The organism is Neptunicella sp. (assembly GCF_048268085.1).
In the GTDB taxonomy this organism is placed as follows: Bacteria; Pseudomonadota; Gammaproteobacteria; order Enterobacterales; family Alteromonadaceae; genus Neptunicella.
Map to the genome: position 1 here is coordinate 57,672 of NZ_JBLWWF010000010.1, position 57,671 is coordinate 115,342.

At 44.2% G+C, this 57,671-nt stretch carries 44 protein-coding genes (2 of these 44 cut by a window edge); 9 read left to right on the top strand and 35 right to left on the bottom strand.

The genetic code is table 11. The annotated features are described in order from the left end of the window. Window positions 1-1,332, bottom strand: the 5' portion of a protein-coding gene (gene parE / locus ACTD55_RS09795) for a DNA topoisomerase IV subunit B (RefSeq protein ID WP_438864148.1). It extends 558 nt beyond the left edge of the window; only the first 1,332 of its 1,890 coding nucleotides appear in the window; its start codon is at window positions 1,330-1,332; its stop codon lies off the left edge, out of view. A 169-nt stretch (window positions 1,333-1,501) separates the two neighbouring features. After that, entirely contained in the window at window positions 1,502-2,086 is a 585-nt protein-coding gene (locus tag ACTD55_RS09800; RefSeq protein WP_438864149.1) for a YqiA/YcfP family alpha/beta fold hydrolase, read from the bottom strand. Between the two features lie 65 nt (window positions 2,087-2,151). Here ACTD55_RS09800 and ACTD55_RS09805 point away from each other — a divergent pair, with 65 nt between their 5' ends. Further along, window positions 2,152-3,060 (top strand): PhzF family phenazine biosynthesis protein, encoded by a 909-nt coding sequence (locus ACTD55_RS09805; protein ID WP_438864150.1) that lies wholly within the window; start codon window positions 2,152-2,154, stop codon window positions 3,058-3,060. Window positions 3,061-3,077: 17 nt separating this feature from the next. Here the strand turns inward: ACTD55_RS09805 and ACTD55_RS09810 are convergent, their stop codons facing one another. From ACTD55_RS09810 to nudF, 3 genes are read right to left on the bottom strand one after another with little or no spacing between them, the layout of a single operon-like run. Then, window positions 3,078-3,827: a metallophosphoesterase gene (locus tag ACTD55_RS09810; RefSeq protein WP_438864151.1), complete on the bottom strand. Its 750-nt coding sequence runs from the start codon at window positions 3,825-3,827 to the stop codon at window positions 3,078-3,080. A gap of 27 nt (window positions 3,828-3,854) precedes the next feature. Next, window positions 3,855-4,331 carry a DUF1249 domain-containing protein gene (locus tag ACTD55_RS09815; RefSeq protein WP_438864152.1) on the bottom strand — a complete coding sequence of 159 codons (477 nt, stop codon included), beginning with the start codon at window positions 4,329-4,331 and terminating at the stop codon, window positions 3,855-3,857. Beyond that, the gene (gene nudF, locus ACTD55_RS09820; RefSeq protein WP_438864216.1) at window positions 4,315-4,923 is read right to left on the bottom strand and encodes an ADP-ribose diphosphatase; all 609 of its coding nucleotides are present in this window, start codon (window positions 4,921-4,923) and stop codon (window positions 4,315-4,317) included. Before nudF ends, ACTD55_RS09815 begins: the two co-directional genes overlap by 17 nt. Window positions 4,924-5,218: 295 nt before the next feature. On the opposite strand from nudF, the gene tolC reads away from it, so the two are divergent. Beyond that, window positions 5,219-6,553, top strand: coding sequence for an outer membrane channel protein TolC (tolC, locus tag ACTD55_RS09825; protein WP_438864153.1), 1,335 nt, complete (start codon window positions 5,219-5,221; stop codon window positions 6,551-6,553). Between the two features lie 342 nt (window positions 6,554-6,895). Here the strand turns inward: tolC and ACTD55_RS09830 are convergent, their stop codons facing one another. Both ACTD55_RS09830 and ACTD55_RS09835 read right to left on the bottom strand, forming a co-directional pair. Further along, window positions 6,896-8,584, bottom strand: a complete 1,689-nt coding sequence (locus ACTD55_RS09830; RefSeq protein ID WP_438864154.1) for an alpha-amylase family glycosyl hydrolase — start codon at window positions 8,582-8,584, stop codon at window positions 6,896-6,898. Between the two features lie 6 nt (window positions 8,585-8,590). Next, entirely contained in the window at window positions 8,591-10,117 is a 1,527-nt protein-coding gene (locus ACTD55_RS09835; protein ID WP_438864155.1) for an MFS transporter, read from the bottom strand. 271 nt (window positions 10,118-10,388) lie between these two features. On the opposite strand from ACTD55_RS09835, the gene ACTD55_RS09840 reads away from it, so the two are divergent. Continuing rightward, window positions 10,389-12,872: a glycoside hydrolase family 9 protein gene (locus ACTD55_RS09840; RefSeq protein ID WP_438864156.1), complete on the top strand. Its 2,484-nt coding sequence runs from the start codon at window positions 10,389-10,391 to the stop codon at window positions 12,870-12,872. A gap of 62 nt (window positions 12,873-12,934) precedes the next feature. Here the strand turns inward: ACTD55_RS09840 and ACTD55_RS09845 are convergent, their stop codons facing one another. From ACTD55_RS09845 to ACTD55_RS09870, 6 genes are all read right to left on the bottom strand, one after another. Continuing rightward, window positions 12,935-14,179 carry an ABC transporter permease gene (locus tag ACTD55_RS09845; RefSeq protein ID WP_438864157.1) on the bottom strand — a complete coding sequence of 415 codons (1,245 nt, stop codon included), beginning with the start codon at window positions 14,177-14,179 and terminating at the stop codon, window positions 12,935-12,937. An 11-nt stretch (window positions 14,180-14,190) separates the two neighbouring features. Further along, a complete protein-coding gene (locus ACTD55_RS09850; RefSeq protein ID WP_438864158.1) occupies window positions 14,191-15,429 on the bottom strand; it encodes an ABC transporter permease in 1,239 nt (412 codons plus the stop codon). A 33-nt stretch (window positions 15,430-15,462) separates the two neighbouring features. Then, window positions 15,463-16,194, bottom strand: coding sequence for an ABC transporter ATP-binding protein (locus ACTD55_RS09855; RefSeq protein WP_438864159.1), 732 nt, complete (start codon window positions 16,192-16,194; stop codon window positions 15,463-15,465). Window position 16,195: 1 nt separating this feature from the next. Continuing rightward, window positions 16,196-17,425, bottom strand: coding sequence for an efflux RND transporter periplasmic adaptor subunit (locus ACTD55_RS09860; protein ID WP_438864160.1), 1,230 nt, complete (start codon window positions 17,423-17,425; stop codon window positions 16,196-16,198). Window positions 17,426-17,718: 293 nt separating this feature from the next. Continuing rightward, on the bottom strand, window positions 17,719-20,292 hold the full coding sequence (locus tag ACTD55_RS09865; protein ID WP_438864161.1) for a M1 family metallopeptidase: 2,574 nt from the start codon (window positions 20,290-20,292) through the stop codon (window positions 17,719-17,721). A 336-nt stretch (window positions 20,293-20,628) separates the two neighbouring features. Continuing rightward, window positions 20,629-21,693 (bottom strand): GGDEF domain-containing protein, encoded by a 1,065-nt coding sequence (locus ACTD55_RS09870; protein ID WP_438864162.1) that lies wholly within the window; start codon window positions 21,691-21,693, stop codon window positions 20,629-20,631. Window positions 21,694-21,943: 250 nt separating this feature from the next. Between ACTD55_RS09870 and ACTD55_RS09875 the strand changes: the two genes are divergently transcribed. After that, window positions 21,944-23,353: a M20/M25/M40 family metallo-hydrolase gene (locus tag ACTD55_RS09875; RefSeq protein ID WP_438864163.1), complete on the top strand. Its 1,410-nt coding sequence runs from the start codon at window positions 21,944-21,946 to the stop codon at window positions 23,351-23,353. A gap of 68 nt (window positions 23,354-23,421) precedes the next feature. Here ACTD55_RS09875 and ACTD55_RS09880 read toward each other — a convergent pair whose 3' ends face one another. The 3 genes from ACTD55_RS09880 to ACTD55_RS09890 form a co-directional block, all read right to left on the bottom strand. Continuing rightward, entirely contained in the window at window positions 23,422-26,580 is a 3,159-nt protein-coding gene (locus ACTD55_RS09880; protein WP_438864164.1) for an efflux RND transporter permease subunit, read from the bottom strand. Further along, window positions 26,577-27,800, bottom strand: coding sequence for an efflux RND transporter periplasmic adaptor subunit (locus ACTD55_RS09885; RefSeq protein WP_438864165.1), 1,224 nt, complete (start codon window positions 27,798-27,800; stop codon window positions 26,577-26,579). The genes ACTD55_RS09880 and ACTD55_RS09885 overlap by 4 nt, the downstream gene beginning before the upstream one ends. A gap of 206 nt (window positions 27,801-28,006) precedes the next feature. Next, window positions 28,007-28,396 carry a DUF3718 domain-containing protein gene (locus tag ACTD55_RS09890; RefSeq protein WP_438864166.1) on the bottom strand — a complete coding sequence of 130 codons (390 nt, stop codon included), beginning with the start codon at window positions 28,394-28,396 and terminating at the stop codon, window positions 28,007-28,009. A gap of 277 nt (window positions 28,397-28,673) precedes the next feature. Here ACTD55_RS09890 and ACTD55_RS09895 point away from each other — a divergent pair, with 277 nt between their 5' ends. Together ACTD55_RS09895 and ACTD55_RS09900 are read left to right on the top strand one after the other, a co-directional pair. Then, window positions 28,674-29,861 (top strand): efflux RND transporter periplasmic adaptor subunit, encoded by a 1,188-nt coding sequence (locus ACTD55_RS09895; RefSeq protein ID WP_438864167.1) that lies wholly within the window; start codon window positions 28,674-28,676, stop codon window positions 29,859-29,861. Window positions 29,862-29,872: 11 nt separating this feature from the next. Then, complete coding sequence (locus ACTD55_RS09900; protein ID WP_438864168.1) at window positions 29,873-33,025, top strand: efflux RND transporter permease subunit; 3,153 nt, start codon at window positions 29,873-29,875, stop codon at window positions 33,023-33,025. A 17-nt stretch (window positions 33,026-33,042) separates the two neighbouring features. Here the strand turns inward: ACTD55_RS09900 and ACTD55_RS09905 are convergent, their stop codons facing one another. The 3 genes from ACTD55_RS09905 to ACTD55_RS09915 are packed head-to-tail and all read right to left on the bottom strand — an operon-like array spanning window position 33,043 to window position 36,184. After that, on the bottom strand, window positions 33,043-34,164 hold the full coding sequence (locus ACTD55_RS09905) for an RDD family protein (RefSeq protein WP_438864169.1): 1,122 nt from the start codon (window positions 34,162-34,164) through the stop codon (window positions 33,043-33,045). A gap of 14 nt (window positions 34,165-34,178) precedes the next feature. Beyond that, window positions 34,179-35,348, bottom strand: a complete 1,170-nt coding sequence (locus tag ACTD55_RS09910) for a vWA domain-containing protein (protein ID WP_438864170.1) — start codon at window positions 35,346-35,348, stop codon at window positions 34,179-34,181. Next, the gene (locus ACTD55_RS09915; protein ID WP_438864171.1) at window positions 35,348-36,184 is read right to left on the bottom strand and encodes an AAA family ATPase; all 837 of its coding nucleotides are present in this window, start codon (window positions 36,182-36,184) and stop codon (window positions 35,348-35,350) included. Before ACTD55_RS09915 ends, ACTD55_RS09910 begins: the two co-directional genes overlap by 1 nt. 227 nt (window positions 36,185-36,411) lie before the next feature. Here ACTD55_RS09915 and ACTD55_RS09920 point away from each other — a divergent pair, with 227 nt between their 5' ends. From ACTD55_RS09920 to ACTD55_RS09930, 3 genes are all read left to right on the top strand, one after another. Beyond that, on the top strand, window positions 36,412-37,254 hold the full coding sequence (locus ACTD55_RS09920) for an MBL fold metallo-hydrolase (protein WP_438864172.1): 843 nt from the start codon (window positions 36,412-36,414) through the stop codon (window positions 37,252-37,254). 65 nt (window positions 37,255-37,319) lie between these two features. Continuing rightward, a complete protein-coding gene (locus ACTD55_RS09925) occupies window positions 37,320-38,450 on the top strand; it encodes a patatin-like phospholipase family protein (RefSeq protein WP_438864173.1) in 1,131 nt (376 codons plus the stop codon). A 288-nt stretch (window positions 38,451-38,738) separates the two neighbouring features. Continuing rightward, complete coding sequence (locus ACTD55_RS09930) at window positions 38,739-39,629, top strand: GGDEF domain-containing protein (RefSeq protein WP_438864174.1); 891 nt, start codon at window positions 38,739-38,741, stop codon at window positions 39,627-39,629. Window positions 39,630-39,662: 33 nt separating this feature from the next. Here the strand turns inward: ACTD55_RS09930 and tilS are convergent, their stop codons facing one another. The 16 genes from tilS to pyrH form a co-directional block, all read right to left on the bottom strand. Then, entirely contained in the window at window positions 39,663-40,988 is a 1,326-nt protein-coding gene (tilS, locus tag ACTD55_RS09935) for a tRNA lysidine(34) synthetase TilS (protein ID WP_438864175.1), read from the bottom strand. An 18-nt stretch (window positions 40,989-41,006) separates the two neighbouring features. After that, entirely contained in the window at window positions 41,007-41,963 is a 957-nt protein-coding gene (gene accA / locus ACTD55_RS09940; RefSeq protein ID WP_438864176.1) for an acetyl-CoA carboxylase carboxyl transferase subunit alpha, read from the bottom strand. A gap of 74 nt (window positions 41,964-42,037) precedes the next feature. Continuing rightward, window positions 42,038-45,511: a DNA polymerase III subunit alpha gene (gene dnaE, locus ACTD55_RS09945; protein WP_438864177.1), complete on the bottom strand. Its 3,474-nt coding sequence runs from the start codon at window positions 45,509-45,511 to the stop codon at window positions 42,038-42,040. Beyond that, window positions 45,504-46,124 carry a ribonuclease HII gene (gene rnhB, locus ACTD55_RS09950; protein ID WP_438864217.1) on the bottom strand — a complete coding sequence of 207 codons (621 nt, stop codon included), beginning with the start codon at window positions 46,122-46,124 and terminating at the stop codon, window positions 45,504-45,506. Before rnhB ends, dnaE begins: the two co-directional genes overlap by 8 nt. Continuing rightward, entirely contained in the window at window positions 46,125-47,270 is a 1,146-nt protein-coding gene (lpxB, locus tag ACTD55_RS09955; protein WP_438864178.1) for a lipid-A-disaccharide synthase, read from the bottom strand. Between the two features lie 6 nt (window positions 47,271-47,276). Next, window positions 47,277-48,050 carry an acyl-ACP--UDP-N-acetylglucosamine O-acyltransferase gene (gene lpxA, locus ACTD55_RS09960; protein ID WP_438864179.1) on the bottom strand — a complete coding sequence of 258 codons (774 nt, stop codon included), beginning with the start codon at window positions 48,048-48,050 and terminating at the stop codon, window positions 47,277-47,279. A gap of 1 nt (window position 48,051) precedes the next feature. Then, window positions 48,052-48,498 (bottom strand): 3-hydroxyacyl-ACP dehydratase FabZ, encoded by a 447-nt coding sequence (gene fabZ / locus ACTD55_RS09965; protein WP_438864180.1) that lies wholly within the window; start codon window positions 48,496-48,498, stop codon window positions 48,052-48,054. A gap of 31 nt (window positions 48,499-48,529) precedes the next feature. Further along, complete coding sequence (gene lpxD / locus ACTD55_RS09970; protein WP_438864181.1) at window positions 48,530-49,543, bottom strand: UDP-3-O-(3-hydroxymyristoyl)glucosamine N-acyltransferase; 1,014 nt, start codon at window positions 49,541-49,543, stop codon at window positions 48,530-48,532. Between the two features lie 6 nt (window positions 49,544-49,549). Beyond that, window positions 49,550-50,068 (bottom strand): OmpH family outer membrane protein, encoded by a 519-nt coding sequence (locus ACTD55_RS09975; protein WP_438864182.1) that lies wholly within the window; start codon window positions 50,066-50,068, stop codon window positions 49,550-49,552. Between the two features lie 35 nt (window positions 50,069-50,103). Continuing rightward, window positions 50,104-52,569 carry an outer membrane protein assembly factor BamA gene (gene bamA, locus ACTD55_RS09980; RefSeq protein WP_438864183.1) on the bottom strand — a complete coding sequence of 822 codons (2,466 nt, stop codon included), beginning with the start codon at window positions 52,567-52,569 and terminating at the stop codon, window positions 50,104-50,106. Window positions 52,570-52,631: 62 nt separating this feature from the next. Then, the gene (gene rseP / locus ACTD55_RS09985) at window positions 52,632-53,987 is read right to left on the bottom strand and encodes a sigma E protease regulator RseP (protein WP_438864184.1); all 1,356 of its coding nucleotides are present in this window, start codon (window positions 53,985-53,987) and stop codon (window positions 52,632-52,634) included. Further along, window positions 53,987-55,168 carry a 1-deoxy-D-xylulose-5-phosphate reductoisomerase gene (ispC, locus tag ACTD55_RS09990; RefSeq protein WP_438864185.1) on the bottom strand — a complete coding sequence of 394 codons (1,182 nt, stop codon included), beginning with the start codon at window positions 55,166-55,168 and terminating at the stop codon, window positions 53,987-53,989. The genes rseP and ispC overlap by 1 nt, the downstream gene beginning before the upstream one ends. Further along, entirely contained in the window at window positions 55,168-56,031 is an 864-nt protein-coding gene (locus tag ACTD55_RS09995; protein WP_438864186.1) for a phosphatidate cytidylyltransferase, read from the bottom strand. The genes ispC and ACTD55_RS09995 overlap by 1 nt, the downstream gene beginning before the upstream one ends. Next, window positions 56,025-56,786: a polyprenyl diphosphate synthase gene (gene uppS / locus ACTD55_RS10000; RefSeq protein ID WP_438864187.1), complete on the bottom strand. Its 762-nt coding sequence runs from the start codon at window positions 56,784-56,786 to the stop codon at window positions 56,025-56,027. Before uppS ends, ACTD55_RS09995 begins: the two co-directional genes overlap by 7 nt. A gap of 17 nt (window positions 56,787-56,803) precedes the next feature. Continuing rightward, window positions 56,804-57,325, bottom strand: a complete 522-nt coding sequence (gene frr, locus ACTD55_RS10005; RefSeq protein WP_438864218.1) for a ribosome recycling factor — start codon at window positions 57,323-57,325, stop codon at window positions 56,804-56,806. A 28-nt stretch (window positions 57,326-57,353) separates the two neighbouring features. After that, window positions 57,354-57,671: the end of a UMP kinase gene (gene pyrH, locus ACTD55_RS10010; protein WP_438864188.1), read on the bottom strand. 450 nt of this gene lie beyond the right edge of the window; the window shows 318 of its 768 coding nt (coding positions 451-768); its start codon lies beyond the right edge, outside the window — the gene reads right to left on this strand; its stop codon occupies window positions 57,354-57,356.

The window sequence follows — 57,671 nt, forward strand, 5'->3', positions numbered from 1 at the left end:
GATTTTACCGCGCAGCGGCATAATGGCCTGAAAATCCCTATCACGGGCTTGTTTGGCCGAACCACCGGCCGAATCCCCTTCCACTAAAAATAATTCCGAGCGGCTGGTATCCTGAGTCGAGCAATCGGTTAACTTGCCGGGTAAAGCTGGGCCTTGAGTGACTTTCTTACGCGCCACCTTTTTGCTTTGACGCAAACGCTTTTGCGCATTGGCAATACACATTTCAGCCAATTGTTCAGCGACATCGGTGTGTTCGTTTAACCATAAACTAAAAGCGTCTTTCACCACACCAGAGACGAAGGCGGCCGCCTGACGGGATGACAAACGCTCTTTAGTTTGCCCGGCAAACTGCGGGTCCTGCATTTTAGTTGAGAGAATATAACAGCAGCGATCCCAAATATCTTCGGGACTGAGCTTAATACCCCGCGGTACCAAATTACGGAATTCACAAAATTCACGCATCGCTTCCAACAAGCCCTGACGCAACCCGTTAACATGGGTACCGCCTTGTACGGTGGGGATCAAGTTGACATAACTTTCGGTAACCATTTCGCCGCCTTCAGGCAGCCACATTACCGCCCAGTCAGCAGCTTCATTAGACGCATTGATGGCGCCCACAAAAGGTTCTTTTTCAGGTAAACAAACAAATTCCTGAACCGATTGATACAAATAATCTTTTAAGCCATCTTCAAAGTACCATTCCTGGGTACCGCCATTAACTTTGTCATCAAAACGAATACGTAAACCCGGACATAATACCGCTTTGGCACGTAACACATGGAGTAATTTAGCCACCGAAAATTTGGCCGAATCAAAATATTTGGGATCGGGCCAAAAGTGCACACGGGTACCGGTATTGCGCTTGCCACAGGTATCAATAATGGCCAATTCTTCGACTTTATCGCCATTTTCAAACGCGATTTGGTAAACATTGCCATCGCGACGGATTGTCACCTCAACCCGGGTCGATAACGCGTTAACCACCGAAATACCCACCCCGTGTAGACCACCGGAGAACTGATAGTTTTTATTTGAAAACTTACCGCCGGCATGTAATTTACACAGAATCAATTCCACCCCGGAGACGCCTTCTTCAGGATGTATATCCACCGGCATACCACGACCATCATCAATCACTTCAATCGATTGATCTGCATGCAAAATGACCTTAATGCTACTTGCATGACCGGCTAACGCTTCATCGACACTGTTGTCGATCACTTCCTGACTTAAGTGATTAGGCCGCGTGGTATCGGTATACATGCCGGGGCGGCGTTTGACTGGTTCTAAACCATTGAGGACTTCAATCGATTCAGCATTATATTGAGACATAGGTGCGCACTACTCTTATTTATTAGATGGAAAAATATTGGCCGTCGCCATCTTTCTTTTATCTTTTATATCACATTGTTTTTACGCCAAATCGGTGTTGGAAACAACCGGTGTGAACTAAAAAAACACCGGTTGCTGATCTAACCAGCAAAAAGCCGGATAGCCCCCACTATATTTCTGATTCGAGAAGGAACCGAGCTATCTCTGGCAAATGTTTGTCAAATCCCACAAAGCTATGATCACCGCCCTGCTCTATGGTCAATTTGCTGGACTGATATTTTTCAGCGGCCTGACGGTAATCCAGTGTTTCATCACCGGTTTGTAATAATGTCCATAAATTTTCCGGCCGTTTTAACAACTCACAGTCGGCGGTTTTAAGATCCTGCATATGCTGTGCATTTAAACGAAATATCTCGCCGGTATACGGCTGCACTAATTCTTCGTCCATATTTCGCAACAGTTCGTATGGTTTTACCGCTGGATTGATCATCACCGCTCGTCCGCCATACTTCTCGGCCAGATAAGTGACCAAATATCCGCCAAGCGAACTACCGATAAAGCCCAATTGCCAACCAGCGTATTGTTGCAGCAAGTTTTCCAGTTGTTCAATTGCCGCTTTGGGATAACAGGGTAACTGCGGTGTAGCGAGTCGAACAGCGGGATAATGCTGGGCAAAAAACTGACGGGTGGCTAAAGCTTTGATTGATTGAGGGGAACTCTGAAAACCGTGACAGTACAAAATAAAGTGTGGCATATTGTCGGCTACATCCTTGATTATCTTAATTTTATTAAATTGGTTACAACAGGCAGGAATTCAACATGGAATATAGATTTTATACCACCGATGTATTTACCCATAAACCCTTTAATGGGGCCAGAATTCCTGTTTTTCCACAAGCAGACGGACTCAGTGCTGAAAAAATGCAGCTGATTGCCAATGAAAATAATGCTTCTGATACGGTTTTTATCCTCAATGATGATGAAAAAAACAGTAAAAAAATACGTATCTTTAATGCGGCTAAAAAAGAACTTAAGCCAGCGACCCATACGTTAATTGCGGCTTCCAAGGTACTTACTTCCTTAAAAATGTTACCGCTAGATTCTCACACTCCGCTATTTTTCAAAAACGATCAAAACGTGTCGCAAGTCTATGTCACCAATGACAATGGCGAGCCAGGGTTAATCATTCAGTCTCAACAAACCCGCGCCCTGATTGATCACTTTGTACCAACACGGGAAGAGTTAGCGTCGATGTTGTCATTAATTCCTGCCGATATTGGTTTTGATCAACATCAACCGTTAATCGTGTCTTGTGATATTCCATACCTGATTGTTCCAATCAAATCCTACAATGCGGTGCGGGCGGCCAGATTTGATATGAACGCATGGAGTCATTCATCGGCACCGGCCTCCATTGCTCACGGAATTTTGCTGTTTTCAAATAATACCGATAACAACGAAGCCGATTTCCATGTTCGCCTAGTCGGACCGGATATTGCCAGCCACGAAGATCCCCCCGTCGCACCGGTAATGGCTCAATTTGCTAATTATCTATGTCAAAACCCGAATACCAAACGGGGGACTCATATTTTCTCGGTACAACGAGGAGCCAACGATCAACGCCAAAGTATGTTATCAATCGAAATGGATAATAAAGAAGATACTCAACTCACCATACGTATCGGTGGCTCAGCGGTAATCACCAGCGAATCCACCTTATTGGTATAGGTATAACAACAATAGAGTCAGGCAGGTAGTCGATAGACCTGCGACTCTATCGTCCCCTGATCAAAACAGCGTAATAGTCTAAATCCCGGTTGCTGGTGACTTAAACCAAATTCGGCATTATCTCCCCACTGCCAGCAAGTTGATGGACAGGCCCAAAAGTCACACTGCCGCAGCTGATGGTGTACATCTCGATGAATATGCCCATACACCACGGCTTTTATGGCGGGTAATGTTGCAATATGATCGACAAAAGTCTGGCGATTGGTCCACTGGTGTTTGTCCATCCAGCCATCCACGGCAATTGGATGATGATGCACTGCCACAATATGATGCTGTGCCGCGTGTTGATGAACCCGTTTAGTCAACAGTTCCAATTGCTGGGTTGAAACATAGCCTAACGTACCTTTGGCCTGACTGTTTAAACCATGCAATTTCCAGCTACCATATTCGGCCGGGGTTAAATCCAATAACTGTTCAGCCGGAAAAATACCTTGCATCAACGCTCGATCATCATGATTCCCGGCAATCATATGCACCGGCAAAGTACCGACTGTCGACAGCAGTTGCTGTAAATGTCGATAACTTTGCCGAGAATAATCACCACTAATATCGCCACTAATTAGCAGGACATCTGGCCGATGAGTGACCACCAGCTCCAATACCCGTTGCAATGAATGATAAGGGGCAATATCGGCGTAACCGGTTTTATCCTGCTCGGCAAATAAATGACAATCGGAGATCTGGGCGATTAATAATGGTGAGGACATCTACGGTTTTTAATATCGTGAATACGGTTAATTACGCTTTTGTAATGCGGTTCGACTGGCAATATGTTGCTGACAAAATGCTAACCATTCAGTTAAGAATAAATTAACCATTTCTTTTTCATTACGCTGGTGCATTTGCGGATTGGGGTAAGAATAACTGCCTTGAGCCGCGCTGACATGCTGGCTTTTCATCACCTCAGCCATCTTCACATCGTGATAAAGTCGTACCTGCATGCGTGGCTGAATATAATCCGGTAACCCCACATGGATCTGCTCCACTTCGATAGTTGTGGTGTACGGGCAACATTCGATAATTTTTACCGCATAGGAGACATCTTTGCCATTATCAAATCGATATTTAAGCGAATCATCATCACACTCGGGGATGAGTTTAATCAGACGTGCGTAATTAACATCACAAGTCGCCTGCAAGCGCGATAAATTAGGAACGTATTTTCCCCGTTTACGCGATTCAGACAATTTACTGTTAAGACCATTGTTCAATGAGTTTACCTTTATTTAGTGCCAACCACTGCAATGCAATAACCGTGGAGGCATTATCAATTTTACCTTGTTCCAATAATTCATACGCCGTGGATAATGGCACACGATGTACTAGTATATCTTCATTTTCTTCATCCAGCCCGTGGATCCCACCAGCATATTGCGCATCCACTTCGGCAATATAAATATGCAAACGTTCCGTAGTACCGCCAGGACTGGATAAATAACTTAACGCTTTATGTATGCGCCCCAGTTCAAGCCCGGCTTCTTCTTGTGCTTCTCGGCGACACACATCCAAGGCTTCTTCGCCCGGCTCAATCATACCGGCAATACATTCCAGCAACCACGGACTATTGTCGCTTTGCATGGCGCCAATACGTAACTGTTCAATTAAAATTAACTCATTACGCTTAACGTCATAAGGCAATACGGCCACCGCATCACTACGTTGATATATTTCGCGGGCGACTTCATTACTCCAACCACCGGCAAATAAACGATGTTTAAAGCGATATTCATCTAATTTAAAGAAGCCCTGATACACCGACCGTTTGCCGATTAATTCAATGTCTTGATGGTTAAAATTAAACATTATCGGTTTTACGTCTGACAAAATAACTCCCCAATGAGCAGATAATTAACCTAAAGATAAACGCTAATAGCTTACATTGTTTTGACTCAAATAGTATTATCAACCCGCAACTAGGATTGGGAATGATTGATATGCTAGGTAATTTATTAACCAACATATCCTGTTACACTTAGATACGCTGTGTTACGACAAACTACTTACACTTAGCGGTTGATTTTCATAGACTTTAACCGCATATAAAACCAAACTCTAGAAATTGCACTAGCCGCAAAAAATGAAAAACAAAGGAACACACATGAAAAAAACCATACTGTCAGTGCTGGTGGGCTTTAGCGTGGCCTCCCAAGCTTTTGCAGATGACCTCTACCAGGTATATCAGCAAGCATTACAAAATGATCCAGCAACACTCAAAGCTCAAGCCAGTAAAGATGCTGCCTTCAAATCAATTGATGTTAGCCGTGCCAGTCTGTTACCACAGATTTCTCTAGGTTTATCGGCTAGTCGCTCTGATGGTGACGCCAATAGCCGAGCTAATGGTGCCACTTTAAACCTGAATCAGTCACTTTATAATGCCGCCAATTATGCTCGGCTAGATCGTTCCGAGCTAGTTGCTAGCCAAGCCGATGCCTATTTTGCTGTGGCAAAGCAAGATTTAATTGTGCGCACCGTTAGCAATTATTTCAGCGTTTTACAAGCACAAGACGATTTGGAATTTGCCCAAGCTGAAAAACGCGCCATTGAGCGTCAGTTAGAGCAAACTTCACAGCGTTTTGCGGTGGGCTTAACCGCCAAAACCGACGTACACGAAGCTCAAGCGTTATTTGATAACGCGGTCGCATCAGAAATTAGCGCTCGTAATGCAGTTGAAATTCAACTCGAAGGATTGCGTGAAATTACCGGTGCATACCATCGCGACTTGCTGGTACTTGATACTCAGCGCTTCAGTGCCGGTGATCCCGCCCCGACTAATGTTCAAGACTGGTTAAGTCTGGCTGACAACAACAATACCCAGTTACTAGCCGCCAATATTGCAGTGGATATCGCCAAAGAAGATATTGATTTGGCTAAAACCGGTCACTACCCAGATCTAAGCCTGACAGCACGTGCCAGTTCAACTAAAAACGTTAACAATAATACCAACCTTCAGTTGAACGACATTAATTCCAATAACCGATATAACTCAACGTATATTGGCCTTAATCTAAATATCCCCATTTATGCCGGTGGTGGTACCGAAGCCGCGGTCGATGTTGCTCGTGAAAACTTTATTGCCGATAGTCAGGAGCGTGAACGTATTCACCGCACCGTGGTACGTAATGTGCGTTCCAACTTTTATGATGTCACCGCCTCTATTTCGCGCATCAAAGCTCTGCAACAAGCCGTACTGTCTGCAGAAAGCGCATTAAGCGCCACAGAAGCAGGATTTGATGTCGGTACTCGTACCATTGTTGATGTATTAAACAGTACTCGTAACCTGTACGATGCCAAACGTAATCTGGCCCGTGCCCGTTACGGTTATATTATCAGTAACATCAGTCTGAAATTAGCCGCAGGTACGCTAAGCGAACAAGATGTCATGGATATTAACCGTGGCTTGACTGAAGCAACTCAGGCAAGCAGCAAAAGCTAATAATCGGATTCGTTTTTAGCAAAATAAAATGCCGTTCAAATGAACGGCATTTTTTTATTTGAGGGATAGAGCTTCGAGCCACGAGCTAAACTCTGGTTCCCCGCCTTCGCGGGGATGACCAAACTGACTGGCTAAAAACCATCCTCACGCGCAGCCTCTAAGTGCGCAAAGAGAAAACCATATTGACCACAGAGACACGGAGTTCACAGAGAAATACATTTAATCAGCAACGTGACAGGCAGGGACATAGAAAAATGTTCGTGACTAAAGTCACTTAGTATGGCTCAGGATCAACAGGATTTTGGTTTTAGCTCGTCGCTCGATGCTCGCCACTCGTTGCTGTTATTTATCCCGCATCAATTCGGTTAAACGTTGTTGTAGCTCTTGTCCCTGAACCCGACCATTATGCAGCCAAACTTGCACACCATGTGCTGCCACTCGACTGGATAAGCTATCCTGCACCCGCAGCGTATTGCCACTTAAAGCCTCCTGCCATTCTCCCGATTGCATATAATCGCTAACATTGTATTCCATTGGCTGATCCGATTTATTTAGTAATACCAATGCGGTTTGGGCAATCTCACCGGTTTGCAGTACGCGATAAAATATCGCTTGTTGACCTTGCAGCTTAACATTCAACTGTAGTCCTCGTTGCAACGCCGGTATCGCTTGACGCACTTTGGCTATGGCGGCCAAATGTTGATGGATAGGATGTTGCCGGGACATTTGAATTCCCGCTTGGCCAAAATAATTGCGATTACCTTCATGTTCACTGGTACCGCGCATAAATCCCATCTCCGAACCCTGATAAACAACTGGAATACCACGGCTGGTAAATAACCAGTTATGTGCGTCGATAAAACCATCGTCACTGGCATTCATTCTGGCCATATCGTGGTTATCGTAAAAGGTGGTCAGATCATAAGGATTAGCATACGGACCACCGGTTAAATGCAAATAACCGAGCAAATCGGCATAGTCACTATCAGGATCGGAAAAAACCTTGACCATGGCTTGTTGGCCAGGGAAATCCAGTACACTGATCCCGCCATTTTTAGCCAATGTATGTTCAGCAATATGCTCGGCATTGTAATCAAAGGCCTCACCAAACATAAAAAAGCCCGGATGTTTGGCTCTGATTTTATCGCTAAAGGCTTTCCAGAAATCATGGGGAACATGTTTAATGGTATCGATACGAAAGGCATCAGCGCCTTGGTCGATCCAGTATAAATAAGCGTTTATCAGATAATTCCGCACTTGCGGATTGCGATCATCCAAATTGGATAACTGGGCTAAATCGGGCGTATGACGAAAAAATTGATGTAACGGATTGGTACTATCGAGCTGCTCCGGTAGCACGTTTTGATGGTCAGCGACTAATTGCCATTGTTGATCGTAAATTTCCCCATACTTGGGTTGATCCTTTGGCATCGTAAAGGAGGGGGAACCATGATTAGCAACAATATCCAATACGGTTTTTAACCCATACTGCTGCCGCAAGGTCTGAGTCATTTGTTTAAAACTCAGGTTTTTAGACGGCCAGTGTTCATCTACCTGCCAGAAATTATCCGCCCAATAGCCGTGATAACCCGTTTTGCCGCCATCTCTAAACTTGCCGCCAAACTCTATCGGTTTATCCCCCGTAAACGCCTCATCGGGGTTATCTACAATCGGCGAGATCCAAACTGCGGTAAAGCCCATATCCCGAATATAATCGGCATTGTTGACAATCCCCTGAAAGTCCCCGCCCATATAACCCACATTGGCAGTGCGACCATCCGGCCCTGTTAATTCAAGGTTAAAGGTCGGGTGCGCACCGCCTTGTTCGGGTTGGTTATTAGTCGGATCACCATCCACAAACCGATCGGTCATCACAAAATATATCGCTTCTGCCGCAAATGGCTCGTGGGTGCCTATATAATCTGTCGTGGCTTGTTTAGCGCTAGTGAGTTCACTCTTCCCCGCACAACTCAATACCAATAATGGGCTTAACAATAGTAGAATGGATTTTATATATTTATGACTTTTCATTATTGATTATTCCTGCAGTTGTACATCTGATCTTGCGTCAATTCGCAAGGTCATACCGCCGGCAATTAACATGCTGAAACCGCCAACGACTAGGGCGTAAATAGGTTGGCTATCAAATAATTTGGTCACCACAAAACCGAGAATACTGGCAGCCAGAATTTGCGGTAGGACAATAAAGTAATTAAATATGCCCATAAATAACCCCATTTTAGCGCTGGGCAGTGCGTTAGACAGGATCGCATAGGGCACGCCAAGAATTGAAGCCCACGCAAAACCGACGCCGACCATAGACAAAATCAACCATTGAGGATCATCTATATACAAGAAAGAAATAAAGCCAAAGCCGCCCAGAAATAAATTAATCATATGGGCAATACGCAAGTTAAACAGTTTTACCACCAGCGGAATCACCATCGCGGCAAAAATAGTGGTCCCGTTATACACCGAACTTAATACTCCAGCCCAATCTGCACCTTGGTTATACAGCACAGAAGTCGGATCGGTACTGCCAAAGTGATGGGAGGTTATGGCGGCAGTTAAATAGGTCCACATCGCAAAAAACGGGAACCATGAGAAAAACTGAACCACGGCCAATTGTTTCATGGTTTCTGGCATGGCAAATAAATCATTCATCACCGAGGAAAATCCGTTGCTAGCCGCGTTTTTTCTATCCAAATATCCTGCCACTAACTGACACAAACCAAATACCGCAACGCCACCGGTAAGAATAAACAAGCCCTTATCCAGTATGGCAAGATTGCTATAAACTAACGCGGTGAGTATAAAGCCGATAAGCAACCATATCAGGCCGCTTTTGGTATACTTTTCAGAGGAGCGTTTTACCACTCTAACAGCATCCTGATGGGATAATTCCTGCTCGCTAGTGTCAAACGCTTGTAACTGCTCCGGCGAATATTCTTTAGTAGTGTAGACTGTCCATAACACCGCCAACAACAACACCACACCACCGGCATAGAAAGCAAATTTCACTGACTCCGGTATCTCCCCCGCCGCGGCGGTATTACTGATTTCAAACCAGTTAGTCATCATCCAAGGCAATGATGAGGCGACGACTGCGCCGACCCCGATGAAAAATGTTTGCATGGAATAACCTAATGCCCGTTGTTGCTTGGGCAACATATCACCGACAAAAGCCCGAGTAGGCTCCATACACACATTGATAGTGGCATCCATAATCCACAACATCCCTGCAGCAAACCATAATGCTGGTGAATTAGGCATGACAAATAACGCTATACTCGCGGTAATCGCACCTAATAGAAAATAGGGGCGGCGACGACCTAAACGATTCCAGGTATTGTCGCTGAAATATCCCACTATCGGCTGCACAATCAAGCCCGTAATTGGTGCTGCCACAAACAAAATCGCCATATTGCTATAGTCAGCACCCAGGGTTTCGAAAATCCGTCCCACATTGGCATTTTGCAAGGCAAATCCAAACTGGATCCCCAAAAAGCCAAAACACATATTCCAGATTTGCCAGAAACTCAGTTCCGGTTTGTTTTTTTGCATCGTGTCATTCTCTTTAGGTCATCGAGGCGATTTTAATCGATGATTTTGTTATAGGTTTGTTAAGCAACCGATACTAACCAATGACGCCAAGGGTCACGAGTAAAATAAAAAAATTACATACGTATTCAATCAATTTTTGCCTAATTTTTTATAAATGCGCTGTTGTTACATTGGTCTTATCAGCTGTTACATTACTGATATTGCCTAGTTAAACATTTGATTTACTTATATTATTTATAATGATAAACAATCAACTAAACGGAACATTCTAATGCAGCGAATACTACTCAGCCTATTAATCATCATGGTGCTGCCCACTAACGCAGCACAATTAAAATTAAATGATAAAGGTTATTTGGAAATGCCCGGCCTCAATGTGACCTCCTTTGCCGATATTTATCCAGATGGACATCAAACTGGCGTCACCATTATTCAACACGGTGAACGAGTTGCCGCCAATGGTGACCTGCGCCTTGAAACTTCACCCGGTCAATGGTCTCCCGTGCCCGTAGGCGGTAAGCAAACGCTGGACAAAGCACATAATCGTATTACTCAAACGCTGTCCTATCCCGACCCGTCTAAAGACCGTACCGGCTTTAATCCGATTATTTATCCTGACCTGAAGTTCAGTTATCAGGTCAATGTCGAAGCATTAAACAATAACCGTTTTAAAATCAGCGTAGATTTAGACCAACCGCTACCCAAGGAGTGGATCGGTAAAGTCGGGTTTAATTTTGAGCTTTTTCCGGGTTTGTTATTTGGTAAATCCTGGTTGATGGATGACCAAACGGGCATATTCCCACATCAGCCCAATGGCCCATTTATTGAGCAAGATGGCGAAGTGTTAGCCGCCCCGCTTGGGAGTGGCAATAAGCTGGTTGTGGCCCCCGAATCAGACCGTCAACGCATAAGTATTGAGGCCAAAAATAACACGCTTACCTTATGGGATGGACGAACCAATCACAACAACGGCTGGTTTATTGTCCGCTCACTGGTGCCGGCTGGCGCAACTAAAAACGCCATCGAATGGATTGTCACCCCCCACGTGATCAAAGACTGGCAATATCAACCGGTGATTCAGGTATCGCAAATAGGTTATCACCCCGATCAGCAAAAAGTTGCCATTATCGAACAGGATGGCAGCGACAAGAGCACATCAGATATGACGCTGTATAAACTAACCGAAAGCGGTCAACAAAAAGTCTACACAGCGGCCACGAAAGCGTGGGGGAAATTTTTGCGCTATCAATATGCCAGTTTCGATTTTTCCGCTATTCGCGAGCCGGGTATGTATCAACTGGAATACCGTGGTCAAAAAAGCCATCCCTTCAGTATTTCCAGCGATATATATAGCCGCCACACCTGGCAGCCCACCCTGGAGTATTTTTTACCGGTACAAATGTGCCATATGCGCGTAAACGAAAAATATCGGGTCTGGCATGATCACTGTCACCATGATGACGCGTTAATGGCACCGACAGACCTCAATCATTTCGACGGTTATATTTCCGGTACTTCCACCTTAACGGATTTCACTCCCGGTGAACGGGTGCCACAGTTGAATAAAGGTGGCTGGCACGATGCTGGTGATTACGATCTGCGGGTTGAATCACAAATTGGCACCGTCTGGTTACTCAGTATGATGGTGGAAGAATTTGGCCTTGATTATGACGCCACCCTGATTGATCAGGATAAAGAGCTGGTTGAAATTCATCATCCCGATGGTAAATCCGATGCCCTGCAACAGATTGAACATGGTTTGCTTACGGTGTTAGGCGGCTACCGCTCGATGGGACGTTTATATCGGGGCATTATTGTTCCCACCGTGCGTCAATACGTCATGTTGGGTGATGCCGGTAGTCAAACTGACGGTTTATATCAGGATAACAACTTGTCCTCTGATCAAGTCAAGGGTGTTCACTCCGGTAAACAGGATGACCGGTGGGTCTTTACGGAACAAAATCCGGGTCGTGAATTGTATGTGGCGGGTGGATTAGCTGCCGCTTCTCGGGTATTAGTGGACTATAACCCTGATCTTGCTAAAGAATCTCTTGAGGCCGCTAAAGCCATATACCAGGCCGCCATCGACAACAAAGATAAATTCAAACCACAGCATCGCAACTCCCAAGTGTTTGCCTTAACCGAACTCTTGCTTAGCACGGGTAACAACCATTACCGGTCACAACTATTTGCCTTACAGGACTATATCGTTGAGCATATTGCCGATACCGGCTGGGCAATTGGCCATATCCTAGCCACCATTGATAACAGTCAATTCAAACAAGCCGTGACGGCCGCTGTGGATACTTATCAACAACAACTGCGCAAAGAAGCTGAAGATTCGCCCTTTGGCGTGCCATACAAACCCAATATTTGGGGAGCGGGCTGGACGATACAGCAATTTGGTGTACACCAGTATTTCTTTAACAAGGGTTGGCCAGCACTGACCGGCAGTGATTTTTACTTAAACGCGCTGAATTTTGTTTTGGGCGTCCACCCGGGTAATAACAGCCAATCCTTCGCTTCTGGGGTAGGATCCGAATCGGCGCTAGTGGCCTATGGTGTTAATCGGGCTGATTGGTCACATATTCCCGGCGGCGTAATTTCAGGAACAGCGCTCATTCGTCCGGATTTGCCGGAACTAAAAATCTGGCCATTCTTCTGGCAGCAGACTGAATATGTGATGGGAGGCGGTGCCACCAACTATATGTTTTTAGCCATGGCCGCCGAACAGCGTTTTAAAGCGGCAAAATAATACGTCCTGAATAAAAGGGCTGATACTTCAGCCCTTTTTTCAACACCTAAAATTAATCAACATCACTCGTAATGCAATGCTTCTATCGGGTTCAGTTTGGAGGCTTTAATCGCCGGTAACATACCAAACACGATACCGATAAAACTGCAGAACCCCATCCCTAACAGCGCCCATTCGTAGGGAATATTGGCCTGAAAATTGGTCATTGCTGACATGATATTGCCCAAACTGAAGCCAAGAAAGATGCCAATAATGCCACCGACATTACACAGCACGACGGCCTCAAATAAAAATTGCACCAGAATATTGCTGCGTTTAGCACCTAATGACTTGCGAATACCAATCTCTTTGGTTCGCTCGGTGACCGATACCAGCATGATATTCATAATACCAATACCAGCCACAATTAAGGCAATCGCCCCCATCACAAATGCGCCGATTTTGACCGGTTTGGTCGACTCGTTAAATTGATCAATTTGACTCAAACTGGTGAAGTAATAAAAGTTATCCGGTTCATTGTGTTTGACGTTACGAATACGACGGATAAGCGCACGTACTTCTTCAATAGCATCCGGCAGCAACTCAGGTGTTTTGGAATGAATCGTCACATTGGCTGAACGGGGAAAGCCGTTATCGAAAAACATGCCGTAGATATTGGTATAAGTATCACTGGGCATCAGCGCCAGCGTTTCATAAGGACCACCAAAAGCGGACTCTTTTTTCTCGAACACTCCTATAACTTCAAATTTGCGTCCATCCACCCGAATGGTTTTGCCAATCGGATCGGTAAAGGGAAACAGTTCCTCGGCCAGTGTATTGCCAATCACCACCACTTTGGCGGCCGTCAGCATATCCATTCGTGAAATATTGCGGCCATTGGCGATAAAGTGAGTATTATTCTCGGCATACTCTGGTGAGCCACCACATAACGACACAATAGGCTCTGTGGTATATCCATTATAACTGGCGGTTTTACCACCATCCCAAAACTCGGTACCGACTAAATCTACCGACTGCACGTTGTCGCGAATGGCCTGTGCTTCTTCCAGCGTCACCGGTGGCCACTTCATCGCTTCACGGCGCTGCTCATCACTGCTAAATCCGTTCGGCCACTTTTGGATCTGAAAGGTCTGGGTGCCAAGAACCGTCATTTCCCGCTCCATAGTGCCCTGAATAACCGAAATTGCGGTCATGACACCGATGATGGACGCCACGCCAAGAATAATACCGAACAGGGTTAATCCAGAACGCAACTTATTACTGCGTATCGCGCCTAGTGACATAACAAAGGTATCTAATAATCTCATTTTTTATCTCACTATTCGTATCTGAGCGCTTCAATGGGATCGAGTTTGGCACCGCGATAAGCCGGTACAAAACCGGAAATCACCCCAACCAAGACTGAAACCACCAGAGCAATGATGATAATGCCCAATGACAAACTGGCAGGCATTAAGGTTTGATTTAGTAACTCGGTAATCAGCGCGGCTATCGTTAGCCCAACGATACCGCCAAATAAACAAATCACCGCGGCTTCAAACAAAAACTGCATTAAAATACTGCGTTGCCGGGCACCAATGGCTTTGCGAATACCAATCTCCTTGGTGCGCTCGGTGACTGAGACAAACATGATATTCATCACGCCCACCCCGCCAACAAACAATGAAATGCCGGTAATGGCTAAGCCCACCAAGACCACCACACCCATAATCGAATTATAGGCATCGAGTAAGCTATCCAGTTTATTAATGGAAAAATCATCTTTTTCGATAGGCTTTAAACCACGAATTTTGCGCATTTCGCCAATTACTTCATATTCAAAGTCTTCCATCACATCCGGTGAGGGTGCTTTGATGGCAATATCCACGTTGGAACGCCCACCGCTGTTACCAAAAACTTTACTGTAAGTGGTAATGGGAATAAAAATCTGACGATCATAATTAGGACCACCAAAAATGCTGCCCCCCTGCGTTTCCATCACACCAATAATGGTAAATTTATGCATGCCTATTTTGAACTTGCGCCCAACGGGATCAAAATCGCCAAATAATCCTTCGGCAATTTCAGAACCAATCACCGCGACATGCTTCTTATATTCAACATCAAAAGGCATTAAAAACCGGCCTTTCTCCGGCACCATATTAGACACAATAACTTGTTTGTCGGTGGTACCAATAACCCGAGAATTGTCGATGACTTTTGTTTCATACTTCACCGCTTGATTGCGGCCCATACTGGGATTGACCACCGCCCGACCGCGTAATCGTCGCTCCAGACTATCGACTTCATTCATGGTAATGGCCGGACGATTGCGATATTGAAAATTAGGCCCATTCTGGATCCAGGGGCGCTGGGAAACATACAGCACATCGGAGCCCACCGAGGCAAAAGACTCACGGAAAGAAATCTGCAAACCATTGGCTGCTGTCATTGTCGTAATCACCGCCACAATACCAATAATGATGCCTAACGCGGTGAGTCCACCGCGCGCTTTATTGGCTTGCAGCGCTGCCAGCGCTATCTTGAATGATTCACTGATATCGAGTGTTAATTTCATTCATTTTTCTCACTTGTTATCTGAGCGGGCCGGTTAACTCGCGGCACTATTTAACGACTTCTGCGACTGTAATTTGTCACTTTCAATAAGGCCGTCTTTGAGTCTCACTACCCGTTTCGCATTCTCGGCAATATCATCTTCGTGCGTGACCAATACAATGGTATGGCCTTTTTCATTTAACTGATTCATCAACTTCATGATCTCGTCACCGGTTTCTGTATCCAGATTACCGGTCGGTTCATCGGCCAAAATAATAGAAGGATTGCAGACCAATGCCCTGGCAATAGCCACCCGTTGACGCTGACCACCAGATAACTCATTGGGTTTATGTTCTTTACGGGATAATAACCCCACCGATTCAATAGCTTGTTCCGCTATTTTACGACGTTCAGCTTTGCCCACCCCTTTATAGATAAGCGGTAATTCCACATTACTGAACACACTAACCCGCGGCACCAGATTGAAGGTTTGGAATACAAAGCCGATTTTTTGATTACGAATAGCCGCGAGCTGATCTTCCCCCATTTCCCCCACCGATTCGCCTTCCAATAAATAGCTACCGGCAGTGGGGACATCTAAACAGCCAATCATATTCATTAAAGTGGATTTACCCGAACCGGATGGTCCCATGATGGCAACGTATTCACCTTGTTCGATTTGCAACGATACACCTTTAAGCGCACTGACCTGCTGATCACCCATTTGATAGGTTTTCACCACATCACGAATTTGTAATATGGCGCTGGATCCTGTAACCGCCACCATATTAGTTGCCTTCCGATTGGTCATTAGCCTTAATATGCACCAAACCACCATTGGTCAATTCTCGCGAAATAGCGCGATAACTACCGGTAACGACTTGGTCGCCTTCTTTTACACCGTCAACGATTTCGATTAAGGCGTCACTCTGAATACCGGTTTTAACCTGTTTGGCTACCGATTTACCGTCTTCAATAACAAATACCACTTCGACAAAACCGTCTTTACCGGCAGTAAAGTTCTGTCCTTCCGCTTTAAGCTGATCAGCCGTTCTTACCGTGACACTTTGAATCGGCACACTTATCGCCTGTTCACGGGTATCAGTGACAATATCAGCACTGGCGGTCATGCCGGGACGTAATTTAGAAACATCTCCTGTTAAGGCGACGGTGACTTCGAATTCGGTTTTCTGATTAGTGGTGCCGGCAGGAATATCCACCGCACTGCTGGCAATTTCGGACACTTTTCCAGATAGTTTTTCACCTAATAGTGCATCGACTTCAATATCTGAATGCTGACCTAGTTGAATAGCAATAATGTCATTTTCATCCACTTTAACCAGCGCTTCCATTTCATTCAGATTGGCGATAATCATGATCACATCTTCCTGGAATTGTGAACCAATGGCGATTTCCCCCTGCTCTTTATTCAGCTTACTGACCGTACCTGACATTGGGGCATAAATAGTGGTTTTAGATAATGCATCGCGAGCTTGTTTTAACTGACCTTTGCTCTGTTCTACTTGATCCAGTGCGGATTCGTAGCGCGCCACTTCAACTTGATAGAGTGCCTGAGCACTATCCAGTGCAGATTGAGATTCCAACTTTTGCGCTACCAGCTCTTGAGCACGGCGAAAAACTTTTTCTGCCTGATCGCGGTTTTCTTTAACCAGCTTTGCCTGCGCCTGTGCAGAACGGACTGTGGCTTCTTCACTTTCAACACTGGCCAAGTACCGCTCACGATCCAGTTCCACTAGCAACTCACCTTTTTCCACCCAGTCCCCTTCTTTTACTTCCATGCGGGTGATCTTGGCACTGACATCGGCACTGATATTAATTTGTGTTTTAGGCTGAATTTTACCGGTACCATTAACCTTTTGTACGATTTGAGCCAGTTTAACCGGCTCGACTTCCACTTCGATGCCCTTGTCTTCCTTTTTGCCGGCTAAAGTCAAATACACTCCAGCGGCGATGATCACAACAACTATCCCTGTGATAATTTTTGTTTTTGTTTGCATATTTATATCCGTCGTTATGTTTTTAATTAATTGTAAATCAATAGTTGATTTATCTAGCATAAGCATGGATAGGAATAAATGGAAAAACTCTATGGTAAGTAAGCGTGTACAAACGTAACAAAATCTGTCGATCCCTGAATTACCCCATCTCGTCACACAACGCTTTACAGCAAATAATTTTATTAATCATGGCTTTTACGTTTAAAAACGGTCTGCAATCAGTGATGCAAATATTCCATTGAAGCAAAAAAAACAGCGGACTGGCCGCTGTTTTTATGGGTAATCTATAATCGTTATTGCTGCTTTAAATATTGGTTAAAGGCAGGCTGGTTTTTATCCTTCAATTCAACACACTGTTGTGATCGTTGCATGGCTACTTCGTAACTTCTGGCCATACCGTCAAACTGCTGCATGCGATCTTTATAAAACGTTTTAGCCGAATCAATATCCTGCTGATTACAGGTACTGCCGGTATATTCAGGCAAATGACCAACATGATATGCAGGCATTTTTTGAGTTAGCTCGGTAAAGTGTTTTTCCATCCATTGATAAAACAAATCTTTATTGTCCTGAATTGCCGCCCCACGATACAAACTGGCAATAACATTGGCTGGTGTGACATAAGATTGCAGTGAAAAATCCAGATAACGCTGTAACAACTTATCCTGTTTGAAAGCAAATCCACGATTGATGGTACTGCGCACTCGTGCATCTGTATGAGCAATATAAGCCTGTTCAAACTTGTTATACCACTGTGCATCGCCATGACGGGCAACCATTGTCATAGCTCGACTGGCAATACTGTTGGGGACAGAATGAGGATCGGCCAGGTAACTTTTGGTCAGTTTGGTGCTGATGTCCAGCACTTGTTGATTATCGGTATTACTGGTGAGTAGTCCCAAAATGGTATAACGCAGTTTAACCAGCTCATCCGATTCACCAGCTTGTTCAGTAGTACCTAATTTATTGAACCAAGGCATCGCCATTTTTTCAATATAGGTGGCGTAAAGGTGACGATTTGAGTCATCAACCAGATAATCCAGTTTATCAATGGCACTGAAAACAGCCGCAACGACCATAGGCTCTTTAGCATTTGCCAGTACCGTCAATGCTTTAAAATATTCAACCAGGGAAATCTGGTTAGCCGAGAATAATGCGCCAACATTATAGACCAGGCTTTTCTTTTCCTTGCCACTCAGAACATCAATATCCTTCAGTAATGCATCAAGCTGTTTGACCGATGTTTTCCAGCGGAAGTAACCCAACGCACCGCTATCAGGGAAGATCCATTCGGCTTCGCTAATTTTACTAATTACATCTTGCTGATCAGTTAACGTGAAGGTCGTGTTTTTTACCTGTCCATTTTGCTTATATTTGATTGACAGAGGAATTTGCCATACCTGATTCTTGTTACCTTCATCTGTCAGTAAATAACGTTGCTGAGTCACTTTGCCATTCTCATCAAAGCTCAGTAAAGCATAACCAGGTTGTTCAATGTAGGTTTTCATCATGGCCGGCAAATCAATATCACTAACGGTCGCCAGTGCGTGCCACAAGTCATTCGCTTCGGCATTTTTCCAGCTACGCTGTTTAATATATTTCTGAATACCTTGCTGAAATGCTTGCTCTCCAATTAATGATTCAATCATTAATAAAATCGATTCGCCCTTACTGTAATTTAGGCCTAATCCATCCATCACATCAGCGGCACTGCGAACCTGTTTTTTAATTGGACGAGTAGTAGGACTCGCATCCGCAGGGAATGCCCCTTCCTGAACCAAGTCATTCTTGGTATTTAATTCCGGGTAAAGGTTGACCATCACTTTACCGGCCATCCAGGAAGCAAATGCCTCGTTTAGCCACAAGTCATCCCACCAGGCCATAGTCACCAAATTGCCATACCACATATGCGCCAATTCATGGGCAACAACACTTAATGGTCCAGCTTTATCGGTTAAACTTGGTTGGTCATCTAACAACAGGTAACTGGAACGGAAGGTAATTAAACCGGCATTTTCCATTGCCCCGTGGGTAAAATTAGGTACTGCAATAAAATCAATTTTTTCAAAGGGATAATCCATTCCAAAATAGGACTCCAACGCCTTAACAATCTCGGCGGTGTGCTTGGCAATGAACTTCGTTTTACCCGCTTGCCCTTTCGCTGTGTAGATATGACCTGGAACGGACAGGCCCTCGATGGGGGCTGAATCAAATTCACCAATAGCATAAGCAACAATATAGCTTGGCATAGGCTTGGTTTTATTGAATACCACGGTCTGCCAGCCATTTTTAACTGTACGTTTGGCAACTTGGGTATTCGACAACACGGTGTTTTTTTCCGGGCTGCTGATGGTCAGCTGGAACGGAATTTTAAAACTTGGTTCATCAAAGGACGGAAAAGCGCGTCTGGCATGCATGTCTTCAAACTGGGTATAAATATAATTTTTATCTTCGAATTGCGCCAAATACATTCCGTCAGAACTGGTATTAACTTTGCCGCTAAACGCAATTTGTAACTGGTACTTTCCCGCAGGAATAGTGCTAGCACTTGTCGCCCAATTAATATTGTAATCACCCTGAGTCACGGACAAAGGGGTATGCTTATCACCCTGCACCAACTCAATTTTATCTATCGACAAATCAATCTGGTAAAAACCAATTTTATCGGTGGGGCTGGTCACATTAATATCAATAACGGTGTTACCGCTGTAATCCAATTGATCGGGATCCACCTTCAAGCTGACTTGTTGAAACTCAGGTTTGATATTAACCGGTAAACGATACTCGGTTTGGGCAGCAGCACTTATTGAATAAAATAGTGTACTGACCATCAATATGTATAGATGGGGTATTAAACGTTTAATCATAAAAAATCCCTAAACTCTGTAAACGATGAGGCGTACTACAGAAAAAATGTTAAAAGCCCAAATCCAGTCAGGAATATGGGGTTAGCCACTCTGTACTTGTGCAGAATGGTTTGAGAGTTTGTATGGCAGGTTGGGTAGGTAAAACCGGACTATAAACTGGGATACAACAACCTCTTAACTCACTACTTGATCCCTCCCTATGGTGCGAAGACGATCAATCATTAAGCGTTGAGTTTATCAATTCAAGACGTGGGAACAACTATTACTGTATTAATGTCAGCAATTGTTACACTTTCGTTCTGTCAACCGAAGCTGACATTGGACAAATATTTCAATTTAATCGATTTTGATACAATTACGACCAGAAGACTTGGCTTGATAAAGCGCTTTATCAGCAGCTTCTATCAGCTTATTTGGATTTTCTCCTTTTACCGGAACCATACTGGCAATACCAATACTAACCGTGACAGGTAATGTTTTATTTTCCAGGGTAAAAGGACTGGACTCGATTTTTGCACGAATACGTTCTGCAATCATCGCCGCGTCATTAATGCCGGTACTGGTCAGTAAAACGGCAAACTCTTCGCCACCAAAGCGGGCCACCAGATCGGTTCTGCGTGGTACCGCCTGCTGAATAATGTCGGCCAAATGAATTAAACAGGCATCTCCGTAAAGATGACCGTGAGTATCATTAATACTTTTAAACCGATCAACATCAATCAACAGTAACGACAATTCCAGATTATTTCTGGCGCCGGTATGCCAATGGGATTCATAACTGGTATTAAAATGCCCACGATTATAAATGTGAGTCAGTGAATCCATTTTGTTCAGTTGCTCTAATTCTTTTTTTTGTGCATCAAGCTGCTGCTCAATCCGAAAGGAACGAATATATTCTCTATTGGTACGACATCCCAATACGACTAAATAGCTGGAATAAATCACCAGCATGCTGGCAAAGGGTAATTTACCTTCAACCACCACACCCGCGATAATCGAAGGCACTACTAATATTGCCAAATTAGCCAAGGCAAGCTTGATTCTCGGCGTTAACGCCATCAACGCCCCACTGGCAATCCCGCCCATGACTAAAAAAGTCACATGCAAAATTGGAGTAAAACGTGGATCAAAAATGGCTAAGGTAAAAATAGTACTAAGGATTGCGGCATGGCATAAGGACAACGAAGCAAATATCATCATCCAAAGCGAAGGTGAATACTGGTATAAACGCTTGGAACACAGTTTATGCAAAAAACGTAATATACTGATAAACAGCATGGCCACAGCAAAATATAAACTAAGTTGCGGTTGCAAAATGTGGAAATTAAATGGCCAAAAAACAGCGGGAAGCACGATTGCATAGATAAAAATTCCTGCCAATGAACGTTGCAGGAGATCCATATCAATCCGTTGTTGAATAATCTTGTCTTGAGTACTTATATTCGTCGCCTTGCAAAAATAATCAGAAAATAGGTCATCTTTTAAATCAAGTTACCATCAGCTCATTATGTTGAAAACAAAAACTTTTTCACCATTCCATTTTACCGATGCCAATAATAATTGTACTTTATTCAGACATCGTTATGGTGTCGATGATATCAATGATTGATGACTTTTTATTACAACTATTATCCCACAACAAGGACACCCTATGTTACTAAAACGGTCTCTACTCTCGACTAAGCTACTATTTTGCGCAGCTATATTATGCACGTCCGCAACATCGGCGGCCACAATTACCGATACGGATAAAGCTCAATTAGACCAATTAAAAAACACCGTACTCGTGTCAGATGACAGCTACAACATTATTGAGTCGCTCACCACCGAAGTGGGTGCACGAATGGTGGGAACCTCGGCGGAAAAGCAATCTGTAGAATGGGCGGTGGCTAAAATGAAGTCACTAGGTTTCGACAAAGTATGGGTTGAACCGGTCGCCACCAAATTATGGCAGCGGGGGGATTTGACTATTAAGCTTACCTCTCCTTATCCCCATCCATTAGTTGGCTTGGCCTTAGGCGGCAGTATTGGTACCAATGGCAAAGAACTCAATGCTCAAGTCATACAGTTTGACGATTTAGAGGCGTTAAAAGCCGCTAAAGAAGGAAGTCTGGAAGGTAAGATTGCCTTTATTTCCTATCGAATGGAACGCCATATTGACGGACACGGTTATGGTCAGGCAGTCGGTGCGCGCGCTGCTGGTGCCGCGGTTGCGGCTCAAAAAGGCGCTATCGCTTATGTAATGCGTTCCGTTGGCACCGATACTAACCGTATTGCCCACACCGGTGGTATGCGTTATCAAGATGGTGTTGAAAAAATTCCAGCCATTGCAATTTCAAACCCGGATGCCGATTTACTCATGAATCAACTTAAACGGGGTCAACCGGTGGAGATGTCACTCAATCTCAGTGCCAAACCAAATGACAAAGCTCAAGTCCGTTCCTATAACGTTATTGGAGATCTCACCGGTAGTGAAAAGCCCAATGAATATGTCACTCTCGGCGCTCATCTGGATAGCTGGGATGTAGGAACCGGTGCCATTGATGATGGGATAGGTGTAGGTATGATGCTCTCTACTGTCCATCATTTGGCTCAATTACCCAAGCGGCCTAAGCGCACCGTTAGAGTTATTTTATTTGCCGCGGAAGAAATTGGATTATTTGGTGCAAGAGCCTATGCACATCAGCATAAAGGCGATATGAGCCAACATGTCATTGGCGCAGAATGGGATTTTGGCAATGGCGCAATCTATAAGCTAACCCCGGGTGTGGGTCCTTCTGCACTGAACAGTATTCGTGAATTTGCCAACATTCTGGCGCCAATGGGCGTAGCTTTAGACGAAAATAACGATGCCAAAGGCCAGTCCGATATGAGTGCATTAGGCAAAGAAGGAATGCCGGCAATTAATTTTGATCCCGATGGGTCTGACTATTTTGACTACCACCACACCGAAAATGACACACTGGACAAAGTCGATCAGCAAGCATTAAGAAAAAATACTGCTATTTACACCATGTTCACTTACTTTGCCGCACAAGCGGATGTGGATTTCCGACAATAACAGTCAGTGTTATTCGATACAAAAATGCCGCAATATTGCGGCATTTTATTATGAGCTAATAATACCAATCAAGGATCGGTTGTCACATTCCGTGCGTCCGTATTTACCGCCACCTTGTCTTTGCGTCTAAATACCGACTTAATATCGTCCAAAATCAAATACAGAGCCGGCACCAATATAAGCGTGATCACGGTGGCAAACAAGATCCCGAAAGCGAGCGAAATTGCCATAGGGATCACTATTTGTGCCTGTAAACTGCGCTCCAACACAATGGGTAATAAACCTAAAAAGGTGGTTAATGAGGTCAATACAATAGGACGGAAGCGTTGGCTACCGGCCTGCAAGACCGCATCTCGCAAAGAATACCCTTCTTCTCTGGCACGGTTAACAAAATCCACCATAATCAGACTGTCGTTAACCACCACCCCGGTTAAGGCAATGATCCCGCATAGCGACAGTACACTTACCGCATAACCCAACAGTAAATGCCCCACGATGGCTCCGACAATTCCAAACGGAATGACCGACATAATGATCAGTGGCTGTGAATAGGATTTCAACGGAATTGCCATCAGAGCGTAAATCACAAACATGGCAAATAGCAGGCCTTCAAGTAAACTGACCATCGCTTCACCCTGCTCTTTCGAGGCTCCCTCAAGACCAAAAGTCACTGACGGGTAGCGCGCTAACAAATCAGGAATAAAGTCTTTGGTAACTTCACTCAGCACCTTATCAGGCTCTAGGCGGGCTTTATCCACTTTAGCCGAGACGGTTAATGAACGCATGCCATCCTGACGAATAATAGAACCATAGCCCTGCCCCATCTCAATCTCTGCCACCTCGGAGAATGGAATTTCATCACCACCAATCGTGCGAATACGCATGGTTTCAAGATTACCAATAGAGTTGCGCTCATCCTTGGGATAACGCACCATCACTTTAACCTCTTCATCGCCACGCTGAATACGTTGCGCTTCGGCACCATAAAACCCGTAGCGCACCTGTCTGGCCAATGATTCCAGATTCAGCCCCAATACTTCGGCTTGTGGCTTAATCTTCAAGCGAATCTCGTCACTACCACCGGAGAAGGTATCATTCACATCGGCAACACCATTGAAAGTGCGTAAATGAGCTTTGAGTTCATCGGTAACCGCACGTAATTCAGTTAAATTGGCTCCACTAAATTGAAAAGTCAGATCGGCACCACCACCAGGACCACCTCCCGGAGCTCCCACATCAATAGACTTGATCCCGGCAATTTCAGACATAACCGCACGCCAGCGATTTTGCAGCTCAAAGGTATCAATATCACGGGTTTCACCTTTGGACAGTTCAACAAATACCTGACCGCCCGTGGTGCCCTGATCAAATGCCATGGAATGAGCAACAACCCCTTCCCCAGTTTCCTGTTTGACCTTGTCGTTCATCTCATATAGCGATGAAAGCAACATATCGATGGCTTGATCTCGCTGGGCAATCGACGAACCGGGCTCCATATCAACAGTTGCCATCATAAAATCGCTCGGTACATTAGGGAAAAACACAAAACGTACCTGACCACCAATAAACAATCCCACGGTAATAATAATTGCCGCCGTAAAAACGGCCAGAGTACTAAAACGATTGGCTACCGCCTTAGTTAAAAAAGGCACATAAAGCTTATGAATAAAGGTCTTAATTCCTTCACTAAAAAAGTCACGCAATCGCTGTAAACGATTCGCTTTGCTGGGATCGTACGGCTCATCTTTCATGTGAATTAAATGAGCTGGCAATATTAATTTTGACTCAATCAAAGAAAAAATCAGACATAAAATCACCACCCAAGCGATGGTTTTCCATATCACCCCAAAGGTTCCGGGCACCATTAGCATTGGTGTAAATGCCGCAACAGTGGTTAACACCCCAAACGTCGCTGGCATCGCCACTTTCTTTACTCCGGCAATAACACTATCAGCACTATGCCCTTTGTGATCAATTTCGGTACAGGCAGATTCGCCCATCACGATGGCATCATCCACCACTATCCCTAGTACCAATATAAAACCGAATAGACTTATCATATTGATAGATAGAGAAAAATACTCCATTGGCATCAATAATAATGTCCCCAAGAAACACACCGGCAAGCCCATAATGACCCAAAATGCCAGACGGATTTTAAGAAACATCGATAGCACTAAAAACACCAGTAGAGCACCAAATGCCATATTACTAAGCATCATATTGAGCCGGTCAGCCAGATAAAAAGAACTGTCTCCCCACGAATCTGCATATATTCCTTGAGGCAGCTCTTTCTTCTTAGTTTTAAGGTAGTTATTAACTTGTTCGGATATTTTTAGCGCGTTTTGATCGCCCACCGAATTAACCTGCACATTGATGGCACGCTTTTTATCAAACGTGGCATATTGGCGGTCTTCGACGAAACCATCATCAATTTTGGCGATGTCACCTAATTTCAGACGAGTCCCATCAGGATTAGTTAACAATACGATGTCGGCAAAATCACTACCGGTATAAGCTTGTCCCTTGGCGCGTAAAAGAATATCGCCATCTTCAGAACGAATGGAACCGCCGGGTAAATCTACCGACGAATTGCGGATCGCATTGACCAGTTGCTGGAAAGTGAGTCCGTATTCCTGCATGCGGTGTTCTGATATTTCGATCGACATCTCATAATTTCGATCCCCCACCACTTGCACATTTGTAATCCCAGGTAAATTAGCGATTTCATCTCGCATTTCCTTGGCTAACTCTTTCAAATTGCGCTCGGTAGTATCGCCATACAACGCAACCCATACCACGGTTTGCACTTGTTTTTGCCGATAAATAACCGGTTTTTCGATATTTTCCGGAAAGCTGGGTATGGCATCGACTTGAACTTTCACTTCATCGAGCAATAACTGCGCATCATAATCATCTTGTACTTCGATATTTACCGTGCCCATGCCTTCACTGGCTGTCGACGTCAGTTTTTTGATACCTTCCAGATTACGCACCGATTCTTCAATCTTAACTAAAACACCTTCTTCAACTTCCTGTGGTGCCGCGCCCAGATAAGGCACTCGAATCACCACATTATTAAATTGGAAATTAGGAAATACCTGTTTTTTAATGCTAAAAGCGCTTAGTAAGCCCCCTAAAATGAGGATCAACATCAGTAAATTTGACGCGACGCTATTACGCGCAAACCAGGCTATTAAGCCCTTATGAGTGTCGATTTTACTCATTGTTGCTCTCCTGAAACTGCCAGCTCATTTGGATCAGCAGCAACATCAGCTTGTAAATGGTGGTCTTCTTCACCGGGTAACCTAACTGGCATCCCATTAACCGGATGCGGAACCGCAGAATTAACAACTAATTCACCCTCGGCTAATCCATCGCTAATATAAACGGAATTTTGATCGGTACGCTGCACTTGAACTTGACGGATAATCAGCTTGCGCTGTTTATCCACCAGCAATACAGTGCCATCCATTCTAAGAACATGACGAGGTAAAACGACCACATTATCTGCATGCACCCCGGCAATACTGGTTTGTACGAAACGACCAAATTTAAGTGGGATATGTTTGGTTGTCGCCAGCCGCGCATACGGGTCTTGCACCTCCGCCACCGCGTAAATAACTCGGCTGGCTTGATCAACGACCCCTTCACTACGGACTAACTGGCCTTGCCACTGATAGGTTTGTCCGGCAATTTTGGCATGTAAATTTACCGTAGGCTTAGTATTGGCACTGTGTTGGTCAGGTAATTCAAGGTAGGCTAAATCATTATCACTCAAGGGCATACGCACTTCAGCCACATCAGTGGCATAGATAACCCCAAGTTGACTTCCGGTACTGATAAACTGGCCAATATCTGCATTTTTACTTTTCACCAATCCATCATAAGGGGCGCGGATAGTGGAACGCTCAAGATTTCGTCTGGCTCGTTCCAGATTAGCTTCTGAGGCTCGTACGTTAGCTTTTTCTTGCGCCAGTTGTGGTTTACGTAAACCTAATGCCGTTGGTTTAGCATTTTTCACTGTCCGCCAATCTTCTTCTGCCACTTTACCGCGGGCTTGTTCTTCTTCGAGTAAAGCCGTGGCGCGAGCCAGTTCGGCTTCAGCCGCTTTTAAATCAGTCATATAATCAGCTTGCTCAAGCTGAATCAAAACGTCGCCCTTTTTAAACATCCCGCCTTCAATAAAAGCGTCGGCCACCTTCACCACCCGACCACTCACCTGAGCACTTAAGACTGTTTGCACTTTAGGTTGCACGGTACCTTGAGACTCCACCATAAAATCAAGGTTTTGTCTTTGCACCGGGGTGACATCGACCAAAAACGCTTTTTCCTGTTCCTGTTTCTTTTCAGGCGCTTTTTTAGCCATTATTAACAACATCATAACTACAATGGCACCAGCCACAATGAGAATAGGCAAGGCTGAACGTATAAGACGGGTATTCATAAAACTTCCTTTGCTTTGAATCGCAGACACAAACGTAAACTGCGCGCAATTTTAAGCCGAATGGATAAAAATATGCTAACCGTTTCTGTTAGATTTTGTAACAGCCTGAAAAATAAGTGAATTGGGTGGGAAAATTATTGAAAGGAGATAACACAAAAAAGGCCCATGGGGCCTTTTTTAAGAATAACTTATAAAGTGATATACCATTAATTCAAACGGTCAACCAGCTCTTTACCAATTTCAGTTTCAATATAACCGTTTGTTTCAGCCCATTGCTGAATGGCCATGCCATCAGCTTCAGCTTGAGAAAGATCTTTTTTGGACATTTTCTTAATCATGTAAGTACCAACATCGGTTGCATTATTTTGCATCGAGTAACGGATTAAGCTGTTACCACCACAAGAAACACCAGTATAAAAATCACCTAAACGCAAATTGTAGTCATTTTGTACTGAACGCATTTTTTTGCGAAGCTCACCTTTGTCATTGTTTTTCACAATAGTACAAATGTTCTGCAAATCTTCATTGACGTCCGCAAAACTCATTGGAGCGACTAATACGGTAGATAATGCTGCGATAGCTAATAACTTTTTCATAATACTTGCCTCTGTAAATTCAGTTGAAATAGATTGTCTTGACGGAGACCAGTCTAAAAAAACAACAAACTTGTTAACAGAGGGTAAAATAGTACCTAGGTATGAAATTTAATACGTTATAATAACGACGGGATTAAATTATTGTCCTGACACAGTCGGTTGATTCATTAACATTAGTTACAGCGCACTCATATCTTTTTACAAATGAAAATACATGGCACAGGTTAATTTGATTAATATATAGCAAGTTAAAAACTCAGGGTTAAAGTATCTAAGTATGAATAAAACGTGGATAAAAATAGCGCTCCCAATAGCGGTATTAGGCGCAGGTGCATTAGGAATGTTGGCAATCAACGCCTCGGCGCAACAGGAAAAACAGAAAGAACCGTTAGATCTGCGCCCAACGGTAAAGGTCGAATCGGCGTTTGCACAGGATTATCAAGTGCAAATCAGTGGCTTTGGTGAAGTCAAACCTCTGGAAAGCACTTTAGTGTCGGCACAAGTTGCCGGTGAAGTGGTAAGCTGGCACCCCAACTTTGTCGCAGGGGGGTTGATACGTCGAGGGGATATTTTATTCAGTATAGAAAAAGATCAGTATGAAGCCGCTTTATTGCAGGCCGAATCTGACCTTTCATTGGCTCAAGCCCAATTAATCGAGGAACAAGCCCGGGCTGATGTTGCCAAACAAGAAACCAAAAGTATGCCCGCCAATAAGATAACAGATCTGTATTTACGCAAACCGCAAGTGCTGAGCGCCAAAGCAAAAGTCAAATCTGCACAGGCCAGTTTAAAAATAGCCCAACGTGATCTGGATAATTGCGATGTAACGGCCCCCTACGATGCGTTAGTCATAAGCCGTGACCTTGGGGTGGGGCAATTTGTCAATAAAGGCGCCCAAATTGGCGAAATATATAATATTGAATACGCTGAAGTGACCTTCCCTATTGCCGGCTTTGATAGTGAATTTTTATCGTCAAATCTGTCCGGCCAACCGGCAACGGTCACGTCCAACCAAGCTCGTCCATTTAGCCGTTCAGGCACCATCAGTCGTGATTTAGGTATTATCGACAAATCAACCCGTATGAGCCAATTGGTTGTGCGCATCACCGATCCATATAGTCTTCAGGTTAAGGCACCGGCCATAAAATTTGGTAGTTATGTTCAAGTGAATTTTGCCGGCAAAACATTGCAGCAGATTTATCGCCTGTCACAGGACTTAGTTAGCAATCACACGGTTTGGCTGGTCAATGACGAACAAAAACTGGAGTCTCGTCAGGTGAATGTGGCGCGTGAAGACGGCGCCTACTTCTTGATTAACGATGGACTGGAAAATGATGACCAATTGGTGTTAACCCTGCCTGAATATCCACAGGATGGCATGCAAGTCAAAATTGCCGGACAAATGGACACTGCCCAGACCGAAACCGCTGACACGGCTGCAATCATCGCAAAGCAAGCTGATTAGGGAAAATGAATATGTCGTCCAACGAGAGCAAACAAACAGGCTTAATCGCCTATTTTGCCAACAATTCTGTTGCCGCTAATTTGTTGATGTTTTTTATCATTATCATGGGGATCATCAGTTATTTTACTATTCAGCGACAAATGTTTCCGAATATTGAAATCAACTATATCAATATCAACGCCACCTATCGCGGTGCGTCACCGCAGGAAATTGAAGAAGGGATCCTGATTAAAATTGAGGAAGCCCTGAAAGATGTCACGGAAATCAAGAAAGGTGTGTCACGGGCGTTTCGCAATAGCGGCCGGATTAGTTTGGAAATTTATCCGGATCAGGATCTGCAAGAAGTGCTGGATAAAGTCAAACAGCGGGTTGACAGTATTGCGACCTTTCCTGCGGATATGGAACCGGTAACGGTGTCACAGGCTGAATTTCAACAAAATGTGATTAATATGTCGTTGGTAGGCGATATTCCGCTGACCGAGCTTAAGCCCATTGCCAAGCAGGTTGAAGATGAATTGTTGCAGCTAAACAATGTGTCTTTGGTCAATGTCAACGTGCCCGATGATGAAATTGCCATTGAGATCCAACCTGATGTGCTGCGTAAATACAATTTGACCCTAAGCGATGTGACGCAGGCAATTCGCAATTATTCTTCCAATTTTTCTGCCGGACAACTGCGTACCGATTCGGGCATGATTTCTGTTCGAGTTGAGAACCAGTCATACAGTGGTGAAGAGTTTCGACATATTCCGGTTAAAATTGGCAGCCATGGCGCCAAGGTTGAACTACAGGATATCGCCGTTATTAAAGACGAATTTACTGAAGGCCAACGATATTTCAGATACTCTGGTCAAAACGCCATTATGATTCAGGTCAAGGCGACTAAAGATCAAAATATCATCCCGGTAGCCAAATCAGTCAAAGACTATATAGACCATCGAAACAAGACATTACCCAAAGGTACACAATTAGAAGTACTGGTCGATATGACCTATTACCTCAACGCTCGTTTGGACATGATGATATCCAACCTGATTGAGGGGGCCATTCTGGTCGCCATTATGTTATCGCTTTTTTTGCGTTTTCGTTTGGCCTTATGGGTGATGATTGGCCTGCCAGTATGTTTTCTTGGCGCGGTAATGTTGATGCCGGTATTTGGCGTGACCATTAATATTCTTTCACTATTCGCCTTTATTATGGTGTTAGGCATTGTAGTCGATGATGCCATTGTTATTGGTGAAAGTGCCTATACCGAAATAGAAGAAAAAGGGGGCGGCGTAGAAAACGTGGTGCGTGGTGCCAAAAAAGTCGCCACACCCGCCACTTTCGGGGTATTAACCACTATTGCGGTGTTTGCGCCTTTTACCTTAACCAGTGGTCCGGATGGGGCATTCTTTTACAATATCGCGATTGTGGTTATTTTATGTCTGACGTTCAGTTTGATCGAGTCAAAGCTGATATTGCCCGCCCATCTTGCCCATACCCACTTTAAACCGGTTAGAGAGGACAATTGGCGTACCCGTTTTAATAAGAAGTTTTTTGCCTTTGTTAACGGTCCTTATAAAAACTTTGTGACACTTTGCACAGAATGGCGCTGGGTAGTGTTCTGCGCGTTTATTGCGTTGCTAATGTTCAGTATTGGCCTGATTATGGCTAACTATGTACGCATGGTTCCTAATCCTAAAGTGCCACATGATTTCCCCAGTATTTCTCTGGAGATGAACGAAACCGTATCTGATCAGGCCACCATCGACGCACTCAAAACCATTGAAAATATGATATTGGACGTCGAGAAACAGATTAAACAGGAATATGGTCAAGGTATGGTGCGTGATACGCTGGCGTTTAACCAGGGTCGCACCGAAGCCCAGGTTCTGGCTCCACTGGTAGAGGAAGAATTACGCCCGTTCAATACCTTTGAATTAGCGCGTCGCTGGCGCGAAGCGATGCCCGTTATCCCCGGCTTAAAATCATTGACAATAAGAGATGATGTTAATGGTGGCGGCGATGATGGTGAGCTTGGTTATCTGTTATTTGGTCCAGATATCAATACCTTGAATGATGCCGGACGAAAGTTTATTGCTATGTTACAGCAACAGAAAGGCCTGTATGACATCAGTTCCACCATTGATCCGGCCAGCAAAGAAATTCAGATGGAGTTACTCCCCGTCGCCTATGACTTAGGGTTGAATCTGTCATCTATTGCCAGTCAAATCGGTGCCAGTTTTTATGGTGGCGAAGCGCAAAGAGTGATTCGTGATGGCGAGGAAGTTCGGGTGATGGTCCGTTACCCTAAATTAACTCGTGAACAGTTTTCGGAGCTTAAATATGCCGTGGTGACGACCCCATCAGGTAAAGAAGTCATGCTTGGCGATGTGGTGACATTAACTGAAAAACCCGGTATCAGCTATATCAGACGTGAATCCGGTTACCGCAGCGTATACGTATTTGGTGCCATTGATGAAGAGGCGGTAGAACCAAATGAAGTGGTGAAAACCATAAAGGAAAAACTGCTACCGGAACTTAAAGCGGAGTTTCCTAGCGTTAAAACCGAGTTAGGCGGTGCAATAGAAGAACAACAGGCCCAGCAGAGTGAACAAATCATGTTTTTCATCGCGGGCATGATTATGGTGTATATCCTGCTGGCAGTACCGTTAAAAAGTTATGGGCAGCCCATTATCATTATGTCGGTTATCCCGTTTAGTTTAACGGGGGCCATATGGGGGCATTTTCTGTTCTCGATGGATTTGAGCATGATGTCGACCTTTGGCTTAATTGCCGCCGCCGGTGTTGTGATCAATGACAGCCTGGTGATGACCGATTATGTTAACCAGCGGCGACGTGAACACGGTGTAGCAATCAAAGATGCGGTAATTGAAGCCGGTTGTGCACGTTTCAGAGCCATTACCCTGACCTCAATCACCACCTTTGTTGGCGTACTACCGATTATGTTTGAATCCAGCTTACAGGCCAGCTTTGTTATTCCTATGGCAGTTGCATTAGGGTTTGCCGTGCTTTACGCCACCGTCGTGACATTGGTGCTGGTACCCTGCCTGTATTTGATTTTGGATGACTTACGTAAACCATTCAGCTGGCTTAAACGTAAAATGTTTGGACGTGCCCAACCGGTTGTCGATAATCACCATCCGCAAACAGACAGTTAATTGCAAAATAAAGGCACCTAAGGTGCCTTTTTTGCAACTCCTTGGTGCTTGGGTAAATTGGTTTGTATTACCAAGGTTTCAGATATTTTATCCTGAATAGCTTGCCGATTCGGATCCCAGTATATTTGTAAAAATCCCAGCAAGCCGGTTGCTAATCCCGCACCATAACCCCCATAACGACCAAAACTTTCCCACAAATTTAAACTTTTGCCATCCAGTCTTATCACTTTAATCGACCACAGTTTTTTACCTGGTGTTTGCCCTTTCCACCACGCGGTAAAAACAGTGAAATAAAATGCGGACCAACCAAAACCAATGCCTAAATCGGTCGCAATAGCTTCCAGCCAGACAATAATTCCAGGGGCAGTGGTGGTAGTATCTTGTTCCTTCTCAGCGACGGCTTCTTCCCTTTTCTCAGCTGGCTGTGACGCAGCCGTCTCATCGGGTTGCTCTGGATGTAATTGTTGATATTGGGTACGCATCGCCAATAACAGCTCGTCTCTGGCGTCTTTACTTAAGTTCCCCGGCAACTGCCGAGTCGTTTCTGCCATTAGCTCATACGCTTCATTGGTATCAATATTAAGGCGCGCCATATCCGCGGTCATATCGGTTAATACCGGTTGCCAACAACTTTGTGCGGGCGCACATTCGCCCTGCTCGATCTGCCCAGCCTGTTTTTTTATTCTGAGCAAATATTTTACCGATAACGCTGCCAACTCAACGCCATTGCCAGTTAATACTGGTTTACCATTAATTTGCGTTCGATTATCCGATTCCTTGTCATTAAGAATGTCAAAAACCCCCACTGCAACCACGAACAACAACAAGGCAACAAACAAGCGCAATAACTTACGCGCAAAACGAAAACGCTGAGCTTGGGCTAACTTGTTACCCGCACGCCAAAATGCCCAAGCAGAAAGTCCGGCCAATACCAGACTGTTTAATGAGGTTAGTAAGGCAATAAAAATAAAGTCTGTCAGTAATGCACAACCACGTCGCATAGGGCTGGCCAACGGCGTACCAATGAGATCATCTGCAACACCAAATGCGTAAGGTGTGACAATTTCACGTATTTCTTTAGCCGTCATGTTGCTATCAAGATCCCTTTGTTCTACGTGTAAATTCTCATCTGGTCGCATCGTTTCTACTCTTGTTATAAGGTTTTAATGGCTTGGCTAATGCCTTCTACTGTTAGCGGAAACATGCGTTTTTCCATTAACTGCTGGATTAATTGAATTGATGAATAGTAAGACCAATGTCGCTGCGGTTGAGGATTGAGCCAAACAGCATGGCCAAAATGCTCCAGCAAACGCTGTAGCCAAACCGCTCCCGGCTCCTCATTCCAATGCTCGACACTGCCTCCAGCATAACTTATTTCATAAGGCCCCATTGTCGCATCACCAACAAAAATCAGTTTATAGTCATTACCATATTTATGGATAAGCTCCCAAACTGGTAATGACTGTTGATCTCTGCGTGCATTATTCCGCCACACTTTTTCATACACACAGTTGTGAAAATAAAAATACTCTAGATGTTTAAATTCACTTTTGACTGCTGAAAACAATTGCTCGCAGGACTGAATATAACCGTCCATCGAACCGCCCACATCAAACAACATCAGCACTTTGACGGTGTTATGCCGCTCTGGCAGCATTTTAAGGTCCAGTAACCCGGCGTTATTGGCGGTCGATTCAATGGTGCCGGGCATATCCAATTCCTGCTCGGCACCGCTGCGCGCGAACTGCCTTAATTTGCGCAAGGCTATTTTCAGATTGCGGGTTCCCAACTCAACATCACCGGCAAGATCTTTAAATTGCCGTTTATCCCACACTTTGGCTGCGGAAAACTGGCGGTTACCATCTTGACCGATGCGTACTCCTTCCGGATTATATCCATTCGCACCAAAGGGCGAGGTTCCTCCTGTGCCAATCCACTTATTACCGCCTTGATGCCGTTTTTGCTGCTCGTCCAATCTTTGTTTCAGGGTATCGATTAATTTCTGTAACCCGCCCAAGGCTTTAATTTGCTGTTTTTCTTCCTCGCTAAATTGCCGCTCAATTTCCTTGCGTAACCATTCTTCCGGAATATTTTTACCCAGTAAGTCTATTGATTCCACTCCATCGAAATAATCGGAAAACGCCCGATCAAAGCGATCGTAACGTGTTTCATCCTTGACTAAACACAAGCGCGATAAATAGTAAAACTGTTGCATATCAGCAAACACCAAATGAGACTTTAATGCCTGTAATAGATCCAGCAATTCTCTTAGGGTGCATCCCACCTGGTAGCGACGCAGGGTAAAGAAAAAATCAACTAACATTAGCGACGAGCCATAAACGCCAGCTTTTCAAACAATTGAATATCTTGTTCGTTTTTGAGTAAGGCACCGTACAAAGGGGGAATACTGTGCGTATTGTCCTTGTCACGCAGTACTTCCGGGGCGATATCTTGGGCAACTAGCAACTTGATCCAGTCGAGTAATTCAGACGTGGAGGGCTTCTTTTTCAGACCGGGAATATCACGCAAATTAAAGAAGCTTTCCAGCGCCTGACTAAGCAATTCTTGTTTCAGGTTGGGAAAATGCACATTGACAATATTGGTCATCTCCTGCCTGTCCGGGAACTGGATATAATGAAAGAAACAGCGTCGCAAAAAAGCATCCGGTAATTCTTTTTCATTATTGGAAGTGATAATAACAATGGGTCGTAACACGGCTTTAACCGTCTGACGGGTTTCGTAAACATAAAACTCCATCTTATCCAGTTCCTGCAATAAATCATTGGGAAACTCGATATCGGCTTTGTCAATTTCGTCGATTAGCAGAATAGCGCGTTTATCGGCTTCAAACGCCTGCCACAACTTACCTTTAACAATGTAATTGCTAATGTCATGGACTTTTTCCTCCCCCAATTGTGAATCGCGCAAGCGTGAAACAGCATCATATTCATATAATCCCTGATGAGCTTTGGTGGTGGATTTGATATGCCATTGGATTAGTTCTGCGTCCAGCGAGCTGGCCAATTCTTCAGCTAGCATGGTTTTGCCGGTTCCCGGCTCGCCTTTTATTAACAAAGGTCGCTGTAACTCAATGGCAGCATTAACTGCCAACTGCAATTCTTCACTGGCAATATAATTCTGAGTTCCGGAAAATGACATAACACCTCTTTTTACTTAGTATTTTTTAGATATAAATTCGATTCTACTATTAAATTTACTCTCGGTGGCTGAAATGTTTTCCCCCGCATTTGCTGAAAAGGTATATGATTTAATTCTCGGGTAAATTTACCCGGTTAAGCAGGATAGAGAAATAATGTTAGTCTATTCCTATACTGACAACTCTTTGTATCAAAAGAATATTATTTAAAGACATTTGAGTACATTGCATGCAATTAACTTTTTTTGGCGTAAGAGGTTCTACTCCGGCTCCCGGACGTGATTTTATCGAGTTTGGCGGTAACACGGCTTGTGTGCATGTAGAACTGGATAATGGTACGGACATCATTCTTGACTCGGGAACCGGGATCATTCCACTAGGCCAAAAGCTGATTAAAAAAAACACCGACATCCATCTGTTACTGACCCATAACCATTGGGATCATATTCAGGGATTTCCGTTTTTTTCACCTATTTATCAAGCGAATCGTAATATCTTCATCACCCCGGGGTTAACTAAATTAGCCGAGCATGATGCTATTTTACAGCAGATGTCTGGTAGTTTATTTCCTGTACACCACCAATCTCTGTCGGCCAATATTCAAATAAACCCGGTCAAAGAAAGCCAAAACAGTTGGACGCTACACGGCGCAACGATTAATCGTTTAACCATGAATCATCCCGGTAATGGCAGTTCTTATGTTATCGAAGCCGATGGCGCCAAAATAGCCTATATCACCGATAACGAATTGTATCCCCCGTACAAAAAAGAGACTGACTTTCTGGATTTTGTCGATTTTGCCCAAGGTGCAGATTTACTTATCCACGATGCCCAGTACCTGTTTGCCGATATGCCAGCTAAAGCCGGCTGGGGACATTCGATTGCCGAAGAAGCAGTCAAACTGGCGCTGGCATGTAAAGCTAAAAATCTGGCTCTGTATAGTCATGATCCCAGTCGTACCGACAGCAGTTTGCGTGAACTAGAGTCTCACTGTCGGGATGTGGTTACCGTTGCTGAAGATGGCTTACAGGTTTTTGCCGCGGCTGAAGGAATGAATTTTAACTTTAGCTAATATCCGCTAGATATTTTTCAGTCTAATGGTTACTGTATGCGTCTGTTTTTTATCCATTTATCCTCATGATTGAACGACAACAGTATGCATTAATGCTTACCGGAGGTGGTGCCAGAGCCGCTTATCAGGTAGGCGTACTTAAAGCGATAACTAACTTTTTACCGCGTAATCAAAGTATTCCCTTTCCGATTATTTGCGGTACCTCAGCCGGGGCGATAAACGCCACAACATTAGCCTGTTTTGCCTCTTGCTATCACCTTGGTGTACGCAAACTGGATTGGGTATGGAAAAATCTGCAGCCCGGTGATATTTATGAAAGTGGCTTTCAATCAGTCTTCGGTTATTTATTAAAAAACTATTTTCGCAGTTCCAAATCAACCGACATGCAATCCCGCCCTACCAGTCTGTTGAATAACCAACCCCTGCGACAATTATTACGTAAGACTCTGGATTTCAGCCGGATCGATAATAATATTGAGCGTAATTATTTACGTGCACTATGTATTACGGCATCAAGTTATACCAGTCATGATTCCATCAGTTTTTATCAAAGTAATGAACAAACTCAGCCATGGCAGCGTTCCAAGCGTCAAGGCCAACCAGCGCAAATGAATGTAGAGCATTTAATGGCTTCGTCAGCGATCCCGCTGGTCTTCCCAACGGTAAAACTGGGTAACGATTATTTTGGTGATGGTTCTGTACACCAGTTATCACCATTGAGTGCTCCAATTCATCTGGGGGCGCAGAAAATTTTAGTCATTGGGGTCGAACAGCCCGAAGTCCCTTACCTGCAAACCGTTAATGACCACTACCCCAGTGCCTCGAATATAGCCGGACATTTGCTTGATACGATTTTCGCCGATACCCTGAATGCAGATTTGGAACGAGCTTATCGAGTCAACCAAACCCTCGATTTACTGACTGAAAAACAACGCAAAGAAACCAACCTGCGCAAGATTGAATGTCTGGAAATTAACCCCAGCGAAAATTTTAATCAAATTGCCGCTAAACATTACCACCACCTTCCCGCCGGCATTCGCTCTCTGTTGCGGCTAGTGGGATTAAAGCCCGATGTGGAGTCCAGCTTACCCAGTTACCTGCTATTTGATCATCACTTCTGTGCTGAAATCATTGGCGTGGGTTACAAAGATGCGATGAACCGCCAAGACGAGATCCGAGATTTCTTAAATTTGTGATAAGCAGATAACGCATTTAACTGCGAGTAACAGCTTCGAGTAAAAGAGGGCTCCCCTCTACCAGCGTGCAGCAATGACTATGTTGAGGAGCACGATTCTCCACATTTACTAAGCTGCCGTCGCCAGCGCGACACAAATGGTTGATTTAATGACTTACTGTCGATTTGACACACAATCCGCAACAAATACAGTTTATTCACTAGGATAGCCATCCATAAATTCTGGCACGTTATTTGTATTAAACCTGCTATGCAGTTGTTTGCGTCAAATAATTAACGGAAAACTACATTGGATCAACTTAGCCCACTATTTAATAATCCTGCTGAAGGGATGTTTAATTTTCATTCTGAGAATGAGAATAATCTAAGCTATTACCAGTTGTATGCATTGTTGCAGAAGTTGATGACCACCATCGACATTAAACCGTTGCTTAGTACTTATTTTATGCAAGCCATTAAACATATACCCGTCGATGGCATTAGCCTTGATTATCAAAATCAGCAATTTCATTGTGGCAACATTGATGACACGCCAATTATCGATAATCAGGATATAAAAATCGGCTATCAAAAAGTCGCGCGGCTGCGCCATTACTCACACAGCCCAATTAATGCGCATCAATCCAAATTACTGAATGATTTACAAAAATGCCTGCAGCAGCCTTTAAAAATAGCTATTCAACATGACCAGGTTAAACGTTTGTGTTTTAAAGATAATTTAACCGGACTGGGGAATCGCAGTCAGTATAACGAAACCATCGGTCGCACGATCAGTCATGCGATGCGTAACAACAGTCAATTTGGCTTATTAATGATTGATCTGGATCACTTTAAACAAGCTAATGACCAATATGGTCATTTACTCGGGGATCAATTACTGATTGCCTTTGCGGGCGTGTTGCAAAGTTGCTTGCGAGATACCGATTTTGCCTTTCGCTTTGGTGGAGACGAGTTTTGCTGTTTACTGGAAAATGCCTCTGAATTAATGAACCAAAAGGTGTGTATCCGAATTATCAATGAGGTCGCCAATCATCCACTATTAACCAAGCACGGTATCACCTGCAGTGTTGGTTGTGCGCTGTTTAGCCAAGAAGATACTGCCCACAGTTTGTTTCAGCGTGCTGATGATGCCATGTATACCGCCAAATTAGCCGGTAAAAATTGCATTAAATGTGCTTAAACTGATCAGTAGATAACGTGAAAAACGCGGCAATTAATTGCCGCCATTCGGCAATGATTTGATCCACACTTTATTCTCACCTGATGAAAACATTTCTGCCACACACAATCCAACCAGCATCGCCAGTTGTCCGTCAACATAGACGAGTGGAATAACACCCCGTTGCCATGGTGGTATTTGCCATTGCTGCAGCCATTTTTTGAGGGGTTTTGAATGTCTTTCCCCGGCAGGTTTAAAGGAATCGTTTAGCGAGCCAAAGCCGATTTCAATAATCGACTTACGATGTGCAAAGCACAGTAACGAGCCTTGATTGTCCTGATAGCTAAATTCCACCTTAATTTGATCACCTGCCAGCGAAAGCTGTTTCTCACCGCGCCACACTTTCTTTTCACGCTCAGGCAACGGGGTATCAGATAGAATATACAATTGCTGATTAAATACTTTGAGTTGCCAGTCTTGCCACTGAATACAAGCTTCGGAATCTTGTGGTGAACGTAAAAGCTCAGGCTCAATCAACCCCATTACTTTGGCACTAGGTAAAGGGATGTGCTGCTGACTCAACCATAAGCGGATCACCTGCTTTTGCCAGCTTGAGGTTAACGCTAATAACTGGCTAATATCCAGACAACCATTGTCTAACTGGATTGTGGATAAATGTTGCTGACTGATTTCATCCAGCATACTTTGCTGCTCTGCACACAATTGCGCTGAACGAGCCACTGAACTGGCTAATCCCGGCCAGCGTTCAAGTAACTCAGGTAATATTTGCTGACGTAAAAAGTTACGATCAAAACGACTATCTTGATTGGACTCATCTTCTTGCCAATGCAGATTATGCAATTTGGCATAGGCCAGAATCTGCTCGCGGCTATTGTGCAACAATGGTCGAATATATCGACGTTGTCCCTGTCCATCTTGTACCGCCGGCATGGATGATAAACCTTTCGGGCCTGCCCCCCGTTTTAGTTGCAATAAAAATGTCTCAAGTTGATCATTGATATGCTGGGCGAGGAAAATCAGCGCATTATCTGGCGTCGCCTGATTGATTGCCGCATAACGGGCGTCGCGGGCTTGCGCTTCAATACTGGTACGGGGTGTCTGTTGCAGATTGACCTGTACAACCTGCAATGCAATATCAAGTTGTTGGCAAACCTGCTGGCAATGCAGTTGCCAATGCTGGGCATTAGGACTCAAACCATGATTAACATGTATAGCAACATACTGATGTTGAGGATAATCATCCATCAGCTGGTTAATACAATGCAACAATACATGGGAATCGACCCCTCCGCTATAAGCCACATAGATTGGCCTGGAGGGGCAATTAAGATATCGGGAAATGGCCTGAATTAATTCCATTTATGGCCGTAGTCCTAATCAGCAATAACCAAAGGACATCAGCCTTTCGTAACGTTGTTCCAACAACTGCTCTAACGATAGACTGTTCAATTGAGCCAACTGCTGTTTTAAGCAGGCTTTAATATTCGCTGCTGTGGCATCATAATCTCGGTGTGCACCGCCTAAGGGTTCCGGAATAATATTATTAATCAAATCCAACGATTTAATACGCTCAGCATCCACGCCCATAGCTTCGGCAGCTAATGGCGCTTTATCTGAGCTCTTCCAAAGAATTGACGCGCACCCTTCTGGGGAAATAACCGAGTAGGTACTAAATTTCATCATGTTGACCCGATCACCAACACCGATGGCCAAGGCTCCCCCCGAGCCACCTTCACCAATAACGGTACAGATGATCGGAACTTTTAATCCTGCCATTACTTTTAAATTACGTGCGATTGCTTCACTCTGGCCACGTTCTTCTGCGCCTACACCAGGATAAGCGCCCGGAGTATCAATAAAGGTGATAATCGGTAGCTTAAAACGTTCCGCCATTTCCATTAACCGTAACGCTTTACGGTAACCTTCAGGTTTGGGCATACCGAAATTGCGTTTGATTTTTTCCTGCGTATCACGACCTTTTTGGTGGCCTATTACCATCACTGGCTGCCCTTCGAAATTGGCTAACCCACCGACAATAGCTTTATCATCGGCATAGGCACGATCACCGGCCAGTTCCTCAAAATCACTGAAGATACGTGAAATATAATCAAGAGTGTAAGGACGTAAAGGGTGGCGAGCCAATCGAGCAACTTGCCATGCATCCAAATCAGAAAAGATTTTATTGGTCAGATCCGCACTTTTTTCACGAAGCTTAGTTATATTTTCTTCAAGGCTAACGTCAAAATCACCGTTTTGACTAACTAATCTCAATTCTTCTATCTTGGCTTCCAAATCTGCGATTGGCTGCTCGAAATCCAGGAAGTTTAAATTCATCCTACTACCTAATTTAGTGTGTGACTTATGTTAAATCGACCATGCTCTGAACTAGTCAACAATGGCAAAGTCAGTTAAAAACTTAATTCAACCCGTTGTTGGTCCAACAATTGTCTTAATTCGTATAATAATTGGTCTTCCGGGGTGATATACCAACTCGCACCTAAGGATAAACTAGCAGATGCATCTGCATTTTGGTAATGCACCAACACCGGACAACTACCGCCGCGATATTGTTGTAACAATGCTTGCAGTGTAGCCATTTGTTGCGGCTGACACCAGTCAGAATCCAATTGTAATGTTAATGATGTTGCGTATTTTTCTCTAGCCTGAACAATATCCAGTACTTCACGGGCGCTGATTGTATTGCCATCACTATATTGATCAAAGCTGACCTGTCCAGAAATCAATAGAATTTTATCTTCTGCGAGTATTTCTTCATATTGTTCAAATACATCTGGTGTAAATTTAGCTTCGACTCTGGCACTTTTATCATCCAGTGTCACAATCGCCCAGCGCCGACCTCTTTTATTCATCATTTGACGAACACTGACCACCAGTCCTACCGCGGTAATTGGCACATTTTTTATGGGTTTTAGATCAACCAACCGGCACTGCGCGTACTGTTTGATTTCCTTTTCATATTGGTTAATGGGATGACCGGTTAAATATAACCCTAAGGTTTCTTTTTCCCCATCCAACCAAGTTTTTTCTGGCCAATGAGCGACATCCGCAAAAGCTTGCTTAACATCGTCTTCTTCTTCGGTATTAAGTAAGCCAAACATGTCGCTCTGACCGTGGGCTTCGGCTTTATTATGTTGTTCAGCCGCTGCCATGGCGTCTGGTAACGTCGCCATCAATGACGCACGATGAGTGGGTCCCTCTGGCCCCAATGTATCCAGAGCACCGGACAGCACCAGCTTTTCCAGTACCCGTTTATTGATTTTTTTCAAATCTACCTTGGCACAAAAATCAAACAGATCTTTAAACGGCCCTTTATCCCGACGAGCTTCAATAATAGCCTCAACCGGACCTTCTCCAACACCTTTAATCGCGCCAATGCCGTAGACCACATGGCCTTCTGAATCGACGGTGAATTTATATTGGCCTTTATTCAGATTGGGGGGCTCAATCGTCAATCCCATCCGCTGGCATTCATCAACCAGGGTCACTATTTTATCGGTCGCATCCATATCCGCGGACATAACTGCCGCCATAAATTCCGCCGGATAATGGGTTTTTAACCATAAAGTCTGATACGACACCAACGCATAAGCAGCGGAGTGTGATTTGTTGAATCCATAACCGGCAAACTTTTCAACCAAATCGAATATTTTCTCGGCTAGTTCAGGATCAATATTATTATTAGCCGAGCCTTCAGCAAAGCCAGAGCGTTGCTTAGCCATTTCTTCGGGCTTTTTCTTACCCATAGCACGGCGTAATAAATCTGCACCACCAAGGCTATACCCAGCCATCACCTGGGCAATCTGCATGACTTGCTCTTGGTACAAAATAATCCCGTAAGTAGGCTGGAGTATTTCTTTTAAACATTCATGTTGATATTCAGCATCGGGATAGGAAATTTCTTCCCGCCCATGTTTACGGTTGATAAAGTTTTCCACCATGCCCGATTGCAGGGGGCCAGGACGGAACAAGGCCACCAGAGCGATAATATCTTCGAAACAGTCCGGCTTGAGGTTTTTAATCAACTCTTTCATACCACGGGATTCAAGTTGGAATACCGCGGTAGTTGAGGCATCTTGTAAGGTTCTAAAGCTTTTGGGATCTTCCAGCGGGATGGCACTGATATCGACCTCAATGCCACGATTGGCTTTGATCATATCCAGTGCCCACTGAATAATCGTTAAGGTACGCAATCCCAAGAAATCGAATTTAACCAGTCCGGCGGTTTCCACATCATTTTTATCAAACTGGGTAACCGGATTTAAGCCCTCTTCGTCACAGTAAAGTGGCGAGAAATCGGTAATCAAGGTAGGTGCAATCACCACCCCACCGGCATGTTTACCCGCGTTGCGCGTGACCCCTTCGAGCCGTCTGGCCATATCGATCAGTTCTTTGACTTCATCATCAGCTTCATACAGCTCTGGCAATCTGGGTTCTTCAGCAAAGGCTTTTTCCAGCGTCATGCCCGGTGTGGGTGGAATCAGCTTACTGATTCGGTCAACGAAGCCGAAGGGGTGACCTAACACTCGCCCAACATCACGTATAACGGCTTTGGCTGCCATGGTACCGAAGGTAATAATCTGTGATACCGCATTACGGCCATATAATTCAGCTACGTGATCGATAACTTCGTCACGCCTGTCCATGCAAAAATCCACATCAAAATCGGGCATGGATACTCGTTCTGGATTCAAGAATCGTTCGAACAGCAAATCAAATTCCAGCGGATCCAAATCAGTAATTTTCAACGCATAAGCCACGAGCGAGCCAGCACCCGACCCCCGCCCAGGCCCCACGGGAATGCCGTTATCTTTTGACCACTGGATAAATTCCATCACGATCAGGAAGTAGCCGGGAAAGCCCATCTGGTTAATAACTTCCAGTTCGACTTTTAAACGTTCATCATATTCGGGACGCTTTTCGGCAATAGTTGCTTCGTCTTTAAACAGAAATTGTAAGCGTTCTTCCAACCCCTTTTCGGAAGCCGCCACCAAGAAATCACTTTCTGACATATCACCGGTGGGAAATTTCGGCAGAAAGTATTCAAACAAGGTCATCGTAACGTTACAGCGTTTGGCGATTTCGACACTATTGGTCAATGCTTCTGGAATATCACTGAAAAGCTCCAGCATTTCCTGTTCACTTCGCAAATACTGTTGTTCCGAGTATTTTTGTGGGCGACGTTTATCTTCTAGCGTATAGCCGTCATGGATCGCCACCCGAATTTCATGGGCTTCAAAATCTTCGCTACGTAAAAAACACACATCATTGGTAGCCACAACCGGCAAGTCGCTTTGCTCTGCCCAACTGACTGCTGCATGGTTATAACGTTCTTCACCGGCACGATTAGTGCGGCACAATTCCAGAAAATAACGGCCAGCAAAATGTTGCTGATAAAAATTGCTGATACTACGAGCCAACGCCTGATTATTCTTAAGCAGTGCCTGACCTAAATCCCCTTCCCGGCCGCCAGAAAGCAAAATAATTCCTGTGCAAAATTCTTTTAACCAGCTACGATCGACTACCGCTTTGCCATCAATATGGCCGCGTAAATAAGCTTTAGACACTAACTCGGTAATATTCCGGTAACCTTCGTTATTCATCGCCAATGCGGTTAAACGAAATACCTGCTCTGATTCATCCCCTTTACACCAAAAATCACAACCAATAACCGGTTTAATCCCCTGATTGTGTGATTCCAGATAGAACTTGACCAAACCACACATATTCATCTGATCAGTAATCGCTACGGCTGGCATTTGCTGCTCTTTCACTGCCGCAAGTATAGGTTTAACCTTGCTTAAGCCATCCAGCATGGAAAAGTCGCTGTGCACCCGCAGGTGAATAAACTTAGGTTCAAGCATGTTGGTGTCCGCTGTTTGAAGAGTCGGAATGGAGGGTTCCGTTGTGTTGCTGTAACGCTCGAATAACCGGTTTAAAACTCATTCGATAATGCTCTGTAGGACCATACTGGGCCAATAATTGTAAATGCTTAGCCGTTGGATACCCCTTATGCTGGGCAAAGCCATACTGAGGATATTGCTTGTCAAGTTCGGCCATTTCCTGATCTCGGCTCACTTTAGCTAAAATCGAAGCGGCAGAAATTTCGGCAACTTTACTGTCTCCTTTGACAATGGCTTCACTGGCATAACGCCAGTTAGGACAACGGTTACCATCCACCTGCACAAGATCAGGACAAATAGATAACCCTTCCACCGCACGGGTCATCGCCAACATCGTGGCGTGTAAAATATTCAGTTGATCAATTTCTTGGGCTTCAGCCCTGCCTAAAGACCAGCAAAGCGCATTCTGGCGAATTTGTTCGGCTAATAAATCACGCTTTTTCTCAGACAGTTTTTTTGAATCCATTAGCCCCGGGATGGGTTTATTGGGATCAAGGATAACCGCTGCGGTTACGACCGCACCAACCAACGGCCCGCGGCCTACTTCATCAACACCAGCAATCAACAAGTTAATTTATGCCTCTAATAATTGACTCACCGCTTTGGCGGCTTGCTCATCAGCATCACATTTAAGACGCAAATGTAATTGATTAAATTCTTCTGCCAACTGACTACAATCTTCGGTTAGCAAGGGTAATAACTGTTTGGCAATAATATCAGGCTGAACTTGCTCTTGTAACAACTCCGGCACCAATTTTTTACCCGCAAGTAAATTAGGCAACGAAAAAAATGTCATGTTCACCATACGCCGTAACACCATCGCCGTTAAGCGACTAAACCGATATGCGACTAACATTGGGCGTTTACACAACATCGCTTCCAACGTGGCGGTACCGGAGGATAATAATATTGCATCTGCGGCAGTCATAACCTGACGGGACTGGCGATCAACCAGCGTGATTTTAATATCCATGGGATGTTCAGCCAGCCAGGTCTCAATTTGAATCCGTCGCGCCGTATTAATCACCGGGATGACAATATGCAACTTGTCCACCGTCCGGTTTAGTATCTCGGCGGCCTGCAAAAAAGGGGCTAATAACAATTTAACTTCATTACCGCGACTACCGGGTAATACGGCTAAAATGGTGTCCTCTTTGGCTAGACCTAATTCGGCTCTTGCACTTTGTTGATCCGGTACCATTGGCAAGGTATCTGCCAAGGTATGGCCGACAAATTCACAGGGTACCTGGTGCTGATCATAAAAACGTTTTTCAAAGGGAAAGATACTTAATACTAAATTAGTTGCGGCGGCGACGGTGAACACCCGTTTTTTACGCCATGCCCACACCGATGGACTGACATAATGGACGGTTTTAATCCCTTGTAATTTAAGCTTATGTTCAAGGTTTAAATTAAAATCAGGTGCATCAATACCGATAAAAATATCAGGCCGGCTGGCACAAAAATGTTGGTACAACGATTTGCGAATGTGTAACAGACGAAACAAGCGGGACAGCACTTCAAACAAGCCCATCACTGCCAGTTCTTCCATATCAAACAGGGATTTGAAGCCCAATGCCTGCATCTGGCTACCGCCGATGCCTTCAAATACCGCATCAGGGTACCGCTTTTGCAAAGCGCGCATCAGTCCTGCACCCAATATGTCACCGGATACCTCTCCGACAACAATTGCAATTCTTAACGGGGATGGTTTTGACACGGCAAATTAACGCAAAATACCGCGATCAGACTGATTGAGAAAATCCACTAACAAGCCAATTTCCGGCGTCTCTGTTAGCATACTATGCAAAATCTCGACAGCTTGCTCAATGGTATTACCTTGACGATAAATCACTTTATAGGCCCGGCGTATTTGCAATATGCTTTGCTTGCTGAAACCTCGGCGTTTTAAACCTTCACTATTAATGCCAAAGGTCGACATGGTTGCCCCACCAGCCATAACAAACGGCGGCAAGTCTTTAACCAATAAGCATCCCGCGGCACAAAAACTGTGAGATCCAATATGACAAAATTGATGAACTCCAGTCATACCACCGATAATCACCCAGTCCCCCACGTGCACATGACCGGCTAGTGTCGCGTTATTGGCAAAAATATTATGATCACCAATCACACAATCATGGGCGACATGAGTGTCGGCCATAAACAGGTTATCACTACCAATTTGAGTAATTCCCTGATCCTGAACCGTACCGCGATGTACCGTACAACCTTCACGAAATACGTTGTTATCGCCAATTTCCAAACGAGTAGGTTCACCGGCATATTTTTTATCTTGGCAATCTTCACCAATAGAACAAAACTGGAAGATATGATTGCCTTGCCCCAGTTGTGTTTGTCCTTTAATCACAACATGGGATTCCACCGTACAGTTGTCACCAAGGGTGACATCTGCGCCAATCAGGCAAAAAGGCCCTATTTGAACGTTTTTACCTAACTGTACAGAAGGATCGACAATGGCGGTTGGGTGTACCGACATATTACATTTTCCTCATTGCACACATAAATTCTGCGCTGCAAGCTTCTCTTCCATCAACACTGGCAACGCCAGCAAACTTCCATATTCCACGACGCTCTTTAATTAAATGCACATCAAGATCCATTCGATCACCCGGTACTACCGGATGTTTGAATCGGGCTTTATCAATACCGGCATATAGATACAATTCATCTTTATTTGCCACAGATTTAAACCCCAAGACACCGGCAGCCTGAGCCAATGCTTCTAGAATCAAGACACCTGGAAAAATAGGCTTACCGGGAAAGTGCCCCATAAAGCAGGGTTCATTAAAGGTAATATTTTTATAGGCTTTAATACTGTGGTTCAATTCAATGTCTGTCACTCTATCCACCAACAGGAAAGGATACCTGTGAGGTAATAAAGCCATGATTTCTTCTATATCCACTTGATTTAAGGGATTTGCCAAGGGAATTTCTCCTTTCACTGACAAAACAAATTTAGGGGTTTGTTTTTTCCAGTGCTTTTATACGCTGATTCATCGAGTCAAGGTTACGCAAGGCTACTGCGTTGCGACGCCACTGTTTATTGGTGGTAGCGGGTATACCAGATGAATAGATCCCGGCCTCTGAAATACCTTTAGTCACCATACTCATTGCAGTAAAGTGGACATTGTCGGCAATTTCTATATGACCATTAATCCCAACTAAACCGGCTATGGTACAGTTACGGCCAATAGTACTACTACCTGCAATCACACTACATGCTGCCATTGCACAATTTTCACGCATGGTCACATTATGAGCAATTTGGCATTGATTATCGATAATCACGCCATTTTCCAGAACAGTATCGTCTATTGCACCACGATCAATGGTTGTACTCGCGCCAATTTCTACTCGATCACCCAGTACGACTCCACCAATTTGCGGTATTTTGATCCATTGACCATTGTCATTGGCATAACCAAATCCATCCGAGCCAATTACTGCACCAGATTGAATTAAACAATCCTGGCCAATAGTTACCCCGTGATATACGGTGACATTAGCCCATAATTTAGACCGTGCACCGATACAACTGTTTTTACCCACAAAACAACCAGGGCCAATTTGTACGTCATCACCAAGTACCACTCCGGATTCAATCACCGCGTGAGCGCCAATCGCCACGTTATTACCTAACTGTACGTCTGACGCAATAACTGCCGTGTTGGCAATGCTATCGGCAGCAGCAGGAGTGGTATCCAACAGCTGCGCTACTTTGGCAAACCCCACATAGGGATTTTCCATCAGCAAGGCGGCACTATGACAATGGGGTAATTCAGATGGATGTAAAATAACCGCACTAGCGGAGCTTTCCGCCAGCTGGCTACGATACTTGGTATTGGCCAAAAAGGAAATCTGACCATCGGTTGCCCGACTCAGTGTAGCAATAGAAGAAATCATCAGTGCACCCTCCCCGTGGAGCTGTGCACCAATATGCTCGGCTAATTTAGCCAGACTGATGGCCATGAATAATTACTTGATTTTGCTTACTTGGTCAGTAATTTGACCTGAAATATCGATACTTTCATTTTTAACGTAAGCCACAGCATTAGCGTTAAGAATTAGATCAAACTTTTCTTTCGCAGCGTAAGAATCGATCGCTTGTTTGATCAGACCCAGGATCTTGTTACGCTCTTCACCTTGGCGACGTTGAATATCTTCCTGTAACGGCTTGGCTTTAGCAGTATATTCGTCACGTAAAGAGACCAGTTTGGTTTGCAGTTCTTTCTTCTCTGCATCGCTCATGGTGGCTTCATCACGTTGTTGCTTTTCAAGGTAATACTTAATGTCTTTTTCCATTCGAGCGACATCTTGTAAAGCGTCTTTAAACTCTTCACGAATGGTACCTTCAACGGCTTGAGTCTGTGGTAACGACTGGAAGACAGCTTGTACATTGACCAGACCGATTTTATCCGCTGCATAGGCCGCAGAACTTAACATAGAAGTGCCTAATACGGCTGCAACAGCCAAGCTTTTAGTTAATGATTTCACTTATTATTACTCCGTTGTTTCTTAATTTACTATTATTAGAATGTTTGACCTACATTGAACGAGAAGAACTTGGTGTCGTCCCCATCCTGTTGTTTTATCACTTTAGCAAAACTAAATATCATCGGTCCCATCGGCGATAGCCATTGCACCGATAATCCAGACGAAGCCCTGAAGCGCGAATAATCACCAAAATCAGGGACCTTGTTTCTTTCGCTAGGTCTTAATTGTGCATATTCATCGATATTAAATTCGGTATCCCACAGGTTACCCGCATCAATAAACAAACTAGTACGCACTGAATTATCAAAGTCAGCTTCTACAAACGGGGTTGGGACAATTAATTCCAAACCAGCTAATGCTAATGCATTACCACCAAATGAACGTTGTGACATGTTAATGCTATCATTTTCAGGTCCTAGCACGATGCTATTACCATTGGGATCTTTGATCGTCGATGGATAACGCAAAATACCTTTAGGTCCAACTGTATTATTCTCAAACCCGCGCAATGAATCACTTCCACCAGTACTGAAGTACTCAAAAAACGGTAGGAACTGATCATGCCCGTCGATTTTTCCATAACCATTACCATAAGACAACTGTAAGCGGCTAAGGAAGGACCAACGCTGATTCTGACTCAACGGGAAATAGAATTTAGTATCAAAATTAACCTTATAGTAGGTTAAATCTGAATTAGGTGTCGTGGCGCTAATCGTGGCACGCTGTGACGAACCGGCCGTAGGAAAAATACCGCGATTCAGTGTCGAGCGATACCAACCAGCGCTTAACTGGAACGTATTAAAGGTTAGGCTTGAATCGGGATTCTCCGGATCGGCAAACACATCGTAGAAGTTACGGATCTGTTCGTAACGTTGCAATTGTGAAACTTCCTGATGCTTGTAAGTTATCCCAAAATTCAATCGATTAAACTGGTTAACCGGATAACCGAAGTTAAGCCCAACCCCATAGGTTTTACTGTTGTACTGAACCAGGTTGGCACTGCCGGCATCAAACTCGGTATAGAACACACTGCCCCCCAAGCTGATCCCGTCAATGGTAAAATACGGGTCCGTATAGGACAGGTTAATACTGCTCTGATAAGAAATGGTATTTAAATTCAGCGCTAACTGGTTACCCGTTCCCAAGAAGTTATTTTGCTGGATCCCTGCCTGCAGACTTAATTTGGTGCGATCACCATAGCCAATACCGGCATTAAATGACCCCGAAGCCTGCTCTTTTACGGTAAAATCAACATCGACTTTGTCATCCTGTCCCGGAATACGGATAGTTTCAAAGTCAGCTTCCTCGACATAGGTCAGGCGTGACATACTGTTTTTACTGGCTTCCAATGCAGTGTTAGATAACCAGCTACCTTCCATTTGCACGACTTCACGGCGGAATACTTCATCAGCAGTAACTTTGTTACCTTTAAAGTTAATCCGGCGTACATAAATACGCTGTCCCGGTTCAACCGATAATCTCAGTTTAACGGTTTTATCTTCATCATTAATTTCAGGAATAGTCGTGACGGTAGGGAAAGCATAACCAAACCGGCCAAGATACTTACTGATAAATTCCTCAGTGTAAGTCACCATCGCCAGGTTATATAGCTGCCCTTCACGCAATGGCATTAACACCTTGATGGCTTCTTCGTTACCTAACAGGTCTCCGGCTAATTCAATTTCAGAAATATGGTACTTCTCACCTTCAGTAATATTAAAGGTGATGTAGATACCGGTTTTATCCGGAGTCATCGCTACTTGTGTGGAATCCATGTTATAGCGCAGATAACCTCGGTCCATGTAATAACTGCGAATGGTTTCCATATCACCAGATAGCTTTTGCTTCTGGTAGCGAGTTTCAGCCATAAAGTCCCACCACGGGGCACCAAACTGTAACTCCATTTGTTCCAATAATTCTTTATCCGGGAAAACATCATTACCAACAAAATTAATTTGTTTTATTTCCGCAGCATCGCCTTCTTCAAAGGCTAATTTAAGATCCACCCTGTTGCGCGGTAAAGGGGTAACGATAGCATCCACTTCAGCATTATATTTACCAATACTGTAATAGAAATCTTTTAAACCATTCTCAATGGAAGTTAAAACCGTTTTATCTAATGGTTCACCGACACGAATATTATTGTCTTCCAGAGACTGATTTAGTTGCTCGTCTTTAATATCATCATTTTCAGAAAAAATGATATTACTGATAGTAGGACGCTCGTGCACCTTGATGATTAGGGTATTGCCATCACGTAACACCTGAATATTTTCAAAGTGAGACGAGGCATATAAGGAACGGATCAACTGGGCAATACGAAACGAGTTCATGCTATCGCCAATCTTCACCGGGATATAAGTTAACGCGGCACCAAGTGCCACACGTTGTAACCCTTCTACACGCATATCATCAACGACAAATTCAGAAGTAGGATTTGCCGAGGCAAGGCTAGCACTGGTGATCAATATTCCGGCTGCAACTAACTGTATAAACTTCATTTGTTATTATTCTTCCAAACTACAAAATTATTAGGAGGCGATCATGAGGCGGCATGCATCAATCATAAACGCGCTATATCATTCATTATTGCCACTGACATCAGCAAAAACAGCAAAGTACCACCTATTCGAAAGCCAATTTCCTGCACTTTCTCCGAAACAGGTCGGCCGGTTATCATCTCAATAACGTAATAAAGCAAATGCCCGCCATCCAACACAGGTAAAGGCAGTAAATTAATAATGCCCAGATTAACACTGATCAATGCGAGAAAACTCAGAAAATATACCAGTCCATAACCTGCACTGGCACCAGCTCCCTGCGCGATAGAGATAGGACCACTTAAGTTTTTTACTGACACATCACCGGTCAGTAATTTACCTATCATATCGACGCTAAGTGTGATTAAACGCCATGTTTTAATCATCCCCTGCCATACAGCATTTAGCGGATCGTATTGCTGATTGAATCGAAAAGATTCTGGCCAAGGTTCCATTTTGGGAACTACCCCCAAATAACCTTGTGTTTCTCCATTTTCCGCAGTACGGCTATCCAGCATTACGTCAATATTCTGGATACTCCCCTGCCTTTCCACGCCAATTGTAACATTCTGACTAGGACGTGCAGCAATATAACTGACTATTTGTACCCAATCATCAACAGGAGTTCCATCTAACGAGATTATTTTGTCATTTTGCAGAATATTTGCACGATTGGCAGCAGAATCCTCAGCAACCCAAGCGATATTAGTGGTCAATTCCGGTCGAAAGGGTACCACTCCCAAACTATCCAGCGCACTTTGCTGTTGCGGATCAAATTGCCAATCTTGAATATCAATCGTTTTTGTCACTTTTGCCTGGTTGCCCACCTCCTGCAAAGTAACTTGCATCGAGGGCTGACCAATATGCGAAACCATTTCCAAATTCACTGATTCCCAATCCCGTGTTGGCTTATCATCAATGGCAATAATTTGCGAAGGTGTCTTAATATTGACGGCAGAAAATAAAGAGTCGGGCTTAATCTGACCAATAACAGGCTTAACGCTCTGTACACCAACCATATACATTAATGTCAGGGCGACAATGGCAAATAAGAAATTGGTAATCGGGCCTGCAGCAATAATAGCAATGCGTTTATAAACCGATTGTCGATTAAACGCATGGGGCAGGTCTTCATCTCTTACATGATCAACCCGCTCATCCAGCATTTTGACATAGCCGCCAAGTGGAATCAGGGCCACCACAAATTCAGTTCCGTACTTGTCTTTAGTGCGCCAAAGTGCTTTACCAAAACCGATAGAAAAACGCTCTACCTTAACTCCACAGCGACGGGCAACCCAAAAATGTCCCCATTCATGGACTGCCACCAGAATTCCCAAAGCAACAATAAAAAAGAATAAACTCCATAAGAACGATAACATCAGGCTACCTCTTGCAAACACTGCTGCGCTTGACGGCGCACCTGTTGATCATAAGCAATCACTTCGTCGATGCTTCGTAAAGATTGCGATGTTACCCGCTGTAAGACTTCATTATTCAGTTTGGCAATGCCGGTAAAGTTAAGTTGGCCCCGCAAAAACGCCGCCACAGCGACTTCATTGGCAGCATTTAATGCAGTACTGGCATACTGGCCTTGACTCGCAGCCTCAATCGCCAATTTCAAATTAGGAAAACGCTGATAATCAGGCTGGCTAAATGAAAAGTTTTGCATATTACTAAAATCGAGTTTTGCCACGCCAGATTCAATACGTTCTGGGTAGCCCATTGCATGGGCGATTGGCGTACGCATATCCGGATTACCCAGCTGTGCCAATACCGAACCGTCATTGTATTGCACCATGGAATGGATCACACTCTGTGGATGAATGACCACATCAACTTGCTGTGGGCTGACTCCAAACAACCAACAAACTTCAATAAATTCGAGCCCCTTGTTCATCATGGTGGCTGAATCTACCGAAATTTTTCGTCCCATATCCCAATTAGGATGAGCACAGGCTTGTTGCGGGGATTTGCTAGCAAGCTCAGCAACAGGAGTCGTCAGAAATGGACCACCTGAGCCGGTTAGTAAAATTTTGTCAATACCACTTTGTTGCGGTTTACCATATTGATAAGTGGCGGGTAAACATTGGAAAATAGCATTATGTTCGCTATCGATGGGCAACAAAATTGCCCCACTACGCTGTACTTCCTGAATAAATAAACTGCCAGACATCACTAACGATTCTTTATTCGCCAACAGGACTTTTTTACCGGCTTTAACCGCCGACAAGGTAGGTAATAAACCGGCAGCGCCAACAATAGCAGCCATCACGCAATCCACATGCGGATGCTCAGCAACATATTGTAATGACTCGGCTCCACTTAACACTTCGGCCGATAACTTGGCTTGTTTGGCTAACTGTTGTGCTTGGACATAATAAGCAGGATCAGTAATTACTAAAAACTTCGGTTGATGGATTATTGCTTGTTGGATCAGGCTTTCGACCTGTTGATGACAAGTTAAAGCATGTACCTGATATTGGTCTGGATGTCGCGCTATCACATCGAGGGTACTTTGGCCGATAGAGCCGGTTGCGCCGAGTACCGTTATGTTTTGCATCAAGCCATCCACATAACGTAAAACAGCGCAAAAATAGGGAAGGCTGCGGTTAAGCTGTCAATCCTGTCTAGAATACCGCCGTGTCCAGGAAGCAAATTACCGCTATCTTTTACCCCCACACAACGCTTAAACATACTTTCATTTAAATCCCCTAACGCCGATACCCCGACGGTAAGAGCACCAATCAAAATATGCGTCCAGATACGGGTAGGATCCACTTGATAATGTAACGCGGCGAAACCAATAATTGCCAGAGAAGACATTACCCCACCCATTAGCCCTTCATAGGTTTTACCCGGCGACACATTAGGGCGAAGTTTATGCTTACCAAATTTAATGCCGATAAAAAAGGCCCCAATATCTGCTGCCCACACAATACCTAATACATAGAAGATGAGCGAAGCCCCGAATAAGGGATCCACGTCGTATAAATACGTACGCAAAGAAACAATTGCCACCCAGGTGGGGATTAAGGTCAGCAGGCCAAAGATTGCCCGTAACAACATATTGCTACGCCAAATGGTTGAATAATTCGGGTAGGCTAAAATCATTAATAATGATAACGCCCACCAACCACCTGCCACGGCAAGAATAATCCGGTAAAGCTGATCCAATTGACCTTGATACCAAATAAGCTCAACGGGAACAAAGCTGGATAAGACTGCGCAAATTGCCACCAGCAAGAAACTGTAAAACGCTTTACCAATACGGTTTTGAATCCCGGCCAGTTGCGCCCACTCCCATGCGCCTAAGCCAACAATTAAGGCAATTGCCACTTCAAAACCCAATAAAGGTAAAAATAAGATGGCACCTAATGCCAATGGCGCTAACAAAAGAGCGGTTATAATACGTTGTCTTAGCACGTTACACCTACTGATGACTCGACTTGCTCACCGGTTAAGCCAAATCGTCGTTGTCTGGATGAAAAAACTTGTACGGCCTGTTGAAAATATTGTTCATTAAAATCCGGCCATAACACATCGGTAAATACCAATTCCGCATAAGCCAATTGCCACAATAAAAAGTTACTGATGCGACAATCACCACCGGTGCGGATAAGTAAATCAACTTCTTCCAAACTCGATAAAGCGGTATGTTGGTCAAACAGACTTTCGTCAATATTATCTAGCGCAAGTTCCCCTGCCTGAACTTTTTCGGCAATTTTTTTACTCGCATTGACGATATCCCAACGACCACCATAATTGGCAGCAATATTTAGCACCAATGAACTATTGCTCTCAGTCAGCTTTTCAGCTTTTTCGATTAACTGCTGCAATTTAGCACCAAACTTGCTGGTATCCCCCACCACACGGAGCCTGACATCATTGCGATTTAACTTTTTTACTTCACTTTTAAGCACAAAAGTGAATAACTCCATTAAAACACTGACTTCTTCTTCGGGACGGTTCCAGTTTTCACTACTAAAAGCAAATAAGGTCAGTGCTTTTATGCCCTGCTCTCTGGCATAACGCACAGAAGCACGCACCGCTTCCACACCAGCTTTATGGCCGAATGTGCGGAGTTTTCCCTGCTGCTTTGCCCAGCGACCATTGCCATCCATAATAATGGCAACATGCTTGGGCATAGAGGAATTAACTGAAGGTAGGGTAGAAGACATAATCGTCAGAAAATAACTTATATTTCCATTAAGTCTTTTTCTTTGACCGCTAACATCTCGTCTATTTTCTTAATATATTCGTCAGTCAGACTTTGTACGTTATCTTCTGCTTTACGGCTATCATCTTCACCGATTTCTTTTTCTTTCAACAATTCTTTAATATCACTGTTAGCATCACGGCGAATATTACGTATCGCCACGCGGCTCTGTTCTGCTTCTGCACGAACGACCTTGATAAGATCTTTACGACGTTCTTCAGTTAATGCAGGTAATGGAACACGAATAACAGTGCCCGCACTCATTGGGTTTAACCCCAAATCTGATTGCATGATGGCTTTTTCAACCGCTTGTGCGGCGCTTTTATCAAATACGGTTAACGCTAAAGTGCGCGAATCTTCAGAAACGATATTGGCTAATTGGTTCAACGGTGTGTCAGCGCCATAATAAGGCACCATAATATTGTCTAATAAACTAGGATGAGCACGACCGGTGCGCACTTTAGCCAACTGGCTTTTCAGTGCACTGATACTTTTTTCCATACGTGCTGACGCATCATTTTGTAAATCATTAATCACTTTTTTGCTCCTTAACTTTTGATTTGGGAAGGCGATCTACATGATCGATCAGGGTACCTTCATCTTCCCCCATCACTACCCGACGCAAGGCGCCAGATTTATTCATATTAAACACCCGAATCGGTAAACCATGATCACGTGCCAAGGTAAAGGCGGCTAAATCCATCACTTTTAATTCTTGTTCCAACACCTGCTGATAGCTCAACTGCTGGTATAATTTGGCGTCAGGATTTTTAGCGGGATCATCATCATACACCCCATCGACTTTAGTGCCTTTTAAAACCGCATCGGCTTCAATTTCAATTCCGCG

Excerpts from the sequence above, each read along its gene's own strand:
- ACTD55_RS09800 (WP_438864149.1), bottom strand. The coding sequence starts at position 2,086 with ATGCCACACTTTATTTTGTACTGTCACGGTTTTCAGAGTTCCCCTCAA.
- ACTD55_RS09805 (WP_438864150.1), top strand. The coding sequence starts at position 2,152 with ATGGAATATAGATTTTATACCACCGATGTATTTACCCATAAACCCTTT.
- ACTD55_RS09810 (WP_438864151.1), bottom strand. The coding sequence starts at position 3,827 with ATGTCCTCACCATTATTAATCGCCCAGATCTCCGATTGTCATTTATTT.
- nudF (WP_438864216.1), bottom strand. The coding sequence starts at position 4,923 with ATGTTTAATTTTAACCATCAAGACATTGAATTAATCGGCAAACGGTCG.
- tolC (WP_438864153.1), top strand. The coding sequence starts at position 5,219 with ATGAAAAAAACCATACTGTCAGTGCTGGTGGGCTTTAGCGTGGCCTCC.
- ACTD55_RS09830 (WP_438864154.1), bottom strand. The coding sequence starts at position 8,584 with ATGAAAAGTCATAAATATATAAAATCCATTCTACTATTGTTAAGCCCA.
- ACTD55_RS09835 (WP_438864155.1), bottom strand. The coding sequence starts at position 10,117 with ATGCAAAAAAACAAACCGGAACTGAGTTTCTGGCAAATCTGGAATATG.
- ACTD55_RS09840 (WP_438864156.1), top strand. The coding sequence starts at position 10,389 with ATGCAGCGAATACTACTCAGCCTATTAATCATCATGGTGCTGCCCACT.
- ACTD55_RS09845 (WP_438864157.1), bottom strand. The coding sequence starts at position 14,179 with ATGAGATTATTAGATACCTTTGTTATGTCACTAGGCGCGATACGCAGT.
- ACTD55_RS09850 (WP_438864158.1), bottom strand. The coding sequence starts at position 15,429 with ATGAAATTAACACTCGATATCAGTGAATCATTCAAGATAGCGCTGGCA.
- ACTD55_RS09855 (WP_438864159.1), bottom strand. The coding sequence starts at position 16,194 with ATGGTGGCGGTTACAGGATCCAGCGCCATATTACAAATTCGTGATGTG.
- ACTD55_RS09860 (WP_438864160.1), bottom strand. The coding sequence starts at position 17,425 with ATGCAAACAAAAACAAAAATTATCACAGGGATAGTTGTTGTGATCATC.
- ACTD55_RS09865 (WP_438864161.1), bottom strand. The coding sequence starts at position 20,292 with ATGATTAAACGTTTAATACCCCATCTATACATATTGATGGTCAGTACA.
- ACTD55_RS09870 (WP_438864162.1), bottom strand. The coding sequence starts at position 21,693 with ATGGATCTCCTGCAACGTTCATTGGCAGGAATTTTTATCTATGCAATC.
- ACTD55_RS09875 (WP_438864163.1), top strand. The coding sequence starts at position 21,944 with ATGTTACTAAAACGGTCTCTACTCTCGACTAAGCTACTATTTTGCGCA.
- ACTD55_RS09880 (WP_438864164.1), bottom strand. The coding sequence starts at position 26,580 with ATGAGTAAAATCGACACTCATAAGGGCTTAATAGCCTGGTTTGCGCGT.
- ACTD55_RS09885 (WP_438864165.1), bottom strand. The coding sequence starts at position 27,800 with ATGAATACCCGTCTTATACGTTCAGCCTTGCCTATTCTCATTGTGGCT.
- ACTD55_RS09890 (WP_438864166.1), bottom strand. The coding sequence starts at position 28,396 with ATGAAAAAGTTATTAGCTATCGCAGCATTATCTACCGTATTAGTCGCT.
- ACTD55_RS09895 (WP_438864167.1), top strand. The coding sequence starts at position 28,674 with ATGAATAAAACGTGGATAAAAATAGCGCTCCCAATAGCGGTATTAGGC.
- ACTD55_RS09900 (WP_438864168.1), top strand. The coding sequence starts at position 29,873 with ATGTCGTCCAACGAGAGCAAACAAACAGGCTTAATCGCCTATTTTGCC.
- ACTD55_RS09905 (WP_438864169.1), bottom strand. The coding sequence starts at position 34,164 with ATGCGACCAGATGAGAATTTACACGTAGAACAAAGGGATCTTGATAGC.
- ACTD55_RS09910 (WP_438864170.1), bottom strand. The coding sequence starts at position 35,348 with ATGTTAGTTGATTTTTTCTTTACCCTGCGTCGCTACCAGGTGGGATGC.
- ACTD55_RS09915 (WP_438864171.1), bottom strand. The coding sequence starts at position 36,184 with ATGTCATTTTCCGGAACTCAGAATTATATTGCCAGTGAAGAATTGCAG.
- ACTD55_RS09920 (WP_438864172.1), top strand. The coding sequence starts at position 36,412 with ATGCAATTAACTTTTTTTGGCGTAAGAGGTTCTACTCCGGCTCCCGGA.
- ACTD55_RS09925 (WP_438864173.1), top strand. The coding sequence starts at position 37,320 with ATGATTGAACGACAACAGTATGCATTAATGCTTACCGGAGGTGGTGCC.
- tilS (WP_438864175.1), bottom strand. The coding sequence starts at position 40,988 with ATGGAATTAATTCAGGCCATTTCCCGATATCTTAATTGCCCCTCCAGG.
- accA (WP_438864176.1), bottom strand. The coding sequence starts at position 41,963 with ATGAATTTAAACTTCCTGGATTTCGAGCAGCCAATCGCAGATTTGGAA.
- dnaE (WP_438864177.1), bottom strand. The coding sequence starts at position 45,511 with ATGCTTGAACCTAAGTTTATTCACCTGCGGGTGCACAGCGACTTTTCC.
- lpxA (WP_438864179.1), bottom strand. The coding sequence starts at position 48,050 with ATGTCGGTACACCCAACCGCCATTGTCGATCCTTCTGTACAGTTAGGT.
- lpxD (WP_438864181.1), bottom strand. The coding sequence starts at position 49,543 with ATGGCCATCAGTCTGGCTAAATTAGCCGAGCATATTGGTGCACAGCTC.
- bamA (WP_438864183.1), bottom strand. The coding sequence starts at position 52,569 with ATGAAGTTTATACAGTTAGTTGCAGCCGGAATATTGATCACCAGTGCT.
- rseP (WP_438864184.1), bottom strand. The coding sequence starts at position 53,987 with ATGTTATCGTTCTTATGGAGTTTATTCTTTTTTATTGTTGCTTTGGGA.
- ispC (WP_438864185.1), bottom strand. The coding sequence starts at position 55,168 with ATGCAAAACATAACGGTACTCGGCGCAACCGGCTCTATCGGCCAAAGT.
- uppS (WP_438864187.1), bottom strand. The coding sequence starts at position 56,786 with ATGTCTTCTACCCTACCTTCAGTTAATTCCTCTATGCCCAAGCATGTT.
- frr (WP_438864218.1), bottom strand. The coding sequence starts at position 57,325 with ATGGAAAAAAGTATCAGTGCACTGAAAAGCCAGTTGGCTAAAGTGCGC.